This window comes from Spiractinospora alimapuensis (assembly GCF_018437505.1).
GTDB lineage: Bacteria > Actinomycetota > Actinomycetes > Streptosporangiales > Streptosporangiaceae > Spiractinospora > Spiractinospora alimapuensis.
Map to the genome: position 1 here is coordinate 3252123 of NZ_CP072467.1, position 57671 is coordinate 3309793.

Here is a 57671-nt window from a genome sequence, read left to right on the forward strand (position 1 = left end):
CGTTCCCACCGTCCCGCAACGCCAGGAACGCCTTGGTCTCTCCCCACTGGTTGGCGAACACGCCCGCCATCCGGCGCCGATTGGTGGCGATCTCGCCCCATCCATGCGGGAGCTCCTCCCTGGCCACGGAGAAGAACGCCACGTAGGCACCGAGTGCGTGCGCGTAGCGCTCCTCGGGACCGAACACGAGTCCACGCGTGGTGGAGTGCAGGCCGTCCGCGCCCACGACCACGTCGTACTCGGCGCCTTGTCCTTGGTGGAAGTCGACCGCCACGCCGGTCCCGTTGTCGCGCAGGGCGACGATCGAGTCGTCGAAACGGTAGTCGACCCGCCCCTCGGTGAGGGCGAAGAGTCGAGCGCACAGCGCGTCCCGATTGATCTCGATGTTGTGGTCGCCCTCGCCGGCGGTGAAGGCCCCCACCGGAACGTCGATGGGCGTGGGTGTGACCTCGCTGGTCATCGTGAGCCCACGCAGACCGGTCCGGGCGGCCTGGAGGTCGGACCGGATGCCCATCCGATCGACCACGTCGATGCCCACCCCGCGAACGTCGATGTTGTAGCCGCCCTTACGCACGGTGGGGGCACGTTCCACCACCGTGACGTCGAAGCCGTAGCGCGCCAGCCAGTACGCCAGCGCGGGCCCGGCGACGCTGGCCCCCGAGATCAACACTCGTTTCATCGTGCCTCCCCGAATATGCCTACTGGCCGCACGGTAAGTGAGACGCTTACCGTGCGTCGAGTAAGTCACCGGGGTCCGATGAGTGATCTACTCTGGCGGGAGAACGGAGGTGGGCCGTGGCCTCAGGAGGAGCCGACACCCGCGCCGAGATTCTGCGGGTGGCCCTGGAGCTGTTCACCAGTCAGGGCTACCAACGCACCAGTCTGCGGGAGATTGCCGAGCGCCTCGGTATCACCAAGGCCGCGCTGTACTACCACTTCGCGTCCAAGACCGACATTCTGCGCGAGATCGTCCAGCCCCTGGTCGACGACAGCACCGAGATGCTGGAGACTCTCCGCGAGGAACGCGTCAGCGACCCGCGCACCGTGTTCGAGCGGGAGTTCGACCTTTCCTACCGCCACCGGGCCGTGTTCGCCCTGTGGTTCACTGACCTCTCGGTGTTCCAGACACTGAACCTGGTCGGCGAGATCCTACGGTGGCGCACGGAGGTCCAGACCGCCCTGCTTGGCCCCGACGCCACCCCCGCGGCCCGGGTCCGCGCCACGTCGGCACTCGGAGGGCTGCAGGACTGCGCCGTCCTCCCACTGGACGCGCCGTACGAGACCCTCCGCGCGGAGTCCGTCGAGGCCGCACTGCGTGCCTTGGAGCCACGGAGAGCGTCAGAAAGCTGACGGCTCAGCCCAACCAGCGCCGGAGCCACCGGCGCCTGGCCTCGACAGCGTCCTTGGACAGCGCCGCCTCCGGCGTCACAGTGTCGAAGCCGTGGTAACCGCCGGGCCAAACGTGCAGCTCCGCCTCCCCTCCGGCCTGCCATAGTCGGCTGGCGTAGGTCACCACCTCGTCCCGGAAGTTCTCGGCCGACCCGACGTCGAGGAACGCCGGTGGCAGATCCGAGAGGTCGACGGCCCGCGCGGGCGCGGCGTACGGCGACACGTCCGGACCGCCCGCCGCGTCGCCCAACAGCGCCCGCCACCCGGTCGTGTTCGCCGAACGACCCCACGTCCCGTGGTTCCCCATCTGGAGGGCGGAGGGAGAGTTGTTCCGGTCGTCCAGCATCGGGCACACGAGCACCTGCCCAGCCAGCCGCGGTCCACCGCGGTCCCGCGCCATCAGGGCGAGCGCGGCCGACAGCCCGCCACCAGCGCTGACCCCGGCCACCAGCAGCCGATCGGGGTCCGCCCCCACCGCCTCCGCGTTCTGCGCGAGCCACACCAGCCCGGCGTAACAGTCCTCGACCGGCGCCGGATGTGGATGCTCCGGCGCGAGCCGGTACTCCACCGACACGACGACCATGGGCATCTCTTCGGCCCAATCCAGGACGTCGTCCAGACCGAACCGGTTGTTCCCCACCACCATCCCGCCGGGATGGGAGAAATACACGGCGGGAAGCGACGCCCCCACGCCGACCGGCCGACAGACCAGCAAGGGAACGTCCGGGGCTCCGGACGGCCCTGGCACGCTCCGGTTCTCGACCTCGAACCGACCGTCACGCCGCAGTCGGTCGACGGAGGGCGTCACCGCGTTCATGATCCTTCGTCGCTCCAGCACGTCGTCGGCCCCGAGGTCCGGCCCGATGGCCCGGCGGTGCACCTCCAACCCCGGCACGAGCTCGGGATCGAACGGAACGCACGGCAGGTCACCGCCACGAGCGGGGAACTCGGGCACAGTGGGATTCGACATGGGGGGACTCCTGTATCCGGGGGCGCGCCGTCCTGTCACTATCCCCGGCTCGCACCCGCGATACGCACGGCGCGTCAACGACCAACGGCCGAGGTTCAGTCGAAGAGGTGGTCCACGCTGCTCACCGTGGCGGCACGACGGACCAGGACGTCGAGTTCGTCGTTGTCCGTGAGAGCCATGACGCGACCCCGGGTCGCGTCATCCACAGACAAACCCCGCGCATCCAGGACCAAGAGAACACTCTCGGCCCTCCCCTTGGCCTCACCTCTCACCTCACCCTTGGCCTCGAGGCGTTCGGTGAACTCGCTCCGGTACCGGACCGTGGGCAGAGGACGCGCTCCCGCGCCCACAGTCGAACGATCGTCCGGCGACTCACTCAAAGAGCTGGTCCGCGCTGGTCACGGTGATGGCACGGCGGACCAGAGCGTCGAGCTGGTCGTCGTCGGTGACGGCGAGGACCCGATCCCGGGTCGCGTCGTCGACGGCCACCTCCCGCGCATCCAGGACCGAGAGAACACTCTCGGCCCTCCCCTCGGCCTTCCCCTTGGCCTTCCCCTTGGCCTCACCTCTCGCCTCACCTCTCGCCTCACCCTTGGCCTCGAGGCGTTGAGTGAACTCGCTCTGGTACTCGAAGGTTCCCACGGCCACAGCGTCCTCCACATAGGTGCGGTCTGCCGGGCGCAGCAGCGCCAACAGGATCTCAGTGTAACTTTGGGCACGGTCGGGGTCGATGTCCGCGAGGCCTGTGAGCAGGGCGTCTATGACGCCACCGCGTTGGCCGTGCGCGACGGCGGAGAGGCCGCCCAGCTCCGGCGACTGGGCGGCCCGGGCGGGCTCGTCGATGACGGGTACGCGATCGGGACCGATCACGTAGACGTGCATCACGTATCGATTTCCCAGGTGATAGGGGACGTCGTACCGATCCGCGATGTTCTGGTCCGGGCAGAACACCACGACGTCGACCTTGCAGTCGTACCGGTCGGCCATGGTGCTGCTGTACACGCCCCAGCGGCGGTACTTCTGCTCGACGAAGGCTCGTTGGGACTCCACGATGAGCCCGTGGGAGGTTCCGGCATCGTCCACCTGCACCAACAGCGCGGTGTCGCTTCGCCGTTCGTGCACTTCGGGTTCTCCGAAGTCCCCGCAGTCGAGCTTGACCGGCGCGTCCGCGGGGAAGTCCGCGCCGAAGCACTCACGGAGGAGCTCGACCACCATCTCGGGTCTGTTCCTGCACAGGTGGAGCACGTACTCGTGTTCGAGAGTTGGCATGGCGCGAGATTAGTGCGCAGGGAAGATCACGCGCAGTGATTTGGCGAAAGTTCGTCCGAAGCGCGACAACGATACTGATGTCCACCATGCGCGGGAAATCCCCCCGGCTGATGCGAACGGGCGTCTAGTTGACGGCGCCGAGGAACAGGTGGACGGCCAGGGCGATCCCCGCGAGGGCGATGCCGACGCGCAGCGGGGCTTGGGGGAGACGGCGGACGATGGCGGGGCCGATCCACGCGCCGAGGAGGCACCCGAGGGCCAGGCATCCGGCGGCCGCCCAGTCCACGGGGGCGAGGATGGCGTAGGCGACACCGGCGGTGAGGTTCGCCGCTCCCGTCACCACGTTCTTCACCGCGTTGGTGACGGCGAGACGTTCGGAGGCCGCGATGGACAGCACCGCGAGCATCATGATGCCGGCGGCGGCTCCGAAGTAGCCGCCGTAGACACCGACCAGGAGGACGGCCACGGCGAGGAGCGGCGAAGGGCGGAGGCGCGCGCTGGCGGGGGCTCGCCTGCGGGCGGCGGTGCGGATCCGGTCGCGGAACAGCAGGACGACCGACCCCAGGGCGATCAGCCAGGGAACGACGAGCTCGAACATCTCCGACGGCGTGCGCAGCAACAGGAAGGCGCCCACCCCACCGCCGACCACGGCGATACCCATCAGCCACAGGAGGCGGCGCCCCTGCCCGCGCAGTTCCGGGCGGGAGCCGGCCGCGGCGCCCACGGTCGTTGAGAACAGGGCGACGGTGTTCGTGACGTTCGCGGCGATCGGCGGCAGCCCGACCGCGAGGAGCGCCGGATAGCTGAACAGCGAGGCGAGTCCGGCGATGGACCCCACCAGTCCGGAAGCGACACCCGCGCCGAAGAGGAACGAGGCAGAGGTCAAGTCCACTACTGAGATCATCCCGCCTGGCTCGTACTCGACTCCGGCCCCGGCGGCCGGGTTCTCGACACCACGTCCTCGATCCCGTGGCGCACCCGGATCAGGGACGTGACCAGTTCGTTCATCCGTTCGGCGGTCAGCGTTGACGCCGGGAGGGAACAACTGATGGCGTCCACGGCGGGGCTGGTGTAGCGCAGGGCCACGGCGACGCAGGCGACCCCCACGGAGTTCTCCTCGTGGTCGACCGCGTAGCCGAGTTCACGCACCGATTCCAGCTCGCGCAGCAGGTCCTCGTGGCTCACCCGGGTGTTCGGCGTCAGCGCCACGGCCGCACGAGGGAGGTTCTCATCCAGGTTGGGCCCCGCGCGGTCCGCGAGAAGCGCTTTGCCCATCGCCGTGCTGTAGGCGGGGAGGCGCCGCCCGACCCGGCTGTAGGGCCGCAGGTAACGCGTGGACTCCTTGGTCGCGAGATAGACGATGTCGCCCCGGTTGAGCCGACCGAAGTGGATGGTCTCGTCCAGATCCGCGTTGAGGGTGTGCAGGTGGGGGCGGACGAGCCGGAGACGCTCGTCGGTGTCCAGGTACGTCGTACCGGCCAGCAGGGTACGGATCCCGATGCTGTACCGGGTTCCACTGGCGTCGGCGCGCACCCACCCTCGGTCGATCAGGGTCCGGACCAGCGCGTAAACACTACTGCGGGGTGCGTCCAGCGACTCGCTGAGCTCCCGCAACGTGGTCGGGCGGTTCTCCCGGGCCGCCAACAGCTCCAACAGCTCGACCGTGCGGGCGGCGGACTTGACGTCGCGGACGCCGCTGGGCGACTGGGTGCCTCCCATGACGTCGCCCCCTGTTCCACTTGGCCCCTGGACCGTACGCGAGCCGTGCGCGTTGTCCCGCGCGGCCGCCGCTTCGGTGCCCCGAGGTCCCCGGTCAGCGCGTGTTCGCGATTCGGTGGACCACGAACAGCGTACCAAGATTCGGTCATCCGTCTGCAATGTGGGATCATCGACTACATAGGGAGATAGACACTCGACTCCCCACTCGGTGGTCGCGGTACCGAGACCGGACTCCGGCCCCGCCCCAAAGAGGGAAAACAGCAGACGGCAGTATGACCTCGGACGCTGAACCCGAAGACTGAGGAGGCAGGCCCTCGCCATGACGGAACTGCTCAGCACGAACCCCCGTACGGGAGCGAGCGTGCCCACGGGCATCACCCCCAGCACGCCCGACGATGTGAACGCCGCGGCGGAACGCGCCGCGACGGCCTTCAACGAACTGCGTCGATGGAGTCGCTCGGAGCGCGCGGCGCTGCTGCGTGCGATGGCGGAGGAGCTGGAGTCCCGCACCGACGCGATCGTGGAGACCGCCGACGGCGAGACCGCGCTCGGCTCGCCGCGCCTGAACGGCGAACTGACACGCACCGGCTTCCAGTTGCGTCTCTTCGCCGAGACCCTGGACGAGGGGAGCTACCTCGAGGCGTCGATCGACCACGCCGGCGACACCGCGATGGGGCCACGGCCGGACCTGCGGCGCATGCTGCTCCCCCTCGGCCCGGTGGCGGTCTTCGGCGCCAGCAACTTCCCGCTCGCCTTCTCGGTGCCCGGCGGCGACACCGCTTCGGCCCTCGCCGCCGGCTGCCCCGTCGTGGTCAAGGCGCACGAGTCGCACCCACTGACCTCGCGGCTGTGCGGCGAGGCGCTCAGCGCGGCGGCGACGCGCGTCGGAGCCCCCGACGGCACCGTCCAACTCGTCTACGGACGGGAGGCGGGCGCCCAGCTCGTCCAGCATCCCGCGATCGCGGCGGTCGGGTTCACCGGCTCGCTGAACGGCGGGAAGGCCCTGCTGGCCCTCATCAACCAACGCGAGGACCCGATCCCCTTCTACGGAGAGCTGAGCGGCCTCAACCCCGTCGTCGTCACCGACGCGGCGGCGCGGGAGCGGGCCGAGGAGATCGGGCAGGGGCTCGCCGGCTCCTACACCTTGGGTTCGGGCCAGTTCTGTACCAAGCCGGGCCTGGCCTTCGTCCCCGCGACGCCCGACGGCGACCGCCTGGTCGACGCCCTGTCCGGCGCCACGACGGAACGCCCGGCGCACCTGATGCTCAACGAGGGCATCCGCGCCATGTTCGACCGGGGAAGCGAGGCCATGGCGGGTGTCGACTCGGTGTCGGAACTCGCGCGTGGGGAGGCCGCGACCGGGGACGCGATCGCCGCCCAGGCGGTGGCGTTGAGCGTTCCGGCCGACCAAGTGGACGAGTCCCTGACGGCGGAGTGCTTCGGCCCCCTGATCGTGGTGGCGCGCTACCGGGACGAGAAGGAACTGCTGGCCGCGCTGGACCGGCTGGAGCCCTCCCTCACGGCGACCGCGCACCTGGAGGAGAACGAGGCGGAGGAGCGGGCAGGGGTGCTCGACGCACTGCAGCGCCTGTCCGGCCGGCTGGTGTTCAACGGCTTCCCGACCGGTGTGGCGGTGTCGTGGGCGCAACACCACGGTGGTCCGTGGCCGTCCACCAACGCGGTCCACACCTCGGTGGGGCCGACCGCCATCCGTCGGTTCCTGCGTCCGTACACCTGGCAGAACGCACCCGCCGCCGCGCTGCCGTCGGAGCTTCGCGACGGCGCGTCCGAGGTTCCGCGCCGGGTCGACGGGAACCTCGTGCTGCCCGACCGGGGATGAGCATGATCATCCGGTGAACCGCGCGACCACCTCCTCGGGGTCGACCACCTTGGTGTTCTGGGCGGCGGCGATGAGCCACCGCCCTCCGTCCTTCACCAGGACGTGCATCGGGGTCCCGGGGAGGCGGTCGGGGTTCTCCCGCACGCCGGCCTCCAGGTCGCCGGCCGCCACCAGCTCGTCGTCCAGCCGGTCACCGCCGCGGGTGATCGGCCGCTGCCGGATCTTGACGGCCGCCACGTCGTCGCGCAGGAACTGGATGTGTTCGATGTCGAAGGTCGCGGTCACGGGCGCGTCGACGGACGGCGGCAGGACCGTGCGCGTGAACGTCTCGATCGCGTCCCTGGTGGGCAGTAGTTTCCCGTGGGCCGTCGTCCAGATCGCCTCTCCGGCGAACAGGTCCAGGAACTCCTCGGCCCGTGCCCGCTGCTGCGCGGACTGGAGTTGGCCGACGAGGGTCTCGATCGCGGCCAGGTCAGCCTCGGACGGGATTCGGCCACCGGTTGTGTAGGCCATGACGTCCTCCGTTCTGGAGTTTTCCGGACGGTCATGCCCACCCTGTAACTTCAACTTAACTCGAGGTCAATGCCGCCGGTGGCGCGACGGCGGTCCGTCGCGCCACCGGCGGAGTCACAAATCGCGCCGGGTCATCCCCTCAGCGCAGGTGATCGCGCTGCGCGTGGTAGAGATTCCCCGGTGAGATCCCGGGCGTTCCGTAGCTCTCCAGGCGGCTCTCCAGGTCACCGGTGAAGTCCGGCCCGGGGATCTGACCGAAGTCACTGACCTCGGAGATGCCGACCGTCGCGCTGCGGGGCGCGATCTCGTCGATCCGCACGCACCCGGCCCGTCCGTTGGTGACCGTGACGTTCCAGTGCGCGAACCTCGCCCCCAGCAGCGGCCCCTGTTGGGCCGCGCCTCCGTGCCGCCCGTCGTTGTTGACGACGATGTCGGTGCGCACGTTGCCGAAGGGCAGGCCCCGGTGGCTGTCGAAGGTGCCGTTGTCCATCCGCCCGTTGGACCACACGTTGCCCGAGGCGAGGCCCTCGACGTTGATGCCGTGGTGGATGGCGCCGTCCGTCAGCTCCGTGGTGGCCTCGTCGATGACGAAGTCGTCCACGACGTTGTCGTGCGACTGCTCCCGACAGATGTAGGAGTGGTGTCGCGCCCTTCCCGACACCACCGTCCGGGTGAGGGTCACGTTCTTGGCACAAGTGAACACGAACCCGTTGTCGCCGTCGCGCACCACGAGGTCGTCGCCCCAGCAGTCCCAGGCGCACTGGAAGATGACCCCGTTGTGACCGGGGTCCTGGAGGTGCGTGGCCTGTTCGGCCTCGGGCATCTCGATCGTGATGCCCTCGACCCCGACGCCGGTGACCACGGGCCCGGTGGTGGTGAACGCCGGCTCCCACTCGGGGCGCACGTCCAGGGGGAGCGGTTGGGCGAGTTCGACGACGTCGCCGTCGATCCCCGCGATCCGCACCGGCCAGGTGTAGGGAAGCGAACCCAACAGCCGGTCCATGTCCCCCCAGGGGTAGGTGAAGGTGCCCTCCACTTCCCCACACATGTGCCGGAGCAGACTGTGGTCGCCGTTGTCGTCCAACCGCAGCAGGACGCGCTGACCAACGCTCAGGGCCGCGGGGTCGGCGACCCGGACCGCGAAGTCGCCCTGTTCCGCCGGTTCGCTGATCCCGGAGAGCACGGTGTCGCCGGTCCAGCGCTCTGGGGCGACAGTGGTCCGCTGGATCTGGTCGACGAGCTCCGCGTAGCGGTCCCGGTGACAGACCCAGACCAGTCCCCCGGTCCAACACCAGGCGTTGCTGTCACCGCCGTGCTGGCTGCGATGCTCGCCGACGATGTCGGTGAGGTGCCGGGTGGGACGGAGTATCGTGCTGCCGCTGCCAACACCACGCAGCACGACGTCGTCGTATCCGATCCGGATCACGTCGTCGACGCGGTAGGTGCCCGCCGGCATGAGCACCACGCCACCTCCGGCCCGCCCTACGTCCTCGATCGCCTGGTTGATGGCGTCCGCGGCGTCGGCCGATCCGTCCTTCGCCGCGCCGTACCGCAGGACGTTGGCGGCGACCGCCGGCCGGGGCGGCGTCTCGCCGCCCCGGTATCCGGCGTGGGCCACGTTGGGGATCTGTGGGTGGGAGTAGGGCGTCTCCGTGAACTCCTGCCAGAGCCGTCCCGCTCCGCCTTGGTCGGCGTGCGCGGTTCCGGTGAACGTGACACCGGCCACCGCGGCACTACCGACGAGGAACGTCCTTCGTCCGATCATGAGTGGTCACTCTCCTTCACCTGCGTGGGGGGTCGCGGGAGTGGCGGCGTGACTCACCGCACCTCGTCGATGGCGTCGAGTGCCTCGCCGAAGTCGTCGCGGTACCCGTCCACCATGTCGGCGACGGCGTCCTGGAACTCGGCGACGTCCACGTCGTAGACCTCGACGCCGGCCTCCTCCATGATCTCGATCGACTCCTCGACCTCCGCGTCCCACAGGTCCCGCTGGTAGGGGATGGACTCCTGCGCCACCTCCCGCATCAGCTCCTGGTCCTCCTCACTGAGGGAGTCCCACAGGTCGGCGTTGATGAGGAGGACCTCGGGGACCCGCTGGTGTCCGTCCCGGGTGAAGTGCGTCGCGGTCTCGTAGTGGCCGCTGCTCACGAAGCTGGGTTCGTTGTTCTCCGCCCCGTCGATCACACCGGACTCCAGGGCGCCGTAGACCTCCCCGTAGTCCATGCTGACGGGGGAACCGCCCATCGCCTCGATCATGTCGGTGTTGACCGCGCCGGGGATGACCCGGATGTTCTGTCCGGCGAGGTCGTCCGGTGACTCGATGGGGGTGTCGGAGGTGTAGAAGTTGCGGGCCCCGGGCTCGTAGTAACCGAGCCCGACGTACCCGCCCTCGCGCAGTCCCTCCAGCATCTCGTTGCCGTAGTCGCTCTCCAGGAACCGCCACATGTGGTCGGCGTCGTCGAAGATGTAGGGCAGGGAGAAGAGCCCCCACTCGGGGACGAACTCCGAGACCGGGCTGGCGCTGACCCGTGTCATCTCCACGGCGCCCATCTGGACCTGTTCCAGGACGTCGCGTTCCTCGCCGAGTTGGGCGTTGGCGTAGGAGGTGACGTCGATGCGGCTGTCGGTCCGTTCCCGGAGTTCGTCGGTGAACCAGACTCCACCCAGGGTGGTGGGGTAGTCGTCGGGGTGGCTCTCGGCGAGTGACCAGGTGTAGCTGTCGTCACCGTCTTCGGCGTCACCGCCGCACGCGGTGAGCATCATGCTGGCCGCCAGACCCAGAACGGTGGCGGCCTTCCACGCCCCGGGACGGCGCGGTGCGTGCTGTCGGTGCGGAGGGCTGGAGGGGGTGGGGAACTGTGGTGCCATGGTGGCTCCAAGGGTGAGTAGTGGGAACGATGGCGCGCGGCGGGGTGTCCGCGCGGTGTGCGCCGGGGGTCGGGTGGGCCTTAGAGGTTCAGTACGGACGGGAGCCAGAGGGACAGCCCGGGGACGAAGGTGATGGCGAGGAGGACCACCACCATCGGTACGTAGAAGGGCAGGACACCGCGGGTCGCGTCCTCGATGGTGGTGCGCCCGATGGCGGCGCCGACGAACAGCACGCCGCCCACCGGGGGCGTGATGAGACCGATCCCGAGGTTGAGCATCAGCATGATGCCGAACTGGATCGGGTCCATGCCGATGCTGGTGGCCACCGGCAGCAGGATGGGCGTGGCGATGAGGATGAGGGGCGCCATGTCCATGATCGCGCCGAGCGCCAGCAGCAGCAGGTTGATCAGCAGCAGCAGCACGATCGGGTTCTCCGACACACCGGTCAGCCCGGCGGTGAGGGCGGCCGGGATGTGCAGCACCGTCAACAGGTAGCCGAAGGCGCCCGCCGAGGCGATGAGGAACAGCACCACCGCCAGGGTCCGCATCGAGTTGGCGAGGACCCGCACCAGGCCCTTGAACGTCAGTTCGCGGTACACGACCATGGCGACGAAGAGGGCCCACACGCAGGCGATCGCGGCCGACTCGGTGGCGGTGAAGATGCCGGTGATGACCCCGCCGAGAATGATGACGGGGGTGAGCAGTCCGAGCGTCCCCTCCCACACGACGCGCGGTGCCTTACCGCGTGGGATCCGCTCCCCCTTGGGGTATTTGCGTCGCCGAGCGAGGATGTAGGTCGTGACCAGCAACACGGCCCCCAGGAGGAGTCCGGGCAGGATGCCGGCCATGAACAGCGCCCCGATGGACACTCCGCCACCGGCGGCCAGCGCGTAGATGATCATGTTGTGGCTCGGCGGGATGAGCACGCCCTGGATCGAGCTGGAGATGGTGACACCGACGCTGAACTTCGCGTCGTACCCGGTGCGCCGCATCACCGGGACCATCACCGAACCGATGGACGAGGTGTCGGCGACGGCCGAACCAGAGATGCCACCGAAGAAGGTGCTGGATATGACATTGAGGAGCGCCATCCCGCCACGCAGGCGTCCGATGAACAGGTTGGCGAAGTCGATCAGGCGTCGGGAGATGCCGCCGGCGCCCATGATCTCGCCGGCGAGGATGAACAGCGGAATCGCCAGCAGCGGGAAGGAGAGCAGGCCGTTGGTCATCTGTTGGCCGATGAGGGGCAACGGGATGCCCAGGTAGAGCGCGGTGCTCAGCGCCGAGATCGCGAGACCGAGCGCGACCGGAATCCGCAACAGCAGCGACAGCGCGAACACGCCGATCAACAGCACGACTGCGAGGGGATCAACGATCATGCTCGCCCTCGACTCTCATGTCCTTGGAGGCGGCTTCAACCTCGGATTGTGGGGCTTGCGCGGGATCGGGCTCGGTGTCGACGTAGCGACGCGTGTCCATGCCGAACAGGTGCAGCACGCTGTACACGCTGATGAGGACGCCGGAGACGGGCATGGCGGCGTACTGCACGCCGGTCGGTAGACCCGTCGCTGGGAGGGTGTTGCGCATCATCGCCTGGGTGAAGTCCCACCCCTGGACGACGAGGTAGGCGCCGAACACCAGGAACGCGAGGGGAGTGAGGAGACCGATGACGCGGCGCGCGGGACGCGGCAGCCTGTCCACGACGAAGGTGACGGCGATGTGCCCGTTCTCCCTGACACCGATCGCGATCCCGAGGAAGCCGATCCATCCCAGGAGGACGAGCGCGATCTCCGGCCCCCAGCCGGGGCTCTGTTGCAGGATGAAGCGGCCGAACACCGTCCAGGTGATGACGACGACGATGGACGCCAGGGCGCAGAGCGCGAGCGCGTTGGTGGCCGTGTCCACGGCCCACAGCACGCCACGCGCGGTGCGTACCAGGGGGGACCGTCCCGATGTGGGGGGTCGTTCGGGTGCGTTCATGGCGACTCATTCACCTCCGTCGAGGGTCGGGGTTCCGTCGTGGGCCCGCAACGCGGTACGCATCGCGGTGAGACGCCGCCGCGACGCGAGTCCGGCGTGGTACATGTGGAACTCCGAGGCCCCGGCGACGGAGTAGGCCTCCAGGAGGCGGCGCATGTGGTCGGGATCCGCCGGCGTGGGAGGCAGGCCGAGGACGTAGGCGCCCACGTCCACGTTCGGTGGGGCCAGTGCCCGCAGGGCCGCGAGCTCCGCTGTCGCGGTCTCGGTGGGGGTCCAGCACGTACCGACCAGACAGTCGACCGCGGGGACGAATTGGGCCACGGTCGCGAACGGTCCCGTGGCCCAGGTGGCGGACGCGGCGTGCATCGTGACCCGTGTCCCCGGAGCGAGTTCCCGAACCCGTTCCACCAGCCGTTCCGCGAGGTCGGACACGAGGCTGGCCCGCAGTGCGCGGACCGTCTCCGCGTACTCCCCCAGGGCCTCCTCCACGGAGGCCGGCCGGGTGGGGCCGTCGACCCCCGCGCGGACGCGATCCGCCAACGCCTCGGGATCGACCCCGACGTCGGTGTACCGCGCCCGGCAGGCGCCACAGAAACACAGCGAGAGGAGGGCGAGCTCCACCGGGCCCCATTCCGCGCCGTCGGTCTTCTCGTGGTGGCCGCCGTGGCTCGCCCCCAACGGTCCGCACGCCTCCAGGACGACGCCGTCCGGCGCGGTCTGCCCGACGACTTCGGTGACGAGGCGTTCGCAGTAGTCGACGACGTCGGGGGCGGCGGGGCACAACGCGTAGCGGTAGCGGTCGCCGAAGGCGTTGCGCACGGTGAGGTCGGGGTGCTCGGTGCCCAGTCGGGTCGAGTGGGTCAGGACGACCCAGGCGTCGACAAGCAGTCCGGCGGCACGAAGCGCCTCCTGTGCGCTCCCGTACGGGTTCTCACCGTCGACCCACGGTGCCGGGGCGGGAACGAGGCGACTGTCCCGCCAGGCGTGGCGACGTACCGGGACGTAGGACGCGGCGTGCCGCACGTCGACCATCCGGTGCCGGGGGTGGTGGGGAGTGGCGGCGCGGGCCGAGTGATACGCGGCGGCCACCGCGACCCGTTGGGTCGAGAGTCCGGCGATCCGTTCCGCGGCGCCGGGATCGCCCACCACGTCCCAGGGATAGGTGTAGAACGTGCTCACCAGAACCCCCTCTTGGGCTGGAAGTCGGGCTCGAAGCGGCGCATGTACGTCGTGTCGTCCCGCCGGCGGATGTCACAGCGCTGGTACTGCTCGTGCAGCACGGCCAGGGCGTCGGGGTCGAGCTCGACGCCGAGCCCCGGTCCCTCGGGAACCGGGACCGCTCCGTCGACGAAGCGCAGGGCCCCGGGGGCGATCACGTCCTGACCGTCCTGCCACGGGTTGTGCGTGTCACAGGCGTGGGTCGGTTGCGGCACCGCGGCGGCGAGGTGGGTCATCGCGGCGAGGCTGATCCCCAGGTGCGTGTTGGAGTGCATCGACAGCTCGATACCGAAGGTCGCGCACGTGGCCGCCACCTGAGCTGAGCGCACCAACCCGCCCCAGTAGTGATGGTCAATGAGCAGCACACCGATCGCGCCGGCCGCCACCGCCGGGGGAAGGTGCTCGTGTGTGACGACGCACATGTTCGTCGCCAACGGCACGCGTACGGAACGCGCCACCTCGGCCATGCCGGCGATGTCGGGAGCCGGGTCCTCCAGGTACTCGACGATGCCGTCGAGTTCGCGGCCCACCCGGATGGAGGTCGCCGGTGTCCAGGCGGCGTTGGGGTCCAGGCGCAGCGGATGGTCGGGGAACGCCTCTCGCAGGGCGCGGACGGCCTCGATCTCCTGGTCGGGGGGCAGAACCCCGCCCTTGAGCTTGATGGAGGCGAAGCCGTAGTCGGCGACGAACCGGTGGGCCTGGTCCACGATTCCCGCTGGGTCCAGGGCCGGTCCGAAGGCGTCCTCATCCTCTCCGGGGTGTCGGCTCCATTTGTAGAACAGATAGGCGCTGTAGGGGACCGAGGGCCGCGCGGCTCCACCGAGCAGATCGACGACGGGCCGGCCGGCGGCCTTGCCCTGGATGTCGAGCAGCGCGACCTCGAAGGGGGAGTAGACGGCGTCCACGGTCTTCTGGTTGCTGCCCGCTCCGGTCAGCCCGTGCTGGTCGGTGGACACCTGCGCCCCGACACTGGTGATCACGCGGGTGTAGGCGGCGTGGAGCTGGTAGGGGTCGAGGCCGACGAGAGCCGCGGCGGCGTCGCGCACCTTGTTCAGATGCGTGAGGTCACCGTAGGTCTCGCCCAGACCGGTGAGGCCCTCGTCGGTGTGGACCTGGATGACGGTGCGCAGGGCCCAGGGCTCGTGCACGCCCGTCGCGTTGAGCAGTGGGGGGTCACGAAAGGCGACCGGGGTGACCGTGATGTCACGGATCCGCACTGGCTTACTCCTGTACGGTTCTCAGTCCGGCGGCGATCAACCGCTCCAGCGCGGCCTCGTGCTCCGGATTCGGGTCGGTCAGGGGAGCGCGCACACCGCCGGCGTCCAGCCCGCGCAGGCGTGCTCCGGCCTTCACCAAGGCGACGGCGTAGCCCGGAACGGTGTCGCGCAGTTCGGCCAGCGGGCGGTAGAACTCGGTGAGGAGGCGACGCACCGTCGCGTCGTCTCCAGCGTGCAGAGCCGTGTGGAATCGCATCGCCACTTCGGGCACAAAGGCGAACGCGGCCGACGAGTACAACGGAACGCCCGCCGCTTTGTACGCCGGCATCGACATTTCCGCGGTCGGTAGGCCGTTGAAGAACAGGAATTCCTCGCCGATCACATTCCGTACGGCGAGCACGATTCTCTGCATCTGTTCGATGTCGCCGAGGCCGTCCTTGAACCCAACAATGCTGGGTTCCCGCGCCAGCCGCACCACAGACTCCGGGGTGAAACGCGCGTTGTTTCGCTGATAGATGATGATCGGACACCGACTCGCCGCCGCGACCTGGCGGATGTACTCCAGCAGCCCTTCCTCGGCGCCGTTGACGAGGTAGGGCGGCATCAGCAGGATGGCGTCCGCCCCGGCTGCCCCGGCCCTGCGAACGCACTCCTGGGCGTGGGGCAGGGGACCGCCGGCGCCGGCGACCACGGGGACGCGCCCGTCCACCGAGGCGACCGCGGTGCGAACCACCTGCTCGTACTCGGACAATCCCAGTGCGTGGTACTCGCCCGTGCCGCACGCGGCGAAGACTCCTCCGGCCCCGGCGTCCACTCCTGCCGTCACGTGCTGACCCAGGACCTCAGGAGCGATTTCGCCTGTGGGAGTGAACGGTGTCAGCGGGAAGAACAGCAGGCCATCCAACTGCATTGACATCTCAATTCATGTATGTGAACAAAAGTCATTCTTGTGAACAGCGGCTAGAAATGTAAAATGCGGGTCAATCAGTGTCAAGAGGTTGTTCTCGCGACCTGCGATTACCCGGAGTGGGGATGGCATGGCGGTAAAGTCGGCTGACCGGACGGTGGAAGTCCTTGAGACACTGGCCCGGTCCAGTGCGCCGCTGTCCCTCGCGGAATTGCACCGAATACTCGGTTATCCGAAGTCGAGCCTGTACATGCTGTTACAGACCCTGGTGGACCGCCGCTGGGTGGAGACCGATTCACGCGGGTACAAGGTCGGGGTGCGGGCGCTGCTCGCCGGAACGTCCTATCTCGACCGAGATCCCGTGGTCCGGGCGGCGGCCCCCGTGTTGGACGACCTACGGGCCGAGGTCAACGAGACCGTCCACCTGGCCCGCCTCGACGGGGCGAACATCATCTACCTGGCCAGTCGGGAGTCCCAACACCACCTACGCACGGTCTCCCGGGTCGGACGGCGGCTCCCCGCGCACGCGACCGCGCTGGGCCGTTCGATCCTCGCCAACCGCCGCGACGGCGCGGACCTCGTGCCCGCGAAGCCCGAGGCTCTCAGCTCCCAGGGGCTCACCGACCGGGACGCGATCCTCGCCGAGCTCGACGCCGCGCGCACCGACGGCTACGCCAGCGAGAGCGAACAGACGGGGCCGGGCCTGGGCTGTCGCGCCGTGGTGCTCACCTACAACGACCCGGTGACCGACGCCCTGAGCTGCTCCGTCCCGCTGGCCCGCCTGAACGACGCCCACGGCGAACAGATCGTCCACGCGCTCCTCGCCGCGTCCCGCCGCATCACCGACCTGCTGACCCGGTAGAACGGGCACCACAGCGGATATCCGACCACCCGGACCGTCGACCCCGTCCCGCCCCCGCGCGGCCGTCGTACCAAGGAGAGCCCAACGTGACCGAACGAATCCTCATCACCGGCGCCGCCGGCGGCCTCGGCTCGCTGCTGCGTCCCCGCATGGCCCGTGAGGGGCGGGTGCTGCGACTGCTCGACGTCGCCGAGCCCGCGGCGCCCACTGACACCGAGGAGGTCGTGGTCGCCAGTGTGACCGACGTCGACGCGGTGCGCGAGGCGATGCGCGACGTGACGGCGGTCGTGCACCTCGGTGGGCACAGCGTGGAGGGGCCGTGGGAGGACATCCTGCACGTGAACATCCACGGGACCTACGTGGTGCTGGAGGAGGCGCGCCGGGCCGGTGTCGGTCGGGTCGTGCTGGCGAGCTCGAATCACGCCGTCGGCTTCACCCCGCGCCAGTCGGAGGTCCCGGACTACGTGTTCCCCCGCCCTGACAGCTTCTACGGAGTGAGCAAGGCGACGATGGAGGCGCTGGGCAGCACGTACCACGACAACTTCGGCATGGACGTCGTGGCGATCCGGATCGGGTCGTGTTTCGAGGAGCCCAAGGACGTACGCATGCTGGACCACTGGCTGTCGCCCGACGACGGGGCTCGCCTGTTCGAGACGTGCCTGTCCACCCCCAGCCCTGGGTTTCGTGTGGTCTGGGGCGTCTCGGACAACACCCGGCGCTGGCTGTCGCTGGACGAGGCCCGCGCCCTGGGATTCGAGCCGAAGGACGATTCGGAGGTGTTCGCCGAGAGGAAGATCGCCGCCGAGGGCGAGCCCGACCCCACGCGCCCTCCGCATGACATGCTCGGCGGTTACTGGCGTCTGCGGCCGGCCGACCCGGAGGAGCGGACGCCTCGCTTCGACCGGGGGTAGTCCCCGTCTCCTGACCGTGCGGGCTCAGCGGCCCAGGGCGTCCCTGAGCCCGGGGAAGACCCGCAGGGCGTTACCGGCGAGCACGTTCGCGAGCGTGTGGTCGGTCAGGCCCAGCTCGGCCAGCGCGTCGACGTTCCGACGCTGGCCGGGCATCCCGGGCCAGTCGCTGGCGAAGATCCATCGTGCGGCCAGCCGTTCCAGGTCGTGGCGGGCGTAGTACTCCGGGAGCTTCCTCGGCGGGAGGCCGGCGAGGTCGAGCCACACGTTCTCCCGGCTCAGGGCGAGGAACGCCGCGACGTCGTACCACCAGCCGCGCCCGCCGTGGGCGAGCACGAAGGTGAGGTCGGGAAAGTCCTCGGTGAGGTCGATGAGGGCTTCGGGGTTGCCGTATCGACTGCGCGAGCCGGGAAAGGTGCTGATTCCGGAGTGCACGATGACGGGGACACCCCGCTCCTGACAGAGCTGGTACCCGGGGTACAGATCGCGGTCGGACAGATCGAACGCGCCGTGCACCGGGTGGAGCTTCAGCGCGATCGCGCCCAGGTCGAGTTGCCGCTCGATCTCCTCGCCCACCGGATGGTGCAGGTGCGGGTTGACCGTCGCCACGAGGTGGAACCGGGCGGGGTCGTGGTCGCGGAGCGGCAGGAGGTCGTCGACGGGTTGGAGGCCGGTCGCGCGCGGACTCTGCTCACTGAACAGCAGCACCATGTCCACCCCCTCCCGGTCCAGGAGCTCCGCCATACGTTCGGGAACGACGTCCCCGGCGGCGTCGTACACCGAACGCCACGGGTGGTCCCGGGAGAACTCGTCCGCCCAGTCCAGCCACGGTTGACGCACCGTGGTCAGGCGGGGCGCGTGCACGTGGGCGTCGATGACGGTGTGTCCGTGCAACACATCTGCTCCTCGATCGTGGGCTGAACGTGCTCGCGCGGCGGAAACGCCGAGGACGTGGCTGGTGCGTGGGTCAACCGGCCGCGAGCGCCTCCCATACGCGTCGCGTGGCCGCGGCCCACCGCCGATGGCGGGTGTCGAAGAGGGCGGCGGCCTCCTCCCCGCGCCATCCCGTGGGCAGTAGATCGGCCGGCAACCGCGGGTCCAGGAACGGGAAGCGTCGCCACGCGTCGACCAGGCGGATCTGGCGCGCGAAAACGTCCTCGTCGCACCGCGGGTCAACGTCACGGAAGGCGCTGATGAACTCCTCATACTCCTTCGCGACCCCGGTCAGGTCCCAGGCTCGGGAGACCAGGTCGAGCTCCTCGCCGATCGCGCCGTAGGTGGCCACGAAGGACGTGGCCTCGGCGTCCAGACCGAGCTCCCGCAGCACCGCGTGCACCTCGGCCTCTCGGTCGGCGTTGGGCGTGACCCACACGCCCGGCGCGGGTGACCCCAGCCCCGCCCAGGTCAGGCGCTTGCGCAGGCGGTGACGCGCCTCGCGCTGCGGCTCGGGGACGGAGACGAGCAACACCAACCAGCGCCGATCCCAGGCATGTTCGCGGTGGCCGAAGGTGTAGATCCGTCGCGCGCCCTCGGTCAACAGGCGTCGACCGGGCTCGGTGACCTGCCACCGGACGCGCCGGCCCGATCGTTCGGAGACCAGCCAGCCCGCTCCGCCGGCACGCGCCAACGCCTGGCGCGCCGACTTCTCCTCGACCCCCACTCGACCGAGAGCCTGGACCAGGGCCGTGGTCCACGCCGGTTCGCCCGTGGGAACCACCAGCTCGCCCAGGATGGTCAGCAGAAGGGCCCGCGCGCTGGGGTCACCGATCCGTCGGGGCTGACGGTCGGCGATCGGCCGCCGGGAGGGCGGGTGCTGCCCCCGTGCCGCTGTCGTCACTGCGCACCTCCTCCGCGCCGGCCCGGGTCCGCCGCGTCGGCGGCCGCCCATTAGGTCAACTCCCGTTGTACCCCACTCCCTCTCACCCCGGTCCGTCCCGGGCTCCGTGCCGCCCTCGGCCCAACCGGCAGTCATTCTACAAAACATTGACGGGAAGCATAAATCTGTAGAAACTGAGAGAACGGACGGACGCGCCAGGTGACGCCATCGTCAGCGGCGGTCCCGCCAGACGGACGAGGGAGGCGCACCCATGCCCGCCACCACGGTGACCCCGGACCCCTCCGACGAAGTCGTCTCGGCCGCGACGGCCGATGACGCCAGCCCCGCGGCCACTCCCGCCGTGTCCTTCGACACCGCGCCCGAGCACTATCGACACTGGCGCGTCCACACCGAGGGGGAGATCGCCTGGCTGGTGTTGGACGTCGACGAACAGGGCGGCTTGGTCCCCGGATACGAGCTGAAGATGAACTCCTACGACCTCGGAGTCGACATCGAGCTCAACGACGCGGTGCAGCGGCTGCGATTCGAGCACCCAGAAGTCCGGGCCGTCATCGTGACCAGCGGAAAGGACCGCGTTTTCAGTGCCGGGGCGAACATCGGGATGCTCGGCCAGGCCTCGCACCAGTGGAAGGTGAACTTCTGCAAGTTCACCAACGAGACCCGCAACGCCATGGAGGACGCCGCCACACACTCCGGCCAGACCTACGTCGCGGCCGTCAACGGTAGCTGCGCCGGTGGTGGCTACGAGATCGCGCTCGCCTGCTCCGAGATCGTGCTGGTGGACGACAACTCCTCCACCGTCGCGCTGCCCGAGGCACCGCTCCTCGGAGTACTCCCCGGCACCGGAGGGCTCACCCGGGTGGTGGACAAACGCCGGGTACGCAAGGATCGAGCCGACGTCTTCGCCACCCGAAGCGACGGCGTCAAGGGGAAGACGGCGGTCGACTGGAAGCTGGTCGACGAGACCGCGCCCCCTCGGGACTTCGAGGCGCGGGTCGTCGAACGCGCGCGCGACGCGGCCCGACGTAACGGGCACCGCGCGGTCGCCGGGGTCCGGCTCTCCGCTCTGTCCCGTCGCGCATCGGAGCACGGCCTGGCCTACGACCACGTCAGTGCCGGGTTCGACCGCGCCGCCGGAACCGTCGAGATCACCGTGCGCGCGCCGGAGCACGGACCCCCAGACGACCTCGCGGGGCTGCACGGGTTGGGCGACCGCGCATGGCCGCTCGCGGTGACCCGGGAACTCGACGACCTCGTGCTGCGGCTCCGGACGAACGAGCCCACGCTGGGCACTTGGCTGCTCCGCACCGAGGGCGCCCCGGAGCGGCTCCTGGACTGGGAGCGGTTCCTCCAGCGGAACGCCTCGGACTGGTTCGTCCACGAGATCGTCCACTACTACAAGCGGACCCTGAAGCGGTTGGACGTCACCAGCCGCAGCCTGATCAGCCTGATCGAACCGTCGAGCTGCGCGGTCGGCATGTTGTTCGAGCTGTCCCTGGCGAGTGACCGGCAGTACATCCTGGACGGCCCCCCGATCGACGACGAGGACAGCGTCGACCGGGCCTCCGTGTACCTCACCGAGGCGAACTTCGGCCTGTTCCCCATGGGTAACGGACTGACGCGGCTGGAGTCCCGCTTCTACGGCGAGGACGATCACCTGGTCTGGCTGCGGAGGGAGACGGGGCGTCGTCTGGAGGCGGCCGAAGCCGAGGAACTGGGACTGGTCACCGACGCGCCCGACGACATCGACTGGGAGGACGAGATCCGCCTCGCCGTGGAGACCCGCGCCTCGATCAGCCCGGACGCGCTCACCGGGATGGAGGCCAACCACCGCTTCGTGGGCCCGGAGACGACGGAGACCAAGATCTTCGGCCGGTTGGCGGCCTGGCAGAACTGGGTCTTCCTCCGGCCCAACGCCTCCGGCCCCGAGGGGGCGCTGCGTAGGTACGGCACCGGTCAGAGACCCATCTTCGACAGGGAGCGGGTGTAACCACCATGGCCGACACCATCGACTACGAGTCCAAGATCCCCAACAACGTCGACCTCGCCGGTGACCGTCGCCTCCAGCGTGCGTTGGAAGGGTGGCAGCCGCGCTTCCTGAACTGGTGGTCGGAGATGGGTCCCGCGCTGGAGAACCAGGGCGTCTACCTCCGGACCGCGGTCTCCGTGGGGCGGGAGGGGTGGGCGCACTTCGACCACGTCCGGCTGGAGGACTACCGGTGGGGCATCTTCCTCGCCGAGCGGGACACCGACCGGCGCATCGCCTTCGGCGAGCACATGGGCGAACCGGTATGGCAGCAGGTGCCCGGGGAGTACCGGGCGGACCTGCAGCGGCTGATCGTCATCCAGGGCGACACCGAGCCGGCCTCGGTCGAACAGCAGAAACTCCTCGGTCTGACCGCGCCCAGCCTGTACGACCTGCGCAACCTGTTCCAAGTCAACGTCGAGGAGGGGCGCCACCTGTGGGCGATGGTCTACCTCCTGCACGCCTACTTCGGCAGGGAGGGACGGGACGAGGCCGCCGCCCTCCTCGACCGGAACTCCGGAAGTCCGGACTCCCCCCGCATCCTCGGCGCGTTCAACGAGGAGACCGCAGACTGGTTGGCGTTCTACATGTTCACGTACTTCACCGACCGCGACGGCAAGTACCAGCTCGGAACGCTCAAGGAAAGCGCCTTCGACCCACTGTCGCGCACCTGTGAGTTCATGCTCAAGGAGGAGGCGCACCACATGTTCGTCGGCACGACCGGTGTCGACCGGGTCGTCCAACGCAGCACCGAACTCATCCGCGAGCACGACACCTACGACATCGCGGCACACGGCGGGATCCCGTTGGACGTGATCCAGAAGTACATCAACTTCCACTACACGGTGTCTCTGGACCTCTTCGGCAGCGAGCGGTCCACCAACGCCGCCAATTACTACACGGCCGGCCTCAAGGGGCGGTGGCGGGAGGAGAAACGCGACGACGACCATCGCCTCACCGACGACGGTGTCGCCCTGCCCGTCGCCAACGCGGACGGGACCTGGAGCGAGGAGGAAGTCCCCCGGATTCTCGCGCTCAACTTCGACCTGCGGGAGCAGTACGTCGCCGACTGCCAGACCGGGGTGAACCGCTGGAACAGGATCCTCGCCGACGCCGGGATCGACCGTCGGCTCTCCCTGCCCCACCCCGGCTTCAACCGGAGGGTCGGCGTGTTCGCCGGTTGGCACATCACCCCCACCGGCACGGTCGTCGACCCTGCGGCGTGGGAACGCAAACGCGACGACTGGCTCCCCACGTCCGCCGACCTCGCCTTCGTCCAGTCCCTGATGCGTCCCGTGTACGAACGCGGCAAGATCGCCGGCTGGGTGGCACCGCCCCGACACGGGATCAACACCAAGCCCTTCGACTACGAGTACGTGTACTTCTGAGGCCCAGGGCCGACCACGACCGCGCGGTCCGGCTCGGGCCGGGCCTCCCTTGGGCCAACGAGGAGCTCCCCGCGTGTGACCCGCGACTTCGCCAAGCGGAGAAGCCATTCGGTAGTTTTGGCCGGAGTCGCGATCATGGAGGTCAGTACCGATGGTGGAGCCGCTCCTCCCCAACGATCCGCCACATCTGGGCCCCTACCGGGTCCTGGGGCGACTCGGAGCGGGTGGCCAGGGAGTCGTGTACCTCGCGACCTCGCAGGACGGGACCCAGGTCGCCATCAAGACACTCGGCGTGGACACGACGGAGGACCCCACCTTCCTGCAACGGTTCGCCCGCGAGGCGGACGCGGCACGCCAGGTGGCGTCGTTCTGTACCGCGGCCGTGCTGGACGCCGACCTCACCGCGCGCCCGCCCTACATCGTCAGCGAATACGTGGCCGGGCCCTCGATCGCGGCGGCCGTCCGGACCCGTGGGCCGCTCACCGGCGGCGACCTCCACCGGGTGGCGGTCGCCATGGCCACCGCGCTCATGGCGATCCACGAGGCCGGCATCGTCCACCGCGACCTGAAGCCCGCCAACGTCCTCCTCGGCGACGGTGGGGCACGGGTGATCGACTTCGGCGTCGCCCGGGTCTCCCACGGAACCGGAACGGCGACCAACACCTCGATCGGGACACCGGCCTACATGGCGCCGGAACAGATCGCCGGCGACCCGATCACCCCGAAGGCGGACGTGTTCTCCTGGGGTGCCGTCGTCGCCTTCGCCGCCTCGGGCCGGCAACCCTTCGACGGGGACAGCGTGCCCGCGATCCTGCATCAGGTCCTCAACGGCTCTCCCGACCTGACCGGTGTGCCCGAGTCCCTGCGTGACCTCGTCTCCGCGGCCCTGAACAAGGACCCGAACCAGCGGCCTTCCTCCACCGACGTCCTCATGACCCTGATCGGCCGCGCTGACCGTCCCGGCACCCAGGAGGCGGCGACCCAGGTGATGCGAGAAGGAGCTGCCACCGCCGTCGCGCCCATGGCCGGCGCGGCACCGACGGCCGTCCCACCCGGAACCCCACAGCCCCCGGGGCAGCCGGCCACCTCCGACGACGGACGCCCCCGCGGGCGACGCGGGCCCGTCGTCGCGGCGGCGGCCGGGGGGCTCGTGATCGGGCTCCTTCTCGGTGGCGTGCTCGGCTGGACGCTCTCACCCTCGGACGCGGGACCGGTAGCCGACGACGCCCAGGCGCAGGACGACCAGACGGACCCGGAACAGAGCGACGCCGCGGCCGCCGAGGACACCGAGGCGGACGACCCCGATGACGGTGACACCGACGAGTCACCGGCCGAGGTCCCCCGATTCCCAGCCGAGTACGCCGGCGACTGGATCGGGGAGACACCGGGGGTGGAATGGGAGGCGTCGTTCTCGGAGGGCGAGCGCAGCGGAACCGTCGAGTCCGACGACTGTGACTATGACCTGCTCCTCACTGAGACAACCGACGAAGGTTTCGAAGGCCTGATGGACAGCGACGACACTGGCTGCCATCAGCACACCTTCGATCTCTCGCTAAACAACGAAGTTCTCACGATGAATCGTGCGGTGGACATGGCGGAGGAGACCATCCAGTTCGAGCGGGACTGACCGCCCGTCCCACACCACGGCACGCGGCGGTCGCCCGACCGCCACCTGCCGGCGGGTACGCCGACGTCGGTGTGATACAACGCACGACAACGAGCCGCTCCACGCGCCGAGCGGCCAACGGACTGTGGGAGGCCGCGGAATGGGCACGTACGCGAGCGTCTACGAGCGCAGCCTGTCCGACCCCGAGGGGTTCTGGTTGGAGGCCGCCAGAAGCGTCGACTGGGAGCGGGCGCCCACGCGGGCCCTGGACGACAGCGCGCCACCGTTCTACCGGTGGTTCCCCGACGGGGAGCTCAACACCTGCTACAACGCGCTGGACCGTCACGTGGTCGCCGGCCGCGCCGACCAGACCGCGCTCATCTGGGACTCCGCGATGACGGGACAGGTACAGCGCTGGACCTACGCGCAGCTCCTCGAGCGCGTCGCGGCGTTCGCCGGGGCTCTGCGCCAGCGTGGCGTGAGCACGGGGGACCGGGTCATCATCTACATGCCGATGATTCCCGAGGCGGCGATGGCCATGCTGGCCTGCGCGCGGATCGGCGCGGTGCACTCCGTGGTGTTCGGCGGGTTCTCCCCCAAGGAACTCGCCGCCCGGATCGACGACGCCACCCCCACCGCGATCGTGGCCGCCTCCTGCGGACTCGAGCCGTCCCGGACCGTCGTCTATCAGCCGATCATCGACGAGGCACTGAACCTCAGCGAGCACGACGTCGACACCGTCTTCATGCTGCAGCGCGAGCGGCATCCGGCGGAGCTCGGTGGCCGGTACGTGGACTTCAAGGCGGCGCTGCGCGACGCCTACCCGGCGGAGTGCGTGGCGGTCCAGGCCACCGACCCGCTCTACATCCTCTACACCTCGGGGACGACCGGCCGCCCCAAGGGGGTGGTGCGGGACAACGGAGGGCACGCCGTCGCCCTGCACTGGTCCATGGGCAACATCTACGACATCCACGCCGGTGACGTCTTCTGGACCGCCTCGGACGTGGGATGGGTCGTCGGACACTCCTACATCGTGTACGCGCCGCTGTTCGTGGGCGCGACGACGGTGATGTACGAGGGCAAGCCGATCGGCACCCCGGACGCGGGCGCGTTCTGGAGAGTCATCGCCGACCACGGCGTGAAGGCCCTGTTCACCGCGCCGACCGCCTTCCGCGCGATCAAGCGGATGGACCCACGCGCCGAACTGCTCGCCGAACACGACGTCAGCACTCTACGGACGCTGTTCCTCGCCGGCGAGCGGCTCGACCCCGAGACCTACGCGTGGGCCAACGACATCCTCGGCATCCCGGTGATCGACCACTGGTGGCAGACGGAGACCGGGTGGCCGATCTGCGCGAACCTGCGGGGCCTGGACCCGATGCCACCGAAACCGGGTTCGCCGACGGTTCCGGTGCCCGGCTTCGACCTCCGAGTGCTGGACTCCTCCGGCGCACCGACGCCGCCCGGACGTGACGGCGCGCTGTGCCTCCGCCTGCCGATGCCTCCTGGCACCCTGCCGACGTTGTGGGGCGACGACGAGCGGTACCGGGAGTCCTACCTCTCCCGCTTCCCCGGCCACTACCTCACCGGCGACAGCGGGTTCGTCGACGACGACGGGTACGTCTTCGTGATGGGGCGGACCGACGACGTCATCAACGTCGCGGGGCACCGCCTGTCGACCGGCTCCATCGAGGCCGTGCTCGCCGCGCATCCGGCGGTCGCCGAGTGCGCGGTGATCGGTGTGCACGACGCCGTGAAGGGGCAGCTCCCCCACGGGCTGGTGGTGCTCAAGGCGGGCACCACCGTGGACCACGGAACCCTGCGGGCCGATCTGGTCGCCGCGGTGCGCGACCAGATCGGCCCGGTCGCGGCGTTCCGCGACGTCCACGTGGTCGACGGCCTGCCCAAGACCCGCTCCGGGAAGATCCTGCGCAGGTCCATGCGCGAAATCGCCGACCGAGGCGACACCGTCGTCCCCTCCACCATCGAAGACCCCACCGTCCTGGACGCACTTCGACCCACTCTGCGCGGCGAACAGGAGAAGTAGTCCTACTGGGCCTCGTCCTCTCACCGTTCGGCGGTCCACCCGCTGATGCTTTGTCGTGTGGCGTGACCGGCCGGGCTCGCCGGCGGAAACCACACAGTGAAGGATGTGGGGTGGGGCGCACGACCGCACGCGTGATCCAATCCCGTCCGCCCGAGATGATCATGCCCGCGGGACCGTATCGGGGTCACCTCATGTGGGCACCGGCCCCACCCCCGTACCTCCCCTATGTAGGGAGGAGCTCGTAGCGCGGAAGGTCGATGTTGGTCGCCTGGTCGTCGGTGAAGCGCATCAGGAACCAGCGCAGGGGGCGGAGGTTGAACATCGCGTCGCGCGCCCGGATGGCGGTCCAGCTCGATGGGGCCAGGAAACGCCCCGCGTTGCCCTTACGTGCCACCGCTCCGTAGGGGTGCATGAGGGCGTCGTACCGGGCGAAGGCGGCCCGGTGGTCCCCGGCGGCGGCCAGTTCACCGGCCAGCACGTAGGCGCCGACGATCGACAGTCCGGAGCCGAAGCCGCCCAAGGTGTTGCCATACGCCGCGTCCCCCAGCAGGACCACGCGTCCTCGGGTGTAGGAGTCCATTTCCACCCGGCTGATCGAGTCCAGGTACACGTCCGCGGAGTCGGGAAGTTCCCTCAGGTACTCCCCCACCGTCCAACCCATCCCCTCGTAGGCACGAATGAGCTCCCGCCGCTGGACCGCGGGATCCGTTGGGGCCCAGCCCGGGCGCTCAGGATCCAGTGGGGGAGAGGCGAACACGAAGAACGCTGGGGCCTTGGCGCCGTCGAGGCTCGCCATCCGTCCCGGTTCGTTGTACATCAGGCCGAGCGTTCGCTCACCGGGTGTTCTGGCGGGTCGGCTGCCAGGCGCCGGGTCGACCAACGCGTAGTAGTGATCCAGAAAGCGCACGAAGCGCTCCTCAGGGCCGAAGGCCAGCCGTCGCACGTTGGAGTGGATGCCGTCCGTGCCTACGACGATGTCGTACCGGCCCGAGCTGCCGCTGTCGAACGTGACGTCGACCCCGGCGTCGTCCTCGTCCATGGTGGCGATGGAGTCACTGAAGAGATAGTGGGCGTGGTCCCGGGACGCCTCGTAGAGCGCCTGGGTGAGATCCCCACGATGGATCTCGAGGTCCCCTCCGGTGAACTCGGCGGGGATCAGCGCGCGCTGGTGGCCGGATCCGTCCACGACGCCGAGGTCACTGCCGCCGGTGGCGAGTTCGCGCAGGGCGTCGAGCAGCCCCATGCGCTCGATGACCGCCATCTGGTCCGCGCCCTTGAAGTCGACCGCCTGGCCGCCGGGGCGCGGCGCCGGTGCCTTCTCCACCACGGTGACCGTGTGCCCGAGGCGACCGAGCCACATGGCGAGGGCCGGACCGGCGATGCCGGCTCCGGAGATCAGAACGTGCATGGTGGGCATGGGATCCCCATCTCTCCCCCTGTGTCCGATCACGAACACGCGGCATTAATTGCGTCCATTGGACGCTAATTAGCGTATGGGCGACGCAGTAAACTCGCAAGTGCCCAGGCAGGCCGCTGTGGCGAGACCACGGGGGAAAGGGAGCACGTGTCCGACACCACCGAACCCCCCGTCGAACACCGCGTCGCCGCGACCCTGTGGGGTGATCCACCCGCCAGGCGTCGTGGACCCAAACCCCGTCTCAGTCGGGACTCCGTCGTCGCCGCCGCGATCGGTGTCGCCGACGGCGAGGGACTGGCGTCGCTGTCGATGCAACGTGTCGCCGACGAGCTCGGATGCGCGAAGATGGCGATCTATCGGCATGTTCCGGGCCGGGATGAGCTGCTCGCCCTGATGGTGGATTCCGTCTTCGGTCCGCCGCCCGAGCTCACCGACACGTCGTGGCGGGACGGCCTCCGTCACTGGGCCCTCGGCGTGCGGGAGGTGTTCCGGCGCCACCCGTGGAGCCTGGACGGCGCCGCGGGGGGCCGGGTGATGGGACCGAACGAGTTGGCGTGGCTGGAGGCCGGCCTCGCTGTGTTCCGTGCCACCGGGACCCCACGGGCCGAACGCCTGGACGCGGTCGTGCTCGTGTTGAACCACATACGCGGACTCGTCCACCAGGGCCGAACCGGCCCGTCCGAGGCGTCGATGGTCGCGGCGACAGCGGACGTCCTGGGCAGCCACGGGGACCGATTCCCGGAAGTCGCCGCGGCCTTCTCCGCGGACCCCGGGGAGGTCGGCGCCCGCGACAACGCCCTGGAGTTCGGCCTGGAGCGCATCTTCGACGGCCTCGACCTGTGGGTACGGTCGGCGGGCCGGTGAGGCGCTCCGCGCGTCACCGCATCGACCGCCCCTGCGGCCACAGAGGTTTACACCAACCGTGTGGAAATCGTCGACGGGAATACTGGTGTGGCGATAGTGTTACATCAGCTGGTCGTAGTTTCTGTTTTAGTGTTGACCTTGTGTTTGACGCTCGCGGACTTACGTGAGCGGTCTGTCCGCCAGGCATGGTGGGACGCACCGCAACTCGTGCGATCAGGGGCCCGCACCCGCGGGTCTGCTTCACCATCGACCTGTCAGGAGACAGACATGGCTCAGGGAACCGTCAAGTGGTTCAACGGCGAAAAGGGCTTCGGCTTCATCAGCCGCGACGAGGGCGGCCCGGACGTCTTCGTGCACTACAGCAACATCGTGGGCACCGGCTTCCGTAACCTTGAGGAGAACCAGCGCGTCGAGTTCGACGTCGCGCAGGGCCCCAAGGGTCCGCAGGCCGAGCAGGTCCGCGGCCTGTAAGTCCTTGCCGGACTGGCCCGTCAGGGCCGGTCCCCTGTGAGCCCCCGGCTCACACCTCCGGTTGTAGGCCGCCATCCCCGTGGGTGGCGGCCCTTCGCATGTCCGGGGCACGGGCGAGTCTGATTGGCGCCCTCCGCGGGAACTGGTGGAATGAACCACGTCCACCGAGCGGCAGACCCGAGGGGGCCCACCGTGCGAGTCCAACCACAGTCCCCTGTCGCGCGCCGACTGTTCCGCGCCCCGGTGTGGATCTACCGGCTGGGCCTCGGCGGCCTGCTGGGGCGAAACTTCGTGCTCCTCACCACGCGTGGCCGCGTCACCGGCCGCCCGCGGCAGGTAGTGCTCGAGGTCGTCGCCCGTGACGAGGAGACCGGCGGGTACCGCGTCGTGTCCGGGTTCGGCGCGCGCTCCCAGTGGTTCCGCAACATCCAGGCCGATCCTCGGGTCCTGTTCGAGGTCGGCTGGCGCCGGTACCGCGGCACAGCGACCGTGCTCCCGCCGGAGGAGTCGGGCAAGGCCCTGTCCCACTACCTCCAACACAGGTACGGCCGCCTCGGGCCCCCGATGCTTCGCGTTCTCGGCCACCCGGTGGACGGCTCCCCCGAGGAGTACGAACGTGTGGGCTCCGACCCGAACAACGGCATCCCGGTGATCGCGCTACGCCCCAGCCCACAGCGATAGCGGGACTGGGGGAACGACCAGTCCTCGCCCACACCAGGTGTGGGCCGACACCTCCGGGAGGACGCTCCTAGGCGGACGTGTCCGTCTCGCCGTCCGCTCCGGCGTTGGTCAGGATGACGGTCTCCGAGGTGAGCGTCCGGTGCACGGGGCACTTCTCGGCGATCTGCAGCAGGGTACGGCGCTGCTTCTCGTCCAGGTCCCCCTCGAGGCGCACCTCGCGTTCGATGCGGTCCACCATCGCGTCCTCGGTCTCGCACTCGGCGCAGTCCCGGGAGTGGATCCGTTCGTGGGTCAGGCTCACCGACACTGACTCGAGTGGCCAGCCGCGGCGCTCGGCGAACATGCGCACGGTCATCGACGTGCAGGCGCCCAGACTAGCCAACAGCAGGTCGTAGGGGTTCGGTCCGCTGTCCGCTCCGGTCGGTTCCGGTTCGTCGGCGAGAAACGTGTGTCCCCCAACGGTGATGCTCTGGCCGTAGGGGCCTTGACCGCTCTCGGTGACCGTGACCACGTTCTTCTGATCCGCCATCGTCCCGTCCTTCCGACTGACACGGTGTTCGCCCCGCGGGGCCTCCGCTCCATCTTCCGTCACATGTGACCGGGCGTTGACACTCCCACCGGATGCGGCGTCATCGGCGTCCGGCTCCGTGTGGCATCGCCCCGACACCTGTTCGTACATAGGATCGGAAGTTGACACCGTGCCACGCGGGCGGCGGTGGTGGGAAGACCCACCAGGGAGGGGCGTTGATGGTCCGGCACGAGGAGATCGCGCTGCTGCGGATGGTGGCGCATCGGATCGCGGGACCGGGCGAGGCCGACGTCGTCGCGGCGGCACGTCTGATGACGGCGACGCAGGGACAGCACCTTCCCGGCGCGCTCACCTCCCTCGCGCTGCGCGCGCGAGACGCGACCAAGGCCGACGTGGTCTCCGCGTTGGACCACGGCCGGCTCGTCAGGTCGTGGCCGATGCGTGGAACCCTGCACATCGTGGCGGCGGAGGACCTCCGGTGGCTGCTGAGCCTCCTCGCCGAACGCGTGCTCGCCCAGATGGCCCGGCGACGACAACAGTTGGGGCTCGACGAGGCGACCCTGGCTCGCGCCCGCGCCAGTACCCAAGCGGCGCTACGGGGTGGCCACGGCCTGCTCCGCAAGGACCTTATCGCCGTGTGGGAAGACGAGGGTCTGGCCCCCGCCGGCGGGCGCGGCTACCACATGCTGGCGAACCTCAGCCTGAACGGTGTGGTCTGCCACGGCCCCAGCGACGGCGATGACCAGCGGATCGTGCTGATGGACGAGTGGATCCCGACCGGGCCGATCCCCGACCGGGAGGAGACACTGGCCTGGTTGGCGGAACGGTACTTCCACGGCCACGGCCCGGCGACCGAGACCGACTTCGCGCGCTGGGCCGGTCTGCCCCTGCGCGACGTCCGCGTCGGCATCGCCGCTGTCGGGGACCGACTGGAGTCCATCACCGGCCCCGAGGCGGGGAGCCCCCGATACCTGATGGCCCCGGACACCGCGGAGCGACTGGAGCGACACCGCGCGGAGGCCCGCGGAGTGTTCCTGTTGCCGGGGTTCGACGAGTACATCCTGGGCTACGCCGATCGGGACGCCGTGCTGCCGCCAGAGTTCGCCGCGCGCATCGTTCCCGGCAACAACGGCGTCTTCCGACCGACCGTGGTGGCCGCCGGGCGGGTCGTGGGGACATGGCGGTTTCCCACCCGTCAGAAGCGCTCCCTGGAGGCCGAACCGTTCACCGCGTTCGCGCCCGAGGTGAGCGCGCGGCTGCCGGACGCCTACGCCACGTTGCCGGTGTGACGACCCGCTCCGGCCGCGACACGCGTACGGATCCGGGCATCCGGTCCGCTCCCTCTCCGCGCTGGCAGGATCGGGGCGGTCGGGGGGTGGCGACTGTGGAAGGCCATCGTGGGTGGGGTCCGCACAAGGAACCACAGAACGAGAGCATCAGCACCAGGCTGAACTGGTTGCGCGCGGGTGTGCTCGGCGGCAATGACGGCATCGTCTCCACGGCGGCCCTGGTCCTGGGGGTGGCCGGTGCGACCACGTCCAGTCAGGCCATTCTGATCGCGGGGATCGCCGGGATGTCGTCGGGAGCGCTGTCGATGGCGGCGGGGGAGTACGTGTCGGTCAGTACCCAACGGGACACCGAGCAGGCGGCCCTCGCCTACGAACGACGGGAGCTCGCCGAGACACCCGAGGAGGAGCTGGACGAACTGGCGCACATGTACGAGCAGCGAGGCCTGACTACGGACCTCGCCCGTCAGGTCGCCGAGCAGCTCACCGCGAAGGACGCCCTGCGCGCCCACGCCGAGGTCGAGCTCAGACTGGACGCCGGGGAACTCACCAACCCGTGGCTGGCCGCGGTCACCAGCCTGGTCGCCTTCGCCCTGGGCGCCGCGATCCCCCTCTTGGCGATCACCCTCGCGCCCGTCGACGCGCGCGTGATCGCAACCTTCCTGGCAGTGGTGTGCGCGGTGGCCGCGACCGGGGCTCTTGGCGCAAGGCTGGGCAACGCCCGTCCGCTCCGTGCCGGCCTGCGCAGCGTCATGGGTGGGGCCGTGGCCATGGCCGCCACCTACGGGATCGGCAGCCTCGTGGGCCAGACCGCGGGCCTGTGAGGTGGGACTCCGGCACACCGAGCGCACCGTGATGCACGATTGGTGACGGTGGCGAACGATAACGTTGCGCCATGACGACGATCTGGGACCGCCAGGTGCGGGAGTTCCTCCTGCACGGCACCCGCACTGCCAAAGTCGCCTACACCTCCTCCGGCGGACACCCCCTGGTGGCCCCCGTGTGGTTCGTCCTGGAGGGGGAGGAGATCGTGTTCAACACCGGCAAGAACACCGCCAAGGCCGCCTCCATCAACCGCGACGCCCGCATCACCGTCTGCGTGGACCTTGAGCACATCCCCTACGCCTTCGTCCAGGTCCAGGGGACCGCGACCCTTTCCGAGGCCCCGGACGAACTCCTGCGCACCGCCACGATGATCGGCGAGCGCTACATGGGCCCGAGCCGCGCCACGGAGTTCGGCCGCCGCAACGGACAACCGGGCGAACTGGTGGTCCGCGTCCAACCAACGAAGGTCCTCGCCGGCTTCGAGATGACGGCCTGAACGGCCCTCACGCCCCAAACCGACCCGGGAGCCACCCGCCCGTCCCGGCCACACCAGACCCGGTCTGACCAGCCGACGCGTTGAGACAGCCTCCGCGAAGCCACGCTGGATCCACGTCCCCGCCCCGGCGGCGACGACCTTCTCTGCGACACCACCGCCAGCCGACCGTTTCGCTGCGGTCGCGCGTTCCCGAGGGAACCCCGGCCGCGCCGCACCAGAGCACCGGCCAGCGAATGCGCCAACTCACGCCGAACAGGAACGCCCCTCGAAGCTCACTCCCTCGCGGCGCCCCACGTGGGCTCCGCACAACGCGCGGAGCCCACGTGTCCCGGACCGGCCGTGAGGCCTCCCCCGGCGACAGTCCCACCGCGGTCCCTCGTTCCCGAGGGAACCCCGGTCCCCGTGCGGGACAACCGGTCGGCGGAAGCACCGGCCCACCGTGAGTAGGCGGGCCCCGTCCCCTTGGCACGCGACCGACGCCACGAGGCACGGCCCCCGGAACTCACTCCCCTACGGCGAGCCGCACCGCCCGACGCATGTCGTCGGAGCCCACCCGTCTCGCCCCCGCGGGACGGTCCGGACCGGCGGTGGTGGACGCGCGTCGGTGGCGCGGGCCTCCGCTGAGGCTTCGGAGCCATGGCCTGTCTCCCGTTCCGTGTCCAGATCGGCCCGACGCTGACGGGTGACAGCACACCGTCAGCGTGCCCCCGAGCCGCGTCGCTGGAGGTCTCGCTGTGGACGACGCCCACGCGCGGCACCTACGCGCGGCGAACGTCGGTTCCCTGGATGAGGGGCAGCATCACCTCGTCCACGATGCTGACGACGAGATCGTCGCTGAGGTAGCCCGTGTGGAAGAGGAAGTGGAACCGGAGTGAGGCGTGGCCGGCCTCCAGTTGGCGGTCGGTGACGGATTCGACGTCCACTTCGCCGCGTTTCGCGGCGCGGTCCAGGAGATCGCGCATCACCACCATGGTGCGGCTCGCCTCACTGCCACGCAGGTCCTCGATGGTCGAGTGGTCGCGGATCGCGTCGCTGATGACGCCGCGCATGGCGGCACCGATCGGGCCCTGGAGTGCCTCCGCCGACCGACGCATGAAGGCCAATAGGTCACCGCGCAGGCTGCCGGTGTCGGTGATCTCGCCCTGGTGGGGAAAGGTCCGGCCCGCCGCCTCGTAGATGAGGTGGAGTTTGCTCGGCCATCGGCGGTAGACCGACGCCTTGCTCGCCTTGGCGCGCTCCGCCACGCGTTCGATGGTGAGTTCGGCGTAGCCCACCTCGGTGAGTTCGGCGAGCGCGGCGTCCAGGATCGCCGTGTGCAGGGTCTCGCCGCGTCGGCGCGACTTCCGACCGGGTTCCGCCGCCTCGGACACACCATCCATCGTTCCTCCTCACGACGGTCACCGTCCCTCCGGCTCCGCCCGGACCACGCCCAGGTCGCCGTCGACGGTGACCCGTTGGCCGTCGACAAGGACGTTGGTCGCCGTCCCGGTACCCATCACGCCTGGGATACCACACTCACGGGCGACGATCGCCGCGTGCGACCCCGGGCCACCGGTGTCCACGACCACCGCCGCGGCGGTCCGGAACAGTGGGGTCCAGGCGGGATTGGTCGTGGGGCACACGAGGATCTCCCCACTGCGGAGCTTCCCGAACTCGGTCGGGTTCCGGATGACACGTACGACTCCGTTGGCCTGGCCGCCGCCACCGGGTGTCCCGGTCACCAGGGCGCCGTCGGTGTTCTGGCGGTTCGGGAACAGCGTGGTCGCGGCGATCAGGGGCGCGCCCTCCAGCTCCGCTCGGCGGGCTTGGCGGTCGCGGACCAGGGAGCGGAGTCGCTCCCCCTCGTCCGTGGGGACCTCCTCGGGGCGCGGCAGTTTCTCCACCTCGGAGAGGCGTAGATGCCAGATGTCGTCCGGGTGGCGCAGGACACCCGCGGCGGCGAGGCGGCGACCGATCTCGACGACGGCGCGGCGTACCAGGGGCAATGTCCGGGAGAACTCGAAGTGCGTGTCCTCCCGGAACGCCGCACCGATCCGGGCGGCCTCCACCCGACGGCGCAGACGGGCGCGACGCCGGGGGTTGCCTCGCAGGCGGGGGTGGGACTCCAGCCGCGCCAGTGCGTCCTCGCTGGGGTTGGACTCCTCGGTCTCCAGGTCACGCCGGGCGAGGGCCTGGATCGCCCCGATCGGGATCTCCCACGCCTCGCTCCACGTGGGCGCGGAGATGAGGGTGATGCTCTCGCTCTCCCGGTGCCCGAACTCGCCTAGGAAGCGTTCGAGGGCGGATCGCAGCTCCGGGTGGAGACCGGCGCGGAGTTGGGCCACGATGGCCTCCGCCGTCTCCTCCGCGAAGAGTCGGCGAAGCGCGGGATCCGCGCGCACCTCGTCCGCGAGGAGTTGGAGAGCGTCGTTGGCGTCCTGGGTTCTGGTGGGGGCGCCCGCCATCAGTTGGGAGAGTTGGTCCCTCACACCCAGTCGGGCGAGGGCCAGCCGAAGTCGGATGAGGGCGTACCCCGTGGCCGGCAGGTAGTCGACACGGGTCAGCGCCATCCGGTCCAACAGCTCCAGTGACTCCCGGGGCCGCCTGCACAGGGTGTCCCAGTCCAGCGTCGAAATGTCCCTCTTGGCCAGGGCGGCGACGTCCCGGTCGAACCGCTGGTAGCGGGGATCGTTGCGCCACTCGGCGGGGTCGTAGTGGCGGACCTTGCTCGCCAGCCGCAGCGGGGTGAGCACGGTGGCGAACGTGGGGCGGGGATCGGGTGGCACGAACCGGTCGACGACGCCGTCGACCTCGGGCACCACCTCCGCGAAGTCGAACCTGGCCGCGGGGATGCCGAGGATCATTCGGTTGACGAGCTGTCCGACGCCGGGCACGGTCCACGCGCTTATGTCCATCGGGTAGGGCCGGAGTGGGAAGAGCTCGGCGATGACCGGCCCCATGAACCGCTGGATGGGACTGAGCTTGATGGGGGCCGGCGGGACCGCGGTCAGTGGACGTGCCTGGAGCAGCCAGATCTTCCCGTCGCCGTAGGCCCACTCGATGTCCTGGGGGCGGGAGAAGTGGTTGGCGAGCGCGGTACCCAGGCGGGCCAGTTCCCTGAGCGAGGCGTCCGACAACCGGTCCGTGTCCTCGTCGCGCCCCACCTCCTCCGTGGTGCCGCCGCCGGGCGCGCTTCGGATCACGACCTCGCGCCGGCCCAGTCGGGACTCCAGTACCGTGCCGTCCGGAGAGAGCCGGTAGTGGTCCGGCGTGACCATTCCGGACACGACCGCCTCGCCCAGCCCACCGCTGGCCTCGACCACCAGCTCGTCGCGGGCCCCGGTGACGGTGTTGGCGGTGAACAGGACGCCCGCCAGTTCCGCGTCGACCATGGCCTGCACGACGACGGCGATCCGTACGCTCTCGGAGTCCACCCCGCGACTGTGCCGGTAGGCGATGGCGCGGTCGGTCCACAGAGAGGCCCAGCAGTCACGCACCGCGCGCATCAGGGCGTCGATCCCGCGAACGTTGAGGTAGGTGTCCTGCTGGCCGGCGAACGAGGCGCCGGGGAGGTCCTCGGCGGTGGCGCTGGAGCGGACCGCGACGGGAGGTTCTCCCAGGGCGGTGTAGGCGTCGGTGATGGCGGTACGTACGTCGTCGGGGACTACGAGGTCGGCGAACTCGGCGCGGATGGCGCTCCCGACCGCTTCGGCGTCGAAGCCGTCGCCGTCGTCCGACGCCGCGAGGTGGGCGTTGACGCGGGCTTCCACCCCGTCGGCCAGAGCCTTGGAGTACGCGCCCGTGGTCACGACGAACCCGTCCGGTACCCGGAAACCCGCGGAGACCACCTCCCCCAGGTTGGCGCCCTTTCCTCCGGCGCTGGCCAGGTCGTTGGCGTCGATGGCGCTGAGTGGAACCACGTGGCCGGTCTCGTCGCGGGATGTCGGCTGGATCGTGGACGGCTCCTGCGGTGTGGACGTCATGGGGTCCTCCCAGTGGTGGTCGAGTCCGCGTGCTCCGGCGCGTGGACCGCGTCGGTGTCGTTGGTGTCGGTGTGCGCACGGTCCCGTAGGGGCCGTGCCGGGATGGCGAGGGTGAGGAGGCAGGCGATGGCGAGCAGCGGCGCGAGCGCGCCGAGGACGGGCGGCAGTGCCACTCCGTAGGCCGACGCGACCAGGTCCTGCGCCCGTGGTGAGAGCGTGGCGATGACCTCCGGCGACAGGGACCCCGCGTCGCCCACACGGTCCGCCACCGAGGCGGGCAGCCGCTCGGCGAAACGCAGGGTGGTCAACGCACCCACGACCGCGATCCCCACCGACACACCGATCTGCCGGAGGAAGGTGACGGTCGACGTCGCGGTACCGAGGTCGCGGAACTCGACGGCGTTTTGGGCTATCAGGGTCATGACCTGCATGACGAAGCCGATCCCCAGCCCGGTCACCAACAGCACCGCCATGAGGATCCAGAGCGGTGTCTCCTCCGTGACCAGCAGGAACGAACCAAGCCCACCGGCCGCGATCGCGGTGCCAAGGGTGGGATAGATCCGGTAGCGGCCGGTGCGGGTGATCAGGCTGCCGGACAGGGACATCGACACGATCACGCCGAACATGAGTGCGGTGACGGTGAGCCCCGCGCGCGTCGCCGAGGTCCCCACCGCCACCTGGAGAAACGCGGGGAGGAAGCCGATCGCGCCGAAGAGGGAGAACCCGACCAGGAAGCTCACCGCGCCCGGGATCCAGAAGGCGCGGTCGCGGAAGAGCCGGAGCGGCAGCACGGGGTCGGCGGCGCGCCGCGCGGCGACCCCCCACACCGTCAGGCCCACCAGCACCGCCGCGAGGGCGCCGACCGTCACCCAGCGGGGAACGTCCTGGCCGGCGAGTCCGGTGAGGACGACGATCCCGAGTACTCCGGTGCCGAGCCCGGACGCCCCCCAGTAGTCGATCGGCACGACGGAGCGGGGGACCGGGAGTCCCCGCAGCACTACGCGGATCGCGACCAGGGCGACGACGCCGAGCGGGATCTCGCCGAGGAACACCCAGCGCCAGTCGAGCTGGTCGACCACGAGACCGCCCAGGAGCGGGCCGCCCACCGCGGCCACCACATAGACCGCGCCGAGTCGACCGAGGTACCGTCCGCGCTCTCGTGGGCTCACCACCTCACCCAGTACGGCCTGCGCCCCAATCATGAGACCGCCGCCGCCGAACCCCTGCACGACACGCCCGGCGAGCAGCCACCCCAGGCTCGGGGCGACGGCGCAGACGACCGCGCCCACCACGAACAGCAGGATCGCGGCCTCCAGTACCCGGCGGCGGCCCAGCCGGTCCCCGAGTTTTCCGTACAGCGGCATCACGACGGTCGCGGCCGCGAAGTAGGCGGTGAGAATGACCGGCATCGCCTCCAGACCGCCCAGTTCACCCGCGATCGCCGGCAGCGCGGGCGTCATGACGGTCTGGTCCAGGGCTCCAAGCAGCATCGCCACCATCAGCCCTGGCAGCACCACCCCGACGCGGGGAGCGCCGTCGCCCCCACTCGCGGCACTGGAGGTGTCGCCCATGCGTCCTCCTACCCAACCCTTAGGAAACGGTTCGTTTCGTAGAAAGCCTAAGGCGGCGAAATAGAAAACGCAACGTTTCTTATGAGAGTCGGTCGGACGAATTTCGCTTTGCCCCCACTCCTGGATGCCCCCTACGCTGCCCCGAGGCTGGCCCGCTCTCTCCGGCAGGGAGGGAGACTGGCAGCACCACCCCAGACGCCAGCAGCAGGAGGATCGCGGATGCCGTCCGTGCCGCACGCCGAACTCGCGTCCACACTCGACGCCCACACGCCACGCGACGGCACGGAGACCGCGGACCTGGAGCGAACCCGCGCCCTCCTCACCACTCCGGATCCTTGGGACCGCACCACCCCGCTGCACGCCACCGCGTCCGCGCTGATCGTGCACGTGCCGACCCGCCGCGTACTGATGCGCTGGCACCCCCGCCTTCGGGCCTGGCTCCAGGTCGGCGGGCACGCCGACCCTGGCGAGACCGACCCGATCCAGGTCGCCCTCCGCGAGGCACGCGAGGAGAGCGGACTCGACGACGTCCGCCCCTGGCCGGACCAGCGTCTCCTGCACGTCGTCGTGGTCGACGTCCCCGCCAACGACCGCGAACCCGCCCACGAACACGCCGACCTGCGCTTCGCCCTCACCTGCGACTCCCCCGACCGCGCCCGCCCCGAGCACTCCGAGGCGCACCTTCGGTGGCTGACCGTCCCCGAGGCGCAGGAGCTGAGCGGCGAGGACAACGTCGTCGAGACCCTCGACCGCCTGAACCAGTTGCTGGTAACCAACGGCTGAGGGGGTAGCTGAACCACACCGGTCGACAGGGGGCGATCAGGGCCCCTCGGGCCTGCCCGTTCGACACGCTCTCCACTTGCCGTGACCTGGTCGTTCGCTGACGCACCGGAGAGGACCGCGTCCCCGACGAGCCGCACGCCTACCGAGTCGAAGACCTCTCCTGGCCGTGTGTCCCTGTCGTCGGCGGGGCCCGAACAGTCAACCGGGACACCCGCCGCGTCCCGCCCGGCGCCCGAGCGGCCCCCGCCGTCTCACGGCCCGCTCGCACCGGGCGCGGAGGGTCGAACGAAGCCGGGCCCTCGAGGCGATCATGGTGCCCGGCCGCCAGGGCACCGACGCCGTGGGCCGCGCGGGCGGCACGCGGCACGGCCGATTCGCGCCCGCCCCCGATCACGCCAGCGGAACCGGCACGACCAGAAGGAGAACCCACGGCGACTCCGCAGACGCGACGTGACTCCACCAGGTGCGGCGAGGCTTCGAACCCGGGCCCCGGCGCCCGAACATCGTGCCGCGCCTGGGGACTCTCCCGGCGACTCGGGGCCTGTCCCGAGCTGGTCACATTGAGGACAGGCGGACGGAACCGGCCGCTTTCCACCGTCGCCCCGACGCGAACGGCGCCCCCCCAAACGGACGCACTCCACACTCGCACCGGCTCGGTGGACTGGCTGGCTGGCGCCCGAACGCCCGACGGGACGGTCCGGCGCGGATCGACCCTTTGCGCGGTGCGGAGCGGAGTTCGGACGACCCTCTCACCTGGGCATGCCGCGCACGAGGTGCGGCTCGTCGTCACCACCGCTCGCATCGGTGCGCGCCCCCCACCGGGCACAGGGGACGAGCGAACACCGGCGGTCGAGGTGACCACGGCTCCCTGCCATCACGTCGGGGTCGCTCCGACGGCGGCGGACGAACGCGCGGCGAACGGAGGCACTGGTCGCTCGCTGATGCCCCGCCTACCCCCAAGGGGCAGTCGGGCGCGCCCCAGTCGTGGCGGGGATGACCGGCGGCCGGCGGCCCATCTCCCCTCCCGCTCGGGGCGGAGCGTGTCGGGCGACGTGCGGCACCCGGTCGGTGTGGTGGTGGGGGCGGAGTCCGACCATTGTGGGAGGCGTGCTCCCCGGGTCGTGGTGCGGCCCGGGGAGCACGGGGTCACTGTGGGGTGTCACGACGGTGGAAGCGGCGTCGGGCTTGGTCGTGGGCGGACTGGAGCAGCTCCACGACGGCCTTGGCGGTGTCGGCTCCGGGGTTGACGACGGCCACCCAGCCGTTCCGGGCGTACAGCGGGTGGGGGACGATCACGTCGGCCGCGCTGGCGTCGGTTGGGGATGGTGTCGCGTCCTTCGGCTCGGCGTTCACCCAGCGGCGGTACGCGGCGGAGCCGACCCAGATGTTGAGCCGAAAGGTGTCGGGCCGATCCAGGCGGGACGCCACGTCGTCCGGATAGTCCTTGGTCACGATCGTCGCGAACGGTTGGGTTCGCGGAATGACACCGTCAGGCGCGTAGTAGAAGAAGGAGTCTCCCCAGGCGACCTCGGGTGTATCGTCTCCGGGCTGGGGTCGCAGCGTGAGCACTCCGTCCATGCCGGCGATGAACCGGATGAGTTCCTGTTCGGTCATACCTCCAGCGTGAACCTGAAGTGCATGTGGAGACTTACGCCCGTCGATTGGGGGAAGAACCGTGCGAAGTCTCAACTCAGGGCTACGGACCAGCGACGTGGCCCGCGAGTCCGGGTACTCCGTGCAGCAGATCCGGGATCTGGAGCGTCACGGTGTACTCCCGGTGGCGTCGCGGTCCCCCTCCGGATATCGCTCCTACGACTGGAACCACGTGAGCGCCGCCCTCGCGTACAGGGCGTTCGCCGCCGCGGTCGGTCCCGCGGAGGCGAAGGGCATCATGCGTGCCGCCGTTCGCGGCAGGTCCGTCGAGTTGGTGGAACGCCTGGACAGCGCGCACGCCACACTGCACCGGGAACGGCAGGACCTGCGACTCGCCCGACACGCCGTCGCGACGATCACCAACGAGCCGATCGACGCTCCGCGTCCCTCGGATCTCATGACGATCTCCGAACTCGCCGACGCGCTGGGGGTCCGCCCCTCCACCCTGCGCCACTGGGAGACCGAGGGGCTGATCAGCCCGCGTCGCACCGGCCCCCGCGCGGCGCGTAGCTACGCTCCACGGGACGTCCGCGACGCGCGGATCGTGCACCAACTGCGAGGCGCCGGCTACCGGGTGCCCACGCTCCGGGAACTGATGCCCCGGCTCCGACACACGCAGCGATGGGAGGAGGTGACCCGGGCGTTGGCGGCGCGTGAGACCACCCTCAACGCCCGATCGCGAGAACTGGTTCGGGCCGCGGCGGCCCTCGACTCCCTGCCCGTGTGGAAATAGCCCCGCGGTAGCGAGTGGAAGTGCGCGTTCACCCGCTGGACGCGCACTCACTCCGACGGGGGTGGAGAAATCCCGTTGGGGGGAGGGCGGGCAGGGGAAGGGACGCGGTCAGATCGCGGGGAGGCCGCCGAGGACGACCGTGAAGCCGGCGATCAACCAGGCCACGAGAGAGTAACCGAGGGTCTGCGCACGCAGGTCGGAGCGTTCGCGCAGGGACGGCAGGACGAACGCCGCGACGAACAGGACCAGCGCCAGGACGCCGGGGATAAGCGACGCCAGCGCGAACAGACTCATCTGGTCCAGACAGCTCTGCGTCGGATAGTCACCGCAGAAGATCCGCACTCCCCACCCTCCAAAAGCGGCCCACAGCCACACCGACACAACGAGAACTCCGGCGACCACGAGAGCGACGGAGTAGAGCTCCCACCGGCCACCGGACCATATCCGGCTACCGCGCATACCGTGGACCTACCCGCGGCGGTTCAGGGAACGCCCCAGGTAGACCCACGTTATGTCAGGGCCGCGGTCGCCTAGCGCTTGCGGCCACCGCCGCCACGGCTCCCGCCGCGGCTGCCGCCACCACCACGGGACCCGCCGCTGCGACGACCACCACCGCCGAGGCCGCCACTCCGGCGGCCTCCGCCACCACCTCCTCCGAAGAGGCCACCACCGGAACGACCACCGCCGCCGCCGAAGAGTCCGCCGCCACCGGAGGAACGTCCCCCGCCGGACGAACGTCCGGCACCAGAGGAACGTCCGACGCCGAAGCCGCCGGCGCGCCCACCCGAGGGGCGGCCACGCGGCGTCGGGGCACCGAAGCCTCCCCGGCCCCCGCTGGCCTGGCCGCGTGGCTGCGGCGAGGCACCGCTCGCGCTCCGGCGGGCGGCGACCCCGGGAGGGCCGCTCCGGGCCCCGGAGGCCTGTCCGCGCGGTCCCGCGCCACTGGCCGATCGACGCGCGGCGACTCCCGGCCCGCTCCGCGCCGAGGACGACCGACCGCCGACACCGGCGCCGAACTGCCCGCCGGGCGTCGACCCACCCGGGCGCGGTGCGGCGCGGGAGCCGCGGCGCGCGACCCCGTCGTTACCGCGCCGGCTACCCGACGGCCCACCCCGCACCACGCCACCGGACCGGGCCGCGGCGGGCCGACCGCCGGCCTTGCCCGCCACCGGTCGACCGGCGACCCGCGGCGCGGGGCGGAACCCGCCCCGGCGCACCTGCGGCCGGTATCGGACTCCCGGCCGGGGACGGTAGTAGCCGCCGCCCACGTAACGTCCGGAGCGCCACCGGGGCCCATAGCGGCGGGTTCCGTGGAAGCGCCCGCCGTAGTAACGGCGCCCGTACCAACGCGGACCGTAGTAGCCGAAGTATCCGTCCCAGCCGTGACGCGGGCCCCAGAACCCCCGGCGGTCGTAGAAGAACGGGTCGCCCGACCACATGTTCGAGTGGCCGAAGGCGTAGAAGCTGGAGTCACGCTTGAAGTCGTGCAGCAGCACGTCGATCGTGACGGAGCTGGCGACCACGAGGAGGCGCAGCCACTCGTCGGGATCGTAGTGGAACTGCAGGGAGTACCGGTCCTCGACGTTCCACTGCCCGCTGAACAGACCCGTGTACTGCTTGTCGATCTGTGCGACCGGCTGACCGTGCCCGTCGAACACCTGGAACTGCCAGTTGCCCCAGTCGCCCTCGATCCGTCCGATGTTCTGGCCGTGGGCGTCCTGGAGCCAGAATCGGGAACCCGCGAAACGCACGTCCTGCACGATGCAGCCGACGGGGCCACCGTGCGCGTCGGTGACGAAGATGTTCGGCAGACCGTTCTGCCACGGCTTGTCGAGGACCAGGATGGGTTCGCCTTCGGGAGAGAAGAGGCCGAACCGGTGCGGACGGTACCGCCCACCACCCCCGAGGAACTGTGCGGTGGGCATCAACTCCCGTACGTGTGCCGTGGGATAGCCGTTCCCGTCGTACACGTTGTAGTGGCTGTCCGGCATGAGCCGGCGCGGCTGCTCAACCATGAGCACAGGGGAGCCGTAGAGATTCTCCATGGCAACTCTTTTCCGATTTCGCAGCACCGCCAGGGGGTGACGGCACAGAGGGGTTCCGCGAACACGGCAGGTTCACCGTACACGCACCGGGTACGACCACGGGGCTGGACCAGCACGGGGTCTCCCGCTCGCCTCGTGGTCCTGGGCTATCCCTCGTGGAGTACCAGGTCGATGACGATCGCGGAGGCGACCACCAGTGTCAGCAGTGGCTCGGGGAGGTCCAGGTAGCGCCTCCAGACGACGTAGGTGTCGGCCGTGGTGAAAACCTCGGCGAGCCCCTGCAGGCGACGGTTCACGCGACAGATCTCGTGCTGGTAGGCGTCGAAGATCTGGAAGTCGTGCGCGAAGAGGTCGCCCTGGATCGTCCCGAGGTGCTGTTGGTGGGCGTCCTTGAGGTGGAACTCCGCCTGCAACAACCGCAACTGTTGGTGGATCCTGCCGACGATCGACCCGTCGGGCGCCTGCACCACGGTGGAAGCCGCACCGAACGACCACTCCTTGTGGATGTAGAGGCGGGGTCGTTGCCACCCGTCGGACACGACGACGCGTCGTTGGTGGCTCGCGCCGGCGAGGGGGCCGATCACCCGGAACACCTGCATCGCGGCGTCCACGCCCACCTCGCGGACGTGGGCGACCTGACGGCCCCACTGGTCGTAGCAGTGGTATTCGCTGAGGGTACCGAAACCCCCTTGCGGCTGACGCACCACCAGGGGAACGGTCGTGAAGAAATCCTGCACGGCGACTTTGACGCTTCCACTGGGGGAATGGTTTCGCCGATCATACGACGATGGGCGACACCCCCACAGGGGTGCCGCCCATCGTGAGCGTGGGGGTGGGACTAGAAGTCCATACCGCCCATGCCACCGCTCGGGTCCGCGGCGGCCTTCTCCTTCTCCGGCTTCTCGGCGATAACCGCCTCAGTCGTGAGGAAGAGGCCAGCGATGGACGCGGCGTTCTGCAGCGCGGAACGGGTCACCTTGGTCGGGTCGATGACGCCGTCCTTGAGCAGGTCGGTGTACTCACCGGTCGCGGCGTTCAGGCCGATTCCCGGCTCGAGGTTCTTGACCTTCTCCGCCACGACGCCGCCCTCGAGGCCGGCGTTCTCGGCGATCTGCTTCAGCGGCTCCTCGATGGCGCGCCGCACGATGCCGGCGCCGATGGACTCGTCGCCGTCAACGTCCAGCTTCTCGAACGCCGGCCCGCCGGCCTGGAGCAGGGCCACGCCTCCACCGGAGACGATGCCCTCCTCGACGGCGGCCTTGGCGTTGCGCACCGCGTCCTCGATACGGTGCTTGCGCTCCTTGAGCTCCACCTCGGTCGCGGCACCGGCCTTGATGACCGCGACACCGCCCGCGAGGCGCGCCAGGCGCTCCTGCAGCTTCTCGCGGTCGTAGTCGGAGTCGGTCCGGTCGATCTCGCTGCGGATCTCGTTGACCCGGCCGGAGATGGCCTCGGCGTCGCCCTGGCCGTCGACGATGGTGGTGTCGTCCTTGGTCACGACGACCTTGCGGGCGCGGCCCAGCATCTCCAGCTCGGTGTTCTCCAGCTTGAGGCCCACCTCTTCGGTGATGACCTGGCCACCGGTGAGCACCGCGATGTCGGCGAGCTGCGCCTTGCGGCGGTCACCGAAGCCCGGAGCCTTCACCGCGACGGACTTGAAGGTGCCGCGGATCTTGTTCACGATCAGGGTCTGCAGCGCCGCGGACTCGACGTCCTCGGCGATGACCATCAGCGGCTTGCCCGCCTGGAGGACCTTCTCCACGATGGGAAGGAACTCGTTGTTGTTGGAGATCTTGGAGTTGACGATGAGGATGTAGGGGTCCTCAAGCTCCGTCTCCATGCGCTCCAGGTCGGTGGCGAAGTACGGCGAGATGTAGCCCTTGTCGAAGCGCATACCCTCGGCGAGCTCGAGCTCCAGCCCGAAGGTCTGGCCCTCCTCGACCGTGATGACGCCTTCCTTGCCGACCTTGTCCATCGCCTCGGCGATGATCTCGCCGATCTGGCTGTCGCCGGCGGAGATGGACGCGGTGGAGGCGATCTGCTCCTTGGTCTCGATGTCCTTGGAGAGGTTCGCGAGCTCCTCGCTCAGACGGCCGACCGCGGCGTCGATGCCACGCTTGAGGCCGATGGGGTTCGCGCCGGCGGCGACGTTGCGCAGCCCCTCACGAACCATGGCCTGGGCGAGCACCGTGGCGGTGGTGGTCCCGTCACCGGCGACGTCGTCGGTCTTCTTCGCGACCTCCTTGACGAGCTCGGCCCCGATCTTCTCCCACGGGTCCTCGAGCTCGATCTCCTTCGCGATGGAGACACCGTCGTTGGTGATGGTGGGGGCGCCCCACTTCTTCTCCAGAACGACGTTGCGGCCCTTGGGGCCAAGCGTGACGCGCACGGCGTCCGCGAGCTGGTTCATGCCGCGCTCAAGGCCGCGCCGGCCTTCCTCGTCAAACGCGATCAGTTTGGCTGCCATGAGACTGTTGGTCCTCCCGAGTACCGGGCTGGTTCGCAGTAGGTTCGAGCCGACGCCCGCGACGGACGACCCGACCTGTCCGACAACCCCTCTGCCGACGGTCGTGGCCTCGTCGCCCCGAGCCTGATGATTAGCACTCCAAAGCATGGAGTGCTAACGCCTTTTTAGCACTCCCCCCGGGCGAGTGCAAATGCTCCGGTGCCAGGCTACCGTCACGCGTTGGCACAGGTCATCCCCTGCGACCACCGCCCTCGACCCGGCGAGCTGGCAAAAGACGACGCCACCGAGAAGGGCCGAGAACAACGATCCCCTGGGGCGTCGACCCACGCGTGGTGGGAACCCCAGGGGATCGGAACAGCTCACCCTGTCCGGACGGATCGGCGGCTCAGCCCCCGGCGACGGCGGGGACGACGGACACCCGGCTGCCGGCGGGGGTCGCGGTCTCCACCCCTGAGGCGAAGCGCACGTCCTCGTCGCCGACGTAGACGTTCACGAAGCGCCGGATCTTGCCGGAGTCGTCGAGGATCCGCGCCGAGATCCCGGGATAGTTGGTCTCGAGGTCGGTCAGCACCTCGCGCAGGGTCGCACCGGACGCGGTTACCTCGGACTCACCACTGGTGTAGGTCCGCAGGATGGTGGGGACCCGAACGTTCACGCCGCTCATCGCTTCGTTACTCTCCTCGCTCGCAGCATCTGACTTTTGTTGACCGGTGTGTACCGGCGCGCCCGCTAGTGCGCCAGGCCCGCGTCCCGGAACGCCTCGAGGGACGGAGCGATGGTGGCGGACACCCCCGCGGTCGCCGCGTTGAGGGTCTTCAGCCCGTCACCGGTGTTGAGGACGACGGTTTCCTTGTTCGGGTCCAGCTTTCCCTCGGCGAGCAGACGTCGCAGCACGCCGGTGGTCACGCCCCCGGCGGTCTCGGCGAAGATGCCCTCGGTCCGGGCGAGGAGCGAGATCGAGTCGACGATCTCCTCGTCGGACACGTGGGACACGCACCCCCCACTGCGTCGGGCCACGTCCAACACGTAGGGCCCGTCCGCCGGGTTGCCGATGGCGAGGGACTTGGCGATGGTGTCCGGCTTCACCGGCTGCACCACGTCGTGCCCCGCCTCCCACGCCTTGGCCACGGGCGAACACCCGGTGGCCTGGGCCCCGAAGACGGTGTAGGGCGTGTCCTCGACGAGCCCCAGCTCGATGAGCTCGCGGAACCCCTTGTCGATCTTGGTCAGTTGGGATCCCGACGCGATCGGGATGATGATCTGCTCCGGGAGACGCCAGCCCAACTGCTCGACGATCTCGTAGGCCAGGGTCTTGGACCCCTCCGCGTAGAAGGGCCGCAGGTTGACGTTGACGAAGCCCCAGTCCTCGCCGGCGGGATCGCCGATGAGCTCGGAGCAGAACCGGTTGACGTCGTCGTAGCTGCCGTCGATCGCCACGACACGGCCGCCGTAGACGGCCGCCATGACGACCTTGCCCTCCTCCAGGCCGGCCGGGATGAACACGCAGGAGCGCAGGCCCGCCCGCGCGGCCGCGGCACCGACGGCGCCCGCGAGGTTGCCGGTGGAGGAGCAGGAGAGGGTGTGGAAGCCGAACGCGCGCGCGGCCTCCACCGCCATCGCCACCACACGGTCCTTGAAGGAGTGGGTGGGGTTGGCGGAGTCGTCCTTGACGTGCAGGGAACGCAGGCCCAACTCGGCGGCGAGCCGGTCCGCGCGAACCAGCGGCGTGAAGCCGGGAGCCATGTTGGGCCGGGAGGCGACGTCGGCCGGAACGGGAAGGAGGGACGCGTACCGCCAGATCGACGGGGGTCCACTCTTGATCGCGTCGATGGAGACGCCGGAGAAGTCATAGGCCACTTCGAGTGGCCCGAAACACTGCTCACACGCGAAACGCGGCCCAATCTCGTAACGCTCGCCGCACTCACGACACGAGAGAGCGGAGGCGGGTCCGAAGGGACGGGTGACGGTCGTGTGCGATTCGGTGGCGGTGATCGCCATGCGAGGCAGCTCCCCTCATCTTCCCCGTGGCCACCTTGACCACAGGCCGGAGTTGGCACCTGCCTCGGCCGCGTCCGCGTCATCGCGAACCTGTCAGCCAAGATGGTTGCCGGGGCTTCGTCGGGCCGGTCCCTCCACCCCTCTGGATGAGCACTATTCGGTTGTTATTTCTCCACACCTTAGCTGACGGGGCTGTAGCGTCACCAAAGTGGGGTACGCAGGACCATGAAACGGCACGACACGCAACCCGTGCACCCGTTGTCCCGTCATGCCGGGATAGCCTCGATTGACAAGACTTAGGCCGATGCGTGAGAGGTGGTCGCACACGTGGACAAGGCCCGAATCCTCGTCGCTTCAAACCGGGGGCCCGCGACCTTCACTCTGGACGAGGCATCGAAGTCCCCCCGCGCCCGTCGCGGCGGTGGGGGTCTGGTGTCCGGACTCAGTGCGGTCAGCGCGGACCCCGGGACCGAGACCCTGTGGGTCTGCGCGGCGTTAACCGAACTGGACCGGGAGGCCGCACGCAGCGCGCCGGAGGGGCGCCTGGACCTCGCGCACCCCGACCTCGGCGCCGGCCGGGTGCGCATGCTGGACATCGCGCCGCAGACCTTCGCCAACGCCTACTCCACGGTCGCCAACTCCGTGCTGTGGTTCGTGCACCACATGATGTACGACACTCCCACGAACCCGGCGTTCGACACCGACTTCCAGGGGGTGTGGGCGGACTACCGCGCCTACAACAAGGCGTTCTGTGACGCCCTGGCCACCGGTGCCGCCGAGGGCGCCAAGGTGGCCGTGCAGGACTACCACCTCGCCCTGGTTCCGCGTCTCCTGCGCGACCGGCGACCGGACCTGCGCATCACCCACTTCTCCCACACTCCGTGGGCGCCCCCGGAGTACTTCCGGATCCTGCCGACGGCGGTCGGCCGTGAGCTACTCGAGGGCATGCTCGGCGCCGACTACCTCGGTTTCCTCAGCCAACGCTGGGCCGACGCGTTCCTCGACTGCTGTGCCAGCGTCCTGGACGCCGACGTCGACCGCCGCGAGAGCACCATCCGCATCGGTGGCCGCGTCGTCCGCGTCGGCGTGCACGCGCTCGGCGCCGACGCCGAGGGGCTGAAGGAGCGGGCCGCCCAGTCGGACGTGGCGGAGCGGCGCCGCCTGCTCCAGGAGGCCGTCGGAGAGCGCAAGCTCATCGTCCGGGTCGACCGCACCGAACTCTCCAAGAACATCGTGCGGGGCCTGGAGTCCTACCGCGAGCTGTTGGCGACCCACCCGGAGTGGCACGGGCGCGTCGTGCACCTGGCCTCGGCCTACCCCAGCCGCACCGACATCACCGAGTACCGCGACTACACCGAGGCGGTCACACGGCTGGCCAAGGACATCAACGACGAGTTCGGCACCTCCGATTGGACTCCGTTGCTGCTCGAGGTCACCGACGACTACCCGCGCTCGCTCGCCGCGTACCAGATCGCCGACGTGCTGCTGGTGAACCCGATCCGGGACGGGATGAACCTCGTCGCCAAGGAGGGGCCGCTGCTGTCGGACAACGACGCCGTGGTGGTCCTCTCCCGGGAGGCCGGCGCCGCGGACGAGCTCGCCGACGACGCGCTGATGGTCAACCCCTACGACGTGACCGAGACCGCCGAGGCGCTGCACCGCGCGCTGATCATGCCCAGCGGCGAACGGGCACGGCGGTTGGAGCGGCTCGCGCACGCCGCCGCGGCTCTCCCGCCACAACGATGGTTCGCCGACCAGCTTCGTGCGCTCGGCTGACGCCCTGCCGCGATTCGCGGACGCCATCGCAGCAGGCCATCGCGATGGCCGAACCGAGGCGCGCCGGAGGCATCGTGTAGCCTCAATTCGCAAGGGCCCCTGGTGTGTTCTTGCGCCGGGGGTCGTTTTCGTGCCCCCCGACGTCGTAGCGACACACCATGGGCACCACGCCGGGAGACAACCAGAATGTTGAGGTAGTCACGGATGCCAGCGATCATCATCATTGGCGCCCAGTGGGGGGACGAGGGCAAGGGCAAGGCCGCTGACCTCGTGGGGAATCGCGTTGACTACGTGGTGCGGTTCCAGGGCGGAAACAACGCCGGGCACACCGTCGTGATCGACTCGGAGCACTACGCCCTGCACTCCCTGCCTGTTGGCGTGCTCTCGCCCGACGTCGTACCGGTCATCGGCAACGGCGTGGTCGTGGACCCCGCGGTGCTGTTCGAGGAGATCCGCGGGCTGCAGGAACGTGGCGTGACCTGCGAGCGCCTCCTCATCTCGGCGAACGCGCACCTGATCATGCCCTACCACCGGGCGCTGGACAAGGTCAGCGAGCGCTTCCTCGGCAAGTCCCGGATCGGCACCACCGGCCGCGGTATCGGCCCCACCTACGCCGACAAGATCTCTCGCGTGGGCATCCGCGTCCAGGACCTGTTCGATCCCAAGATCCTGCGCAAGAAGCTCGAGCTGGCGCTGGCGGACAAGAACCAGACCCTGACCAAGATCTACAACCGTCGTGGCCTGGAGTTGGAGCAGATCCTCGACGAGTACCTCGGCTACGGCGAACAGCTCCGCCCCTACGTCGCCGACACCAGTCTCGCCCTCAACCGGGCGCTCGACGAGGGCAAGACCGTGTACCTGGAGGGGTCCCAGGCGACGTTGCTCGACGTCGACCACGGCACCTATCCGTTCGTCACCTCCTCCAACCCGACCTCCGGCGGGGCGCTGGCCGGCGCCGGCATCGGCCCGACCCGGATCAGCAAGATCGTGGGGATCCTGAAGTCCTACACGACCCGGGTCGGCGCGGGCCCCTTCCCCACCGAGCTCACCGACGACATGGGTGACTGGCTGCGCCAGAGCGGGCACGAATACGGCGTGACGACGGGTCGTAATCGCCGCTGCGGGTGGTTCGACGCCCCCATCGCGCGCTACTCCACCCGCGTCAACGGGATCACCGACTTCTTCCTCACCAAGCTGGACGTCCTGTCCGGCCTGGAGAGCATCCCCGTCTGTGTGGCCTACGACGTCGACGGGGTCCGCCACGACGAGCTGCCGATGACCCAGACGGAGTTCCACCGGGCCGTGCCCATCTACGAGTCGTTCCCCGGATGGGGCGAGGACATCAGCCTGGCGCGGAGCTTCGAGGACCTTCCCAAGAACGCCCAGGACTACGTGAACACCATCGCCGAGCTCTCCGGAGCACCAATCTCCGCGGTGGGCGTCGGGCCGGGGCGCGAGCAGACCCTGGAACTGCGTTCCCTCGTGTGACCCATTCCTCTCACCCATCGACACCGAACCAATAGGCTCAGCACTGTGAAGGTCCTTGTCCTCGGCGGCGGTGGCCGCGAGCATGCCCTGGCGCGAGCGCTCTCGCGTGATCCCAACGTCGTCAGCCTGCACTGTGCTCCGGGTAACCCCGGAACATCCGCGCTGGGTGAGAACCACGTCGTGAACGTGACCGATCCGGTGGCCGTCCGGGAACTCGCCGGACGGGTCCGGGCCGACCTCGTGGTGATCGGTCCGGAGGCCCCATTGGTCGCCGGGGTCGCCGACGAGCTGCGCCACTACGGTGTGCCGTGCTTCGGCCCGGACTCGCGGGCGGCCCGTCTGGAGGGGTCCAAGTCCTTCGCCAAGGAGGTCATGCGCGCGGCCGGCGTACCCACCGCGTCCGCGCGCACCTGTGACTCACCGGCGCAGGTGCGGGCCGCGCTGGAGGAGTTCGGCGGGCCGTATGTGGTCAAGGCCGACGGTCTGGCGTCCGGTAAGGGCGTCGTGGTGACCGAGGACATGGCCGAGGCCGAACAGCACGCCAGCCGACACGAGAAGGTCGTCATCGAGGAGTACCTCGACGGGCCGGAACTCTCACTGTTCGCCCTGAGCGACGGAACCAACGCCGTTCCGATGCTTCCGGCCCAGGACTACAAGCGCGCGCTGGACGGCGACCTGGGACCCAACACCGGAGGGATGGGAGCCTACGCCCCCGTCCCCTGGGTGCCGGACGATCTCGTGGACCAGGTCATGGCGGAGGTCGTGCGGCCCACCATCGCGGAGATGGCACGGCGGGACATCCCCTACCAGGGTGTTCTCTACGTCGGCCTGGCCCTCACCTCCTCCGGCCCCCGGGTCGTGGAGTTCAACGCCCGCCTGGGCGATCCCGAGACGCAGGTGGTCCTGGACCGGCTGGCCACTCCCCTGGGCGGGCTGCTTCTCGCCACCGCGACCGGCGGGCTCCCGCCCCAGACCACCCTGGAGTGGCGGCCGGGCGCGGCGGTGACGGTCGTCGTCTCCGCCGACGGGTACCCGAGCGACCCCGTGACCGGTGACCTCGTGACAGGAATCTCAGCGGCCGAGGAGGTCGCCGGTGCCTACGTGCTCCACGCCGGGACCGCGTGGAGCGGAGCCCATGACATCACGACGGCCGGGGGACGCGTCCTCAGTGTCGTCGGGACGGGTGCCGATGTTCCCACGGCCCGGGCCAGCGCCTATGCTGCCGTGGAACGAATCGAGCTCCGTGGGGCGCGGGTTCGGACCGACATCGCCTCGGGAGTCGGCGCGGAAGGGTGACCGGCGGGCGGTTCGTACGTCATGGTGGCAGGGGATCCGGACGCCTCTTGGGGCGCACGTGATTCCCGGCACGATGACACAAGTCTGGTCGGTCTGCACATACAGTGGTTCCGGTTGACTCCCGCGTTGGGAGCAGCGACGCCGCCCCTCGGCCGCGGCGGGCCTTGGACGCCCCGAGTGGGCTGAGCGCCCCCGCCGTTTGCCCCGGCCCCCGGAGCGGTCCGTGGAACGTCGGGTAGGAAACCAACGTCCCAGTACAGAACACGCTGAGGAATTCGGGGTTTCTGAGCCGCCTCGTCAGTCAGAAGGAGCAAGGCGATCATGAGCATGGGCCACGAGGTACGCTATCGCGTCCGCGGCGGACGTCCCCTCAACGGAACCGCCTTCATCCAGGGCGCGAAGAACGCCGTCCTGCCGATGATCGGTGCCGCGCTGCTCGCGGCGAAGGGACGCACAGTCCTGCGCAACGTCCCGATCATCCAGGACGTGCGTCGCGCGTTGGAGCTCGCGGAGCACGTGGGTGCCAAAGTCGAGTTCCACGAGCCCGAGCGGTCCGTGGTCATCGACGCGTCGGGGGTGAACGACCCCGAGCGCGCGGTTCTTCCGGCCGACATCGCGTCCCGCTTCCGCGGCTCGGTCCTGTTCGTGCCCGCGCTGATGCACCGCATGGGGCACGCGCGCATCGAGGGCGTGGGCGGATGCAACCTGGGCAGCCGCAACCTCGACTTCCACTACCGCGGGTTCGCGCGGCTGGGTGCCGAGGTATCCGAGGACGACGAGCGCAACCACATCAACGTCGACGCGCGCAACCTGCGTGGCGGCCACCTCTACCTCGACACCCCGTCCCACACCGGCACCGAGAACCTGCTCATGGCGGCGGTCCTCTCTCCCGGCACCACCGTGATCGAGAACGCGGCGCTGGAGCCCGAGGTCCTCGACGTCATCGACTTCCTCACCCGCATGGGCGCGAAGATCACCGGTGGTGGGACCGGGTTCATCACGGTGGAGGGCGTGAGCGAGCTCACCGCCGTCGAGCACACCATCATGCCCGACCGGATCGACGCGGGCGTCTTCGCGATGATGGCCGCCGCGACCGGTGGGGACGTGAGCCTGGTCGGCGCCCACCTCGAGCACCTCGGTGTGGCCCGGCACAAGCTGGAGCAGATGGGCGTGGAGTTCGCCCAGCAGGGCGCGGTTCTGCACGTCCACCGGGACCCGTCGACGCCGCTGCGTCCCATCAACGCCGTCACCTCCCCCTACCCCGGCTTCGCCACCGACCTGCAGTCGCCGCTGATGACTCTGGCGACGCTGGCCGACGGTGAGAGCTACATCCACGAGGCGATTTACGACGGCCGTTTCGCGCTCGCCGAGGAGCTCAACAAGATGGGCGCCAAGGTCGAGGTGGAGGGCACCCGGGCCATCGTGCACGGTTCGACGAAGCTCCACGGGGCCGAGGTCATCGCCCACGATCTTCGCACCGGCGTCTCTCTCGTTCTCGCCGGTCTTGTGGCTGATGGGGAGACTGTCGTCGCTCCGGGTTACTTTGTGGATCGCGGTCACTCTCAGTTGGCCTCTAGACTGGCCGCTCTGGGCGCAGATCTCACCCGTGAGGGGATCGAGTAGCGGCCCGTCCCGGTTCGGTCGGAGCCGGACTCACCACGGATTTGGTCGTGCGTTATCGGGCGAACAAGCCTCGCGCCAGGCCAATTGTGGGTACCATCTCCGCAGTCAGGTTGTGACGAATTGGGTCGGTGCCAGTGGGCGCACAAGATGACGAGCGTGGATTTGGAGCGGGGAGCTACCCGACGTGAGTGCGCAGCGAACTGGTGACTTGACCATCGGTGTCATCGGCCCGCACGAGGTCGTCGAGCGAATCATGCTCATGGGCCCAGGGTCGACCGGACCTCTGAACGCGAGGCTTATTGCCGCGGCCTACCGGGATGAGCAGGAGGCGACGGACAAGGTACTCCGTCTGGGGAACTCGACCGACGCCTACCTGTTCGCCAGCCCGGTGCCCTACGAGTACGCGCGTAAGGCCGGCGTGTTGACCATGCCGGCCACCTACGTCCCGCTCGGCGGCGCCAGCCTGCACGAGGCCCTGCTCCGGGCGACACTGGACGACCGCTTCGATCCCGCGGCGGCGAGTGTGGACGTACTGAACCGCAGTGATGTGGTGGAAGCTTACTCCGAAGTGGATCTTCCGGTAAATGGACTCCACGTACACGAGGAGCTCAGCAGCGCGTCCAACATCATCTCCTTCCACGAGGGGCTCTGGCGGCGCAAGGCCACGCGCATGGCCATCACCTGTGTGCGCGGGGTCGCCGAGCGGCTGGAGGCGATCGGGATCCCGGTGATCCAGCTCCGTCCGACCAGCGCCGGCGTGCGCAGCGCCCTGCAGACCGCGAGTCTGCTCGGTGCGCACCAGCGTCTGGAGGAGGCGCAGTTGGGGGTCGTCATCGTGGACGTGCCCACCCTGCGCGACTCCGCCCGCCGGTCCACCCCCCGCTACTGGCGGGAGGAACTACGGCTGGCCCTGCACCGCCTGCTCCTGCAGGAGGCGCACCGCATCAACGCCACCGCCCATCCGGTGGACGACCACACCTTCATGGTCACGGCGACCCGCGGTTCCCTCGTCGGCGCGACGGAGGGTTTCCGGCACCCGCCGTTCGTGGAGCGGATCCGCTCCGAGCTGGGGGTCGCGGTCGAGGTCGGTATCGGCATGGGACGCACCACGCAGGACGCGGAGACCCACGCCCGCGCGGCCGTGGGTCGCGCCCAGGCCACCCGACAGAGCTTCGCGGTGGACCGTGAGGGCCGGTCGCTGGTGCCCGCCCAGCGGGCCCCCGTGCGTCGCTCCCCGGACCACCTCAAGTCGAAGGGCCGCGAAACCCTGATGCGGCTCGCCGAGAAGATCAACAAAGAGGGCTCGTCGCTCGTGGTCGACGCAGAGACCGCGGGGCGCATGCTGGACGTGACGCCACGGACCGCGCGTCGCCTCCTGCGCACCCTGGTCGAGGAGGGGCTCGCCTGGCCCCTTCCGCCGAACCGGACCCTGCAGCCGGGACGACCGCGGCAGCTCTACCGTCTGATCGTGGAGAAGCTCAACCGGGCCAACCGCTGACCCTCTGACGAACCATCGACCCTTCCGAGCGTCGCGGGTCGTTGGAGGGAGTGAGGACCGGGCACGCGATCGTGGCGGTCCTTGGCGTCGTGGAGCCCTCCCGTGTCCGCGCGCCTCGTCACGGCGGACCGACGGTCGACTGACGGCCGTTCGTGTCCCGGGGGCCCTGGGACACCGGTCGGGCGTCGTCTCGGGCTGGTTCGGGTCAGTACGCCGCGGGCCCGGGGTCCTCCACGTCCGCCGGTGCCTCGACCACCGTGAGCAGCTCCTCCAGGAGTTCGGCCAGGCCACCGGGCCCGTCCACCACGAGGTCGGCGCGGGCGGCCAGTTCGGGCACCTCGGTGGAACCACTGCACACCGTGATCCCGCGCAGTCCCGCACCGCGCAGCTCCTCCACGACAGCGAACGCCGCCTGGTCGCCGAGGTCGTCGCCGGCGAAGAGCACCGCGGACGCGTCCCGTTCCGCGACGAAGGAACGCAACGCCCGCCCCTTGTCCATCCCGCCGGGACGCAGCTCGACGACGAAGCGCCCGGGTTCCACGACCAGCCCGTTGTCCGCGGCCAGTCGCTCCAGCGTGGGTCGGACCCGGCGCAGCGCGTCGGCGGGGTCGGCTGCGCCCCGGGTGTGCACCGACAGCGAGGTGCCCTTGTCCTCCACGGTCACCCCCTCGGGGGCGTTCACCTCCGAGAGCGCCTCGGGCAGTTGGGCGCGGACCCGCGCGACGCCCTCGGGCACGTCGGGCGCGGAGATCGCACCGTTCTCCCACCGTTCCCGCCCGTAGTGGCCGAGGACAACGAGCCCGGGGATCGCGTCGAGGTCGCCGAGTCGGACGGCGGTCCGGGCCGGACGCCCGGAGATGACCGCCACTCCGCGGAGATGGGGCGCGATCCGCGCGAGCAGGCGCACGACGCCCGGTTGGGGATAGGCGCGGTCCGGATCCGCGACGATGGGGGCCAGCGTTCCGTCGTAGTCCACCGCGAGCACGGGCCGCTGGTCCGGAGCGGTGAAGGAGCGGAGGGCACGGAGTCGTTCCGCACGGCCGGAAGGGTTGGAGTGGGACTGTTCCATGGACTAGAGCTGAATTCCGAGCTGCCGGGCGGTGCGCTGACGGCGGCGTCCCGCGCGCCGCTTGCGCAGCCGCTTCACCAGGAGCGGGTCGTGGGCCAGAGCCTCGGGTCGGTCGATCAGCCCGTTCAGCAGCTGGTAGTAGCGGGTGGGGGAGAATCCGAACTCGTCCCGGATCGCCTGCTCCTTGGAGCCCTCGAACTTCCACCACTGCTGCTCGAACGCGAGGATCTGTCGCTCCTCGTCACCGAGACCGGACTCATCGGCCGAGACGCCGTCACCCGACCTCCCGGACGATCGTCCGTCGAACGGATCGGCAATCGACATAGGGGTTCCTCCCTCTTCCGCGAACGGACGACTCATGCTAACGACTCCCGGCGTGCTGTGAAGGTCCCGTCGCACAGACCTGACAGAAAGGTGACAAATAACTGTCCCGCGCCGCCTGGGGACGTACCCTCGCCAACGTGGTGAGGAATGGGCCGCCAAGCGACGGGCGGGACACACGTGACAGAATTGGATCATCATGCGTTGGCGCACCTCCATCAGCCACACCACACGCGCTGGACAAGAACAGGTCGT

50 protein-coding genes and 1 riboswitch (1 of these 51 only partly in view) are annotated in these 57671 nt (G+C 69.7%); of the genes, 21 read left to right on the forward strand and 29 right to left on the reverse strand.

Translation table 11 applies throughout. The annotated features are described in order from the left end of the window. Positions 1 to 679, reverse strand: the 5' portion of a protein-coding gene (locus J4H86_RS15010) for an FAD-dependent monooxygenase (protein ID WP_236538186.1). 539 nt of this gene lie to the left of the window's left edge; 679 of the gene's 1218 nt are visible here — the first part of the coding sequence; its start codon is at positions 677 to 679; the stop codon falls past the left edge of the window. Between the two features lie 116 nt (positions 680 to 795). Here J4H86_RS15010 and J4H86_RS15015 point away from each other — a divergent pair, with 116 nt between their 5' ends. Further along, positions 796 to 1350: a TetR/AcrR family transcriptional regulator gene (locus tag J4H86_RS15015; RefSeq protein WP_236538188.1), complete on the forward strand. Its 555-nt coding sequence runs from the start codon at positions 796 to 798 to the stop codon at positions 1348 to 1350. A 4-nt stretch (positions 1351 to 1354) separates the two neighbouring features. Here the strand turns inward: J4H86_RS15015 and J4H86_RS15020 are convergent, their stop codons facing one another. The 4 genes from J4H86_RS15020 to J4H86_RS15035 all read right to left on the reverse strand — a co-directional run bounded on the left by J4H86_RS15020 (position 1355) and on the right by J4H86_RS15035 (position 5347). After that, the gene (locus J4H86_RS15020) at positions 1355 to 2359 is read right to left on the reverse strand and encodes an alpha/beta hydrolase (RefSeq protein ID WP_236538191.1); all 1005 of its coding nucleotides are present in this window, start codon (positions 2357 to 2359) and stop codon (positions 1355 to 1357) included. Positions 2360 to 2731: 372 nt separating this feature from the next. Continuing rightward, entirely contained in the window at positions 2732 to 3628 is an 897-nt protein-coding gene (locus J4H86_RS15025; protein WP_236538192.1) for a hypothetical protein, read from the reverse strand. Between the two features lie 124 nt (positions 3629 to 3752). Beyond that, positions 3753 to 4520 (reverse strand): sulfite exporter TauE/SafE family protein, encoded by a 768-nt coding sequence (locus tag J4H86_RS15030; protein ID WP_236538194.1) that lies wholly within the window; start codon positions 4518 to 4520, stop codon positions 3753 to 3755. An 8-nt stretch (positions 4521 to 4528) separates the two neighbouring features. Then, on the reverse strand, positions 4529 to 5347 hold the full coding sequence (locus tag J4H86_RS15035) for an IclR family transcriptional regulator (protein WP_236538195.1): 819 nt from the start codon (positions 5345 to 5347) through the stop codon (positions 4529 to 4531). A gap of 319 nt (positions 5348 to 5666) precedes the next feature. Here J4H86_RS15035 and J4H86_RS15040 point away from each other — a divergent pair, with 319 nt between their 5' ends. After that, a complete protein-coding gene (locus tag J4H86_RS15040) occupies positions 5667 to 7187 on the forward strand; it encodes an aldehyde dehydrogenase (NADP(+)) (RefSeq protein ID WP_236538197.1) in 1521 nt (506 codons plus the stop codon). Positions 7188 to 7193: 6 nt separating this feature from the next. On the opposite strand, the gene J4H86_RS15045 is transcribed toward J4H86_RS15040, so the two are convergent. From J4H86_RS15045 to J4H86_RS15080, 8 genes are all read right to left on the reverse strand, one after another. Next, entirely contained in the window at positions 7194 to 7700 is a 507-nt protein-coding gene (locus J4H86_RS15045) for an SgcJ/EcaC family oxidoreductase (RefSeq protein WP_236538199.1), read from the reverse strand. 139 nt (positions 7701 to 7839) lie between these two features. Continuing rightward, positions 7840 to 9465: a glycoside hydrolase family 55 protein gene (locus J4H86_RS15050; RefSeq protein ID WP_236538201.1), complete on the reverse strand. Its 1626-nt coding sequence runs from the start codon at positions 9463 to 9465 to the stop codon at positions 7840 to 7842. Positions 9466 to 9518: 53 nt separating this feature from the next. Beyond that, complete coding sequence (locus J4H86_RS15055; RefSeq protein WP_236538203.1) at positions 9519 to 10568, reverse strand: TRAP transporter substrate-binding protein; 1050 nt, start codon at positions 10566 to 10568, stop codon at positions 9519 to 9521. Between the two features lie 80 nt (positions 10569 to 10648). Beyond that, on the reverse strand, positions 10649 to 11947 hold the full coding sequence (locus tag J4H86_RS15060; RefSeq protein WP_236538205.1) for a TRAP transporter large permease: 1299 nt from the start codon (positions 11945 to 11947) through the stop codon (positions 10649 to 10651). Beyond that, positions 11937 to 12548, reverse strand: coding sequence for a TRAP transporter small permease (locus J4H86_RS15065; protein WP_236538207.1), 612 nt, complete (start codon positions 12546 to 12548; stop codon positions 11937 to 11939). The genes J4H86_RS15060 and J4H86_RS15065 overlap by 11 nt, the downstream gene beginning before the upstream one ends. 6 nt (positions 12549 to 12554) lie before the next feature. Then, a complete protein-coding gene (locus J4H86_RS15070; RefSeq protein ID WP_236538209.1) occupies positions 12555 to 13727 on the reverse strand; it encodes a hypothetical protein in 1173 nt (390 codons plus the stop codon). Then, a complete protein-coding gene (locus tag J4H86_RS15075; RefSeq protein ID WP_236538211.1) occupies positions 13724 to 14983 on the reverse strand; it encodes a glucarate dehydratase family protein in 1260 nt (419 codons plus the stop codon). The genes J4H86_RS15070 and J4H86_RS15075 overlap by 4 nt, the downstream gene beginning before the upstream one ends. 4 nt (positions 14984 to 14987) lie before the next feature. Continuing rightward, positions 14988 to 15893 (reverse strand): 5-dehydro-4-deoxyglucarate dehydratase, encoded by a 906-nt coding sequence (locus tag J4H86_RS15080; protein ID WP_236538213.1) that lies wholly within the window; start codon positions 15891 to 15893, stop codon positions 14988 to 14990. A 127-nt stretch (positions 15894 to 16020) separates the two neighbouring features. Here J4H86_RS15080 and J4H86_RS15085 point away from each other — a divergent pair, with 127 nt between their 5' ends. Together J4H86_RS15085 and J4H86_RS15090 are read left to right on the forward strand one after the other, a co-directional pair. Next, positions 16021 to 16752, forward strand: coding sequence for an IclR family transcriptional regulator (locus tag J4H86_RS15085; protein ID WP_236538215.1), 732 nt, complete (start codon positions 16021 to 16023; stop codon positions 16750 to 16752). 86 nt (positions 16753 to 16838) lie between these two features. Continuing rightward, entirely contained in the window at positions 16839 to 17663 is an 825-nt protein-coding gene (locus tag J4H86_RS15090) for an NAD-dependent epimerase/dehydratase family protein (protein ID WP_236538216.1), read from the forward strand. Positions 17664 to 17687: 24 nt separating this feature from the next. Here the strand turns inward: J4H86_RS15090 and J4H86_RS15095 are convergent, their stop codons facing one another. Continuing rightward, entirely contained in the window at positions 17688 to 18557 is an 870-nt protein-coding gene (locus J4H86_RS15095; RefSeq protein ID WP_236538226.1) for an amidohydrolase family protein, read from the reverse strand. Between the two features lie 70 nt (positions 18558 to 18627). After that, entirely contained in the window at positions 18628 to 19497 is an 870-nt protein-coding gene (locus tag J4H86_RS15100; RefSeq protein WP_236538228.1) for a PaaX family transcriptional regulator, read from the reverse strand. 250 nt (positions 19498 to 19747) lie between these two features. Between J4H86_RS15100 and boxC the strand changes: the two genes are divergently transcribed. The 4 genes from boxC to J4H86_RS15120 all read left to right on the forward strand — a co-directional run bounded on the left by boxC (position 19748) and on the right by J4H86_RS15120 (position 26564). After that, positions 19748 to 21487 carry a 2,3-epoxybenzoyl-CoA dihydrolase gene (gene boxC, locus J4H86_RS15105; RefSeq protein ID WP_236538230.1) on the forward strand — a complete coding sequence of 580 codons (1740 nt, stop codon included), beginning with the start codon at positions 19748 to 19750 and terminating at the stop codon, positions 21485 to 21487. A 5-nt stretch (positions 21488 to 21492) separates the two neighbouring features. After that, positions 21493 to 22911, forward strand: coding sequence for a benzoyl-CoA 2,3-epoxidase subunit BoxB (boxB, locus tag J4H86_RS15110; RefSeq protein WP_236538232.1), 1419 nt, complete (start codon positions 21493 to 21495; stop codon positions 22909 to 22911). 151 nt (positions 22912 to 23062) lie between these two features. Then, positions 23063 to 24538, forward strand: coding sequence for a serine/threonine-protein kinase (locus J4H86_RS15115; RefSeq protein ID WP_236538234.1), 1476 nt, complete (start codon positions 23063 to 23065; stop codon positions 24536 to 24538). A 139-nt stretch (positions 24539 to 24677) separates the two neighbouring features. After that, the gene (locus tag J4H86_RS15120; protein ID WP_236538236.1) at positions 24678 to 26564 is read left to right on the forward strand and encodes a propionyl-CoA synthetase; all 1887 of its coding nucleotides are present in this window, start codon (positions 24678 to 24680) and stop codon (positions 26562 to 26564) included. Positions 26565 to 26787: 223 nt separating this feature from the next. Here J4H86_RS15120 and J4H86_RS15125 read toward each other — a convergent pair whose 3' ends face one another. Further along, positions 26788 to 27981, reverse strand: coding sequence for an FAD-dependent monooxygenase (locus J4H86_RS15125; protein WP_236538246.1), 1194 nt, complete (start codon positions 27979 to 27981; stop codon positions 26788 to 26790). 147 nt (positions 27982 to 28128) lie between these two features. On the opposite strand from J4H86_RS15125, the gene J4H86_RS15130 reads away from it, so the two are divergent. The 3 genes from J4H86_RS15130 to J4H86_RS15140 all read left to right on the forward strand — a co-directional run bounded on the left by J4H86_RS15130 (position 28129) and on the right by J4H86_RS15140 (position 29997). Then, on the forward strand, positions 28129 to 28845 hold the full coding sequence (locus J4H86_RS15130) for a TetR/AcrR family transcriptional regulator (RefSeq protein WP_236538255.1): 717 nt from the start codon (positions 28129 to 28131) through the stop codon (positions 28843 to 28845). Between the two features lie 267 nt (positions 28846 to 29112). Continuing rightward, on the forward strand, positions 29113 to 29316 hold the full coding sequence (locus J4H86_RS15135) for a cold-shock protein (protein WP_236538257.1): 204 nt from the start codon (positions 29113 to 29115) through the stop codon (positions 29314 to 29316). 192 nt (positions 29317 to 29508) lie between these two features. Next, positions 29509 to 29997, forward strand: a complete 489-nt coding sequence (locus tag J4H86_RS15140; RefSeq protein ID WP_236538259.1) for a nitroreductase family deazaflavin-dependent oxidoreductase — start codon at positions 29509 to 29511, stop codon at positions 29995 to 29997. Between the two features lie 67 nt (positions 29998 to 30064). Here J4H86_RS15140 and J4H86_RS15145 read toward each other — a convergent pair whose 3' ends face one another. Continuing rightward, complete coding sequence (locus J4H86_RS15145) at positions 30065 to 30526, reverse strand: OsmC family protein (protein ID WP_236538260.1); 462 nt, start codon at positions 30524 to 30526, stop codon at positions 30065 to 30067. A gap of 218 nt (positions 30527 to 30744) precedes the next feature. On the opposite strand from J4H86_RS15145, the gene J4H86_RS15150 reads away from it, so the two are divergent. The 3 genes from J4H86_RS15150 to J4H86_RS15160 all read left to right on the forward strand — a co-directional run bounded on the left by J4H86_RS15150 (position 30745) and on the right by J4H86_RS15160 (position 33133). Further along, a complete protein-coding gene (locus J4H86_RS15150; protein ID WP_236538263.1) occupies positions 30745 to 31815 on the forward strand; it encodes a winged helix DNA-binding domain-containing protein in 1071 nt (356 codons plus the stop codon). A gap of 95 nt (positions 31816 to 31910) precedes the next feature. Next, the gene (locus tag J4H86_RS15155; RefSeq protein ID WP_236538265.1) at positions 31911 to 32636 is read left to right on the forward strand and encodes a VIT1/CCC1 transporter family protein; all 726 of its coding nucleotides are present in this window, start codon (positions 31911 to 31913) and stop codon (positions 32634 to 32636) included. A 71-nt stretch (positions 32637 to 32707) separates the two neighbouring features. Further along, positions 32708 to 33133, forward strand: a complete 426-nt coding sequence (locus J4H86_RS15160; RefSeq protein WP_236538267.1) for a PPOX class F420-dependent oxidoreductase — start codon at positions 32708 to 32710, stop codon at positions 33131 to 33133. A 758-nt stretch (positions 33134 to 33891) separates the two neighbouring features. On the opposite strand, the gene J4H86_RS15165 is transcribed toward J4H86_RS15160, so the two are convergent. From J4H86_RS15165 to J4H86_RS15175, 3 genes are read right to left on the reverse strand one after another with little or no spacing between them, the layout of a single operon-like run. After that, positions 33892 to 34512 carry a TetR/AcrR family transcriptional regulator gene (locus J4H86_RS15165; protein WP_236538270.1) on the reverse strand — a complete coding sequence of 207 codons (621 nt, stop codon included), beginning with the start codon at positions 34510 to 34512 and terminating at the stop codon, positions 33892 to 33894. An 18-nt stretch (positions 34513 to 34530) separates the two neighbouring features. Continuing rightward, positions 34531 to 37095 (reverse strand): PEP/pyruvate-binding domain-containing protein, encoded by a 2565-nt coding sequence (locus J4H86_RS15170; protein ID WP_236538271.1) that lies wholly within the window; start codon positions 37093 to 37095, stop codon positions 34531 to 34533. Further along, positions 37092 to 38666, reverse strand: coding sequence for an MFS transporter (locus J4H86_RS15175; protein ID WP_236538272.1), 1575 nt, complete (start codon positions 38664 to 38666; stop codon positions 37092 to 37094). The genes J4H86_RS15170 and J4H86_RS15175 overlap by 4 nt, the downstream gene beginning before the upstream one ends. Positions 38667 to 38885: 219 nt before the next feature. On the opposite strand from J4H86_RS15175, the gene J4H86_RS15180 reads away from it, so the two are divergent. After that, positions 38886 to 39449: an NUDIX hydrolase gene (locus tag J4H86_RS15180; protein WP_236538275.1), complete on the forward strand. Its 564-nt coding sequence runs from the start codon at positions 38886 to 38888 to the stop codon at positions 39447 to 39449. A gap of 1146 nt (positions 39450 to 40595) precedes the next feature. Here J4H86_RS15180 and J4H86_RS15185 read toward each other — a convergent pair. After that, positions 40596 to 41063 (reverse strand): DUF6194 family protein, encoded by a 468-nt coding sequence (locus J4H86_RS15185; RefSeq protein ID WP_236538276.1) that lies wholly within the window; start codon positions 41061 to 41063, stop codon positions 40596 to 40598. A gap of 61 nt (positions 41064 to 41124) precedes the next feature. On the opposite strand from J4H86_RS15185, the gene J4H86_RS15190 reads away from it, so the two are divergent. Further along, complete coding sequence (locus J4H86_RS15190; protein ID WP_236538278.1) at positions 41125 to 41835, forward strand: MerR family transcriptional regulator; 711 nt, start codon at positions 41125 to 41127, stop codon at positions 41833 to 41835. A gap of 108 nt (positions 41836 to 41943) precedes the next feature. Here J4H86_RS15190 and J4H86_RS27455 read toward each other — a convergent pair whose 3' ends face one another. From J4H86_RS27455 to thrC, 6 genes are all read right to left on the reverse strand, one after another. Further along, the gene (locus J4H86_RS27455; RefSeq protein WP_330932418.1) at positions 41944 to 42294 is read right to left on the reverse strand and encodes a hypothetical protein; all 351 of its coding nucleotides are present in this window, start codon (positions 42292 to 42294) and stop codon (positions 41944 to 41946) included. Between the two features lie 71 nt (positions 42295 to 42365). Further along, positions 42366 to 43880 (reverse strand): LURP-one-related/scramblase family protein, encoded by a 1515-nt coding sequence (locus tag J4H86_RS15200; protein WP_236538280.1) that lies wholly within the window; start codon positions 43878 to 43880, stop codon positions 42366 to 42368. Positions 43881 to 44026: 146 nt separating this feature from the next. Beyond that, positions 44027 to 44617, reverse strand: a complete 591-nt coding sequence (locus tag J4H86_RS15205; protein ID WP_236538281.1) for a phospholipid scramblase-related protein — start codon at positions 44615 to 44617, stop codon at positions 44027 to 44029. 101 nt (positions 44618 to 44718) lie between these two features. Beyond that, a complete protein-coding gene (gene groL / locus J4H86_RS15210) occupies positions 44719 to 46347 on the reverse strand; it encodes a chaperonin GroEL (protein WP_236538283.1) in 1629 nt (542 codons plus the stop codon). Between the two features lie 385 nt (positions 46348 to 46732). After that, a complete protein-coding gene (locus J4H86_RS15215) occupies positions 46733 to 47011 on the reverse strand; it encodes a MoaD/ThiS family protein (protein WP_236538284.1) in 279 nt (92 codons plus the stop codon). A 65-nt stretch (positions 47012 to 47076) separates the two neighbouring features. Then, the gene (gene thrC / locus J4H86_RS15220) at positions 47077 to 48345 is read right to left on the reverse strand and encodes a threonine synthase (protein WP_236538286.1); all 1269 of its coding nucleotides are present in this window, start codon (positions 48343 to 48345) and stop codon (positions 47077 to 47079) included. 12 nt (positions 48346 to 48357) lie between these two features. After that, positions 48358 to 48498: riboswitch (SAM riboswitch) on the reverse strand. 174 nt (positions 48499 to 48672) lie between these two features. On the opposite strand from thrC, the gene J4H86_RS15225 reads away from it, so the two are divergent. From J4H86_RS15225 to J4H86_RS15245, 5 genes are all read left to right on the forward strand, one after another. Beyond that, positions 48673 to 50121 (forward strand): alpha,alpha-trehalose-phosphate synthase (UDP-forming), encoded by a 1449-nt coding sequence (locus tag J4H86_RS15225; RefSeq protein WP_236538287.1) that lies wholly within the window; start codon positions 48673 to 48675, stop codon positions 50119 to 50121. Between the two features lie 204 nt (positions 50122 to 50325). Then, entirely contained in the window at positions 50326 to 51609 is a 1284-nt protein-coding gene (locus J4H86_RS15230; RefSeq protein WP_236538288.1) for an adenylosuccinate synthase, read from the forward strand. Between the two features lie 45 nt (positions 51610 to 51654). Continuing rightward, positions 51655 to 52905, forward strand: a complete 1251-nt coding sequence (purD, locus tag J4H86_RS15235) for a phosphoribosylamine--glycine ligase (RefSeq protein ID WP_236538290.1) — start codon at positions 51655 to 51657, stop codon at positions 52903 to 52905. Between the two features lie 321 nt (positions 52906 to 53226). Continuing rightward, positions 53227 to 54528 (forward strand): UDP-N-acetylglucosamine 1-carboxyvinyltransferase, encoded by a 1302-nt coding sequence (gene murA, locus J4H86_RS15240; RefSeq protein WP_236538292.1) that lies wholly within the window; start codon positions 53227 to 53229, stop codon positions 54526 to 54528. A 253-nt stretch (positions 54529 to 54781) separates the two neighbouring features. Beyond that, entirely contained in the window at positions 54782 to 56026 is a 1245-nt protein-coding gene (locus J4H86_RS15245) for a transcriptional regulator (protein ID WP_236544039.1), read from the forward strand. Positions 56027 to 56231: 205 nt separating this feature from the next. Here the strand turns inward: J4H86_RS15245 and otsB are convergent, their stop codons facing one another. Then, on the reverse strand, positions 56232 to 57095 hold the full coding sequence (otsB, locus tag J4H86_RS15250; RefSeq protein WP_236538295.1) for a trehalose-phosphatase: 864 nt from the start codon (positions 57093 to 57095) through the stop codon (positions 56232 to 56234). Between the two features lie 3 nt (positions 57096 to 57098). Next, a complete protein-coding gene (locus tag J4H86_RS15255) occupies positions 57099 to 57419 on the reverse strand; it encodes a DUF3263 domain-containing protein (protein WP_236538297.1) in 321 nt (106 codons plus the stop codon). Positions 57420 to 57671: the final 252 nt, after the last annotated feature.

Excerpts from the sequence above, each read along its gene's own strand:
- J4H86_RS15020 (WP_236538191.1), bottom strand. The coding sequence starts at position 2,359 with ATGTCGAATCCCACTGTGCCCGAGTTCCCCGCTCGTGGCGGTGACCTG.
- J4H86_RS15025 (WP_236538192.1), bottom strand. The coding sequence starts at position 3,628 with ATGCCAACTCTCGAACACGAGTACGTGCTCCACCTGTGCAGGAACAGA.
- J4H86_RS15035 (WP_236538195.1), bottom strand. The coding sequence starts at position 5,347 with ATGGGAGGCACCCAGTCGCCCAGCGGCGTCCGCGACGTCAAGTCCGCC.
- J4H86_RS15040 (WP_236538197.1), top strand. The coding sequence starts at position 5,667 with ATGACGGAACTGCTCAGCACGAACCCCCGTACGGGAGCGAGCGTGCCC.
- J4H86_RS15045 (WP_236538199.1), bottom strand. The coding sequence starts at position 7,700 with ATGGCCTACACAACCGGTGGCCGAATCCCGTCCGAGGCTGACCTGGCC.
- J4H86_RS15050 (WP_236538201.1), bottom strand. The coding sequence starts at position 9,465 with ATGATCGGACGAAGGACGTTCCTCGTCGGTAGTGCCGCGGTGGCCGGT.
- J4H86_RS15055 (WP_236538203.1), bottom strand. The coding sequence starts at position 10,568 with ATGGCACCACAGTTCCCCACCCCCTCCAGCCCTCCGCACCGACAGCAC.
- J4H86_RS15060 (WP_236538205.1), bottom strand. The coding sequence starts at position 11,947 with ATGATCGTTGATCCCCTCGCAGTCGTGCTGTTGATCGGCGTGTTCGCG.
- J4H86_RS15065 (WP_236538207.1), bottom strand. The coding sequence starts at position 12,548 with ATGAACGCACCCGAACGACCCCCCACATCGGGACGGTCCCCCCTGGTA.
- J4H86_RS15080 (WP_236538213.1), bottom strand. The coding sequence starts at position 15,893 with ATGCAGTTGGATGGCCTGCTGTTCTTCCCGCTGACACCGTTCACTCCC.
- J4H86_RS15085 (WP_236538215.1), top strand. The coding sequence starts at position 16,021 with ATGGCGGTAAAGTCGGCTGACCGGACGGTGGAAGTCCTTGAGACACTG.
- boxC (WP_236538230.1), top strand. The coding sequence starts at position 19,748 with ATGCCCGCCACCACGGTGACCCCGGACCCCTCCGACGAAGTCGTCTCG.
- boxB (WP_236538232.1), top strand. The coding sequence starts at position 21,493 with ATGGCCGACACCATCGACTACGAGTCCAAGATCCCCAACAACGTCGAC.
- J4H86_RS15115 (WP_236538234.1), top strand. The coding sequence starts at position 23,063 with ATGGTGGAGCCGCTCCTCCCCAACGATCCGCCACATCTGGGCCCCTAC.
- J4H86_RS15120 (WP_236538236.1), top strand. The coding sequence starts at position 24,678 with ATGGGCACGTACGCGAGCGTCTACGAGCGCAGCCTGTCCGACCCCGAG.
- J4H86_RS15125 (WP_236538246.1), bottom strand. The coding sequence starts at position 27,981 with ATGCCCACCATGCACGTTCTGATCTCCGGAGCCGGCATCGCCGGTCCG.
- J4H86_RS15135 (WP_236538257.1), top strand. The coding sequence starts at position 29,113 with ATGGCTCAGGGAACCGTCAAGTGGTTCAACGGCGAAAAGGGCTTCGGC.
- J4H86_RS15145 (WP_236538260.1), bottom strand. The coding sequence starts at position 30,526 with ATGGCGGATCAGAAGAACGTGGTCACGGTCACCGAGAGCGGTCAAGGC.
- J4H86_RS15150 (WP_236538263.1), top strand. The coding sequence starts at position 30,745 with ATGGTCCGGCACGAGGAGATCGCGCTGCTGCGGATGGTGGCGCATCGG.
- J4H86_RS15160 (WP_236538267.1), top strand. The coding sequence starts at position 32,708 with ATGACGACGATCTGGGACCGCCAGGTGCGGGAGTTCCTCCTGCACGGC.
- J4H86_RS15165 (WP_236538270.1), bottom strand. The coding sequence starts at position 34,512 with ATGGATGGTGTGTCCGAGGCGGCGGAACCCGGTCGGAAGTCGCGCCGA.
- J4H86_RS15170 (WP_236538271.1), bottom strand. The coding sequence starts at position 37,095 with ATGACGTCCACACCGCAGGAGCCGTCCACGATCCAGCCGACATCCCGC.
- J4H86_RS15175 (WP_236538272.1), bottom strand. The coding sequence starts at position 38,666 with ATGGGCGACACCTCCAGTGCCGCGAGTGGGGGCGACGGCGCTCCCCGC.
- J4H86_RS15180 (WP_236538275.1), top strand. The coding sequence starts at position 38,886 with ATGCCGTCCGTGCCGCACGCCGAACTCGCGTCCACACTCGACGCCCAC.
- J4H86_RS15185 (WP_236538276.1), bottom strand. The coding sequence starts at position 41,063 with ATGACCGAACAGGAACTCATCCGGTTCATCGCCGGCATGGACGGAGTG.
- J4H86_RS27455 (WP_330932418.1), bottom strand. The coding sequence starts at position 42,294 with ATGCGCGGTAGCCGGATATGGTCCGGTGGCCGGTGGGAGCTCTACTCC.
- J4H86_RS15200 (WP_236538280.1), bottom strand. The coding sequence starts at position 43,880 with ATGGAGAATCTCTACGGCTCCCCTGTGCTCATGGTTGAGCAGCCGCGC.
- groL (WP_236538283.1), bottom strand. The coding sequence starts at position 46,347 with ATGGCAGCCAAACTGATCGCGTTTGACGAGGAAGGCCGGCGCGGCCTT.
- J4H86_RS15215 (WP_236538284.1), bottom strand. The coding sequence starts at position 47,011 with ATGAGCGGCGTGAACGTTCGGGTCCCCACCATCCTGCGGACCTACACC.
- thrC (WP_236538286.1), bottom strand. The coding sequence starts at position 48,345 with ATGGCGATCACCGCCACCGAATCGCACACGACCGTCACCCGTCCCTTC.
- J4H86_RS15230 (WP_236538288.1), top strand. The coding sequence starts at position 50,326 with ATGCCAGCGATCATCATCATTGGCGCCCAGTGGGGGGACGAGGGCAAG.
- murA (WP_236538292.1), top strand. The coding sequence starts at position 53,227 with ATGAGCATGGGCCACGAGGTACGCTATCGCGTCCGCGGCGGACGTCCC.
- J4H86_RS15245 (WP_236544039.1), top strand. The coding sequence starts at position 54,782 with ATGCTCATGGGCCCAGGGTCGACCGGACCTCTGAACGCGAGGCTTATT.
- otsB (WP_236538295.1), bottom strand. The coding sequence starts at position 57,095 with ATGGAACAGTCCCACTCCAACCCTTCCGGCCGTGCGGAACGACTCCGT.
- J4H86_RS15255 (WP_236538297.1), bottom strand. The coding sequence starts at position 57,419 with ATGTCGATTGCCGATCCGTTCGACGGACGATCGTCCGGGAGGTCGGGT.